This is a genomic window from Sphingobacterium sp. xlx-96 (genome assembly GCF_011007365.1).
Lineage (GTDB): Bacteria > Bacteroidota > Bacteroidia > Sphingobacteriales > Sphingobacteriaceae > Sphingobacterium > Sphingobacterium luzhongxinii.
In genome coordinates, this window is sequence record NZ_WFKM01000003.1 from 346,030 (window position 1) to 403,700 (window position 57,671).

General features: G+C 39.9%; 49 protein-coding genes and 2 tRNA genes (2 of these 51 only partly in view). 21 read left to right on the forward strand and 30 right to left on the reverse strand.

Features of this window, described 5'->3' with window-relative positions:
• From typA to G7B20_RS07225, 3 genes are all read right to left on the reverse strand, one after another.
• On the reverse strand, positions 1-1,427 hold the 5' portion of the coding sequence (gene typA / locus G7B20_RS07215; RefSeq protein ID WP_164109723.1) for a translational GTPase TypA. The gene continues 373 nt to the left of window position 1, outside the view; the window shows 1,427 of its 1,800 coding nt (coding positions 1-1,427); its start codon is at positions 1,425-1,427; its stop codon lies beyond the left edge, outside the window.
• A 208-nt stretch (positions 1,428-1,635) separates the two neighbouring features.
• On the reverse strand, positions 1,636-2,826 hold the full coding sequence (gene kbl / locus G7B20_RS07220; RefSeq protein ID WP_164109725.1) for a glycine C-acetyltransferase: 1,191 nt from the start codon (positions 2,824-2,826) through the stop codon (positions 1,636-1,638).
• 146 nt (positions 2,827-2,972) lie between these two features.
• Positions 2,973-3,386 carry a DUF2147 domain-containing protein gene (locus G7B20_RS07225; protein WP_164109727.1) on the reverse strand — a complete coding sequence of 138 codons (414 nt, stop codon included), beginning with the start codon at positions 3,384-3,386 and terminating at the stop codon, positions 2,973-2,975.
• Between the two features lie 161 nt (positions 3,387-3,547).
• Between G7B20_RS07225 and G7B20_RS07230 the strand changes: the two genes are divergently transcribed.
• Positions 3,548-3,895, forward strand: coding sequence for a phage holin family protein (locus G7B20_RS07230; protein WP_164109729.1), 348 nt, complete (start codon positions 3,548-3,550; stop codon positions 3,893-3,895).
• A gap of 210 nt (positions 3,896-4,105) precedes the next feature.
• On the opposite strand, the gene G7B20_RS07235 is transcribed toward G7B20_RS07230, so the two are convergent.
• The 3 genes from G7B20_RS07235 to G7B20_RS07245 all read right to left on the reverse strand — a co-directional run bounded on the left by G7B20_RS07235 (position 4,106) and on the right by G7B20_RS07245 (position 9,414).
• Complete coding sequence (locus G7B20_RS07235) at positions 4,106-5,461, reverse strand: PepSY-associated TM helix domain-containing protein (protein ID WP_164109732.1); 1,356 nt, start codon at positions 5,459-5,461, stop codon at positions 4,106-4,108.
• Positions 5,462-5,560: 99 nt separating this feature from the next.
• On the reverse strand, positions 5,561-6,940 hold the full coding sequence (locus G7B20_RS07240; protein WP_164109734.1) for a hypothetical protein: 1,380 nt from the start codon (positions 6,938-6,940) through the stop codon (positions 5,561-5,563).
• A 14-nt stretch (positions 6,941-6,954) separates the two neighbouring features.
• Positions 6,955-9,414, reverse strand: a complete 2,460-nt coding sequence (locus G7B20_RS07245; protein ID WP_164109736.1) for a TonB-dependent receptor domain-containing protein — start codon at positions 9,412-9,414, stop codon at positions 6,955-6,957.
• 89 nt (positions 9,415-9,503) lie between these two features.
• Between G7B20_RS07245 and G7B20_RS07250 the strand changes: the two genes are divergently transcribed.
• The gene (locus G7B20_RS07250; protein ID WP_164109738.1) at positions 9,504-10,457 is read left to right on the forward strand and encodes a helix-turn-helix transcriptional regulator; all 954 of its coding nucleotides are present in this window, start codon (positions 9,504-9,506) and stop codon (positions 10,455-10,457) included.
• Between the two features lie 57 nt (positions 10,458-10,514).
• On the opposite strand, the gene G7B20_RS07255 is transcribed toward G7B20_RS07250, so the two are convergent.
• Together G7B20_RS07255 and nagB are read right to left on the reverse strand one after the other, a co-directional pair.
• Positions 10,515-12,983, reverse strand: a complete 2,469-nt coding sequence (locus G7B20_RS07255; protein ID WP_164109740.1) for a TonB-dependent siderophore receptor — start codon at positions 12,981-12,983, stop codon at positions 10,515-10,517.
• Positions 12,984-13,200: 217 nt separating this feature from the next.
• Positions 13,201-15,123 (reverse strand): glucosamine-6-phosphate deaminase, encoded by a 1,923-nt coding sequence (nagB, locus tag G7B20_RS07260; RefSeq protein ID WP_164109742.1) that lies wholly within the window; start codon positions 15,121-15,123, stop codon positions 13,201-13,203.
• Positions 15,124-15,484: 361 nt separating this feature from the next.
• Between nagB and G7B20_RS07265 the strand changes: the two genes are divergently transcribed.
• Entirely contained in the window at positions 15,485-16,150 is a 666-nt protein-coding gene (locus tag G7B20_RS07265; RefSeq protein ID WP_164109744.1) for a TlpA family protein disulfide reductase, read from the forward strand.
• 12 nt (positions 16,151-16,162) lie between these two features.
• Here G7B20_RS07265 and G7B20_RS07270 read toward each other — a convergent pair whose 3' ends face one another.
• The 3 genes from G7B20_RS07270 to radA form a co-directional block, all read right to left on the reverse strand.
• Positions 16,163-17,578, reverse strand: a complete 1,416-nt coding sequence (locus tag G7B20_RS07270; RefSeq protein WP_164109746.1) for a Gfo/Idh/MocA family oxidoreductase — start codon at positions 17,576-17,578, stop codon at positions 16,163-16,165.
• Positions 17,579-17,598: 20 nt separating this feature from the next.
• Positions 17,599-19,014, reverse strand: a complete 1,416-nt coding sequence (locus tag G7B20_RS07275; RefSeq protein ID WP_240465989.1) for a DUF1080 domain-containing protein — start codon at positions 19,012-19,014, stop codon at positions 17,599-17,601.
• Between the two features lie 313 nt (positions 19,015-19,327).
• Positions 19,328-20,716, reverse strand: coding sequence for a DNA repair protein RadA (gene radA / locus G7B20_RS07280; protein WP_164109748.1), 1,389 nt, complete (start codon positions 20,714-20,716; stop codon positions 19,328-19,330).
• A gap of 71 nt (positions 20,717-20,787) precedes the next feature.
• On the opposite strand from radA, the gene G7B20_RS07285 reads away from it, so the two are divergent.
• Together G7B20_RS07285 and G7B20_RS07290 are read left to right on the forward strand one after the other, a co-directional pair.
• Positions 20,788-21,294, forward strand: coding sequence for an RNA polymerase sigma factor (locus tag G7B20_RS07285; protein WP_164109750.1), 507 nt, complete (start codon positions 20,788-20,790; stop codon positions 21,292-21,294).
• Entirely contained in the window at positions 21,294-21,911 is a 618-nt protein-coding gene (locus tag G7B20_RS07290; RefSeq protein ID WP_164109752.1) for a hypothetical protein, read from the forward strand. The genes G7B20_RS07285 and G7B20_RS07290 overlap by 1 nt, the downstream gene beginning before the upstream one ends.
• On the opposite strand, the gene G7B20_RS07295 is transcribed toward G7B20_RS07290, so the two are convergent.
• Positions 21,904-23,070, reverse strand: coding sequence for a dipeptidase (locus tag G7B20_RS07295; protein ID WP_164109754.1), 1,167 nt, complete (start codon positions 23,068-23,070; stop codon positions 21,904-21,906). The genes G7B20_RS07290 and G7B20_RS07295 overlap by 8 nt on opposite strands.
• Positions 23,067-24,803 carry a serine hydrolase domain-containing protein gene (locus G7B20_RS07300; protein ID WP_164109756.1) on the reverse strand — a complete coding sequence of 579 codons (1,737 nt, stop codon included), beginning with the start codon at positions 24,801-24,803 and terminating at the stop codon, positions 23,067-23,069. The genes G7B20_RS07295 and G7B20_RS07300 overlap by 4 nt, the downstream gene beginning before the upstream one ends.
• Positions 24,804-25,151: 348 nt before the next feature.
• Between G7B20_RS07300 and xseA the strand changes: the two genes are divergently transcribed.
• Genes xseA through G7B20_RS07315 form a run of 3 tightly spaced genes read left to right on the forward strand, consistent with a single transcriptional unit; the run spans position 25,152 to position 27,033 of the window.
• Positions 25,152-26,408, forward strand: coding sequence for an exodeoxyribonuclease VII large subunit (xseA, locus tag G7B20_RS07305; RefSeq protein WP_164109758.1), 1,257 nt, complete (start codon positions 25,152-25,154; stop codon positions 26,406-26,408).
• 7 nt (positions 26,409-26,415) lie between these two features.
• Positions 26,416-26,640 (forward strand): exodeoxyribonuclease VII small subunit, encoded by a 225-nt coding sequence (xseB, locus tag G7B20_RS07310; RefSeq protein ID WP_164109760.1) that lies wholly within the window; start codon positions 26,416-26,418, stop codon positions 26,638-26,640.
• Between the two features lie 45 nt (positions 26,641-26,685).
• The gene (locus G7B20_RS07315) at positions 26,686-27,033 is read left to right on the forward strand and encodes a hypothetical protein (RefSeq protein ID WP_164109762.1); all 348 of its coding nucleotides are present in this window, start codon (positions 26,686-26,688) and stop codon (positions 27,031-27,033) included.
• Between the two features lie 36 nt (positions 27,034-27,069).
• On the opposite strand, the gene G7B20_RS07320 is transcribed toward G7B20_RS07315, so the two are convergent.
• The gene (locus G7B20_RS07320) at positions 27,070-27,489 is read right to left on the reverse strand and encodes an SRPBCC family protein (protein ID WP_164109765.1); all 420 of its coding nucleotides are present in this window, start codon (positions 27,487-27,489) and stop codon (positions 27,070-27,072) included.
• 162 nt (positions 27,490-27,651) lie between these two features.
• Here G7B20_RS07320 and uvrA point away from each other — a divergent pair, with 162 nt between their 5' ends.
• The 3 genes from uvrA (at position 27,652) to G7B20_RS07335 (ending at position 32,669) form a co-directional block, all read left to right on the forward strand.
• Positions 27,652-30,456, forward strand: coding sequence for an excinuclease ABC subunit UvrA (gene uvrA / locus G7B20_RS07325; RefSeq protein WP_164109767.1), 2,805 nt, complete (start codon positions 27,652-27,654; stop codon positions 30,454-30,456).
• A 90-nt stretch (positions 30,457-30,546) separates the two neighbouring features.
• On the forward strand, positions 30,547-32,187 hold the full coding sequence (gene pafA, locus G7B20_RS07330) for an alkaline phosphatase PafA (protein WP_164109768.1): 1,641 nt from the start codon (positions 30,547-30,549) through the stop codon (positions 32,185-32,187).
• 47 nt (positions 32,188-32,234) lie between these two features.
• Positions 32,235-32,669, forward strand: a complete 435-nt coding sequence (locus G7B20_RS07335; protein ID WP_164109770.1) for an RrF2 family transcriptional regulator — start codon at positions 32,235-32,237, stop codon at positions 32,667-32,669.
• A gap of 82 nt (positions 32,670-32,751) precedes the next feature.
• Here G7B20_RS07335 and G7B20_RS07340 read toward each other — a convergent pair whose 3' ends face one another.
• The 8 genes from G7B20_RS07340 to G7B20_RS07375 form a co-directional block, all read right to left on the reverse strand.
• Positions 32,752-34,305 carry an Rne/Rng family ribonuclease gene (locus G7B20_RS07340; RefSeq protein WP_164109772.1) on the reverse strand — a complete coding sequence of 518 codons (1,554 nt, stop codon included), beginning with the start codon at positions 34,303-34,305 and terminating at the stop codon, positions 32,752-32,754.
• A 299-nt stretch (positions 34,306-34,604) separates the two neighbouring features.
• Complete coding sequence (locus G7B20_RS07345) at positions 34,605-35,441, reverse strand: tetratricopeptide repeat protein (protein WP_164109775.1); 837 nt, start codon at positions 35,439-35,441, stop codon at positions 34,605-34,607.
• A 13-nt stretch (positions 35,442-35,454) separates the two neighbouring features.
• On the reverse strand, positions 35,455-35,748 hold the full coding sequence (locus G7B20_RS07350; protein WP_079645487.1) for an HU family DNA-binding protein: 294 nt from the start codon (positions 35,746-35,748) through the stop codon (positions 35,455-35,457).
• A gap of 206 nt (positions 35,749-35,954) precedes the next feature.
• Positions 35,955-37,016 (reverse strand): aminotransferase class I/II-fold pyridoxal phosphate-dependent enzyme, encoded by a 1,062-nt coding sequence (locus tag G7B20_RS07355; RefSeq protein WP_240452829.1) that lies wholly within the window; start codon positions 37,014-37,016, stop codon positions 35,955-35,957.
• Between the two features lie 2 nt (positions 37,017-37,018).
• Positions 37,019-37,486 (reverse strand): hypothetical protein, encoded by a 468-nt coding sequence (locus G7B20_RS07360; protein ID WP_164109777.1) that lies wholly within the window; start codon positions 37,484-37,486, stop codon positions 37,019-37,021.
• Positions 37,487-37,491: 5 nt separating this feature from the next.
• Positions 37,492-37,842, reverse strand: coding sequence for a DUF488 domain-containing protein (locus G7B20_RS07365; protein WP_164109779.1), 351 nt, complete (start codon positions 37,840-37,842; stop codon positions 37,492-37,494).
• A 25-nt stretch (positions 37,843-37,867) separates the two neighbouring features.
• Positions 37,868-38,560 carry an SMUG2 DNA glycosylase family protein gene (locus G7B20_RS07370; protein WP_164109781.1) on the reverse strand — a complete coding sequence of 231 codons (693 nt, stop codon included), beginning with the start codon at positions 38,558-38,560 and terminating at the stop codon, positions 37,868-37,870.
• Between the two features lie 16 nt (positions 38,561-38,576).
• On the reverse strand, positions 38,577-41,732 hold the full coding sequence (locus G7B20_RS07375; RefSeq protein WP_164109783.1) for a S41 family peptidase: 3,156 nt from the start codon (positions 41,730-41,732) through the stop codon (positions 38,577-38,579).
• Between the two features lie 297 nt (positions 41,733-42,029).
• Here G7B20_RS07375 and G7B20_RS19285 point away from each other — a divergent pair, with 297 nt between their 5' ends.
• The gene (locus G7B20_RS19285; RefSeq protein ID WP_205600185.1) at positions 42,030-42,788 is read left to right on the forward strand and encodes an amidohydrolase family protein; all 759 of its coding nucleotides are present in this window, start codon (positions 42,030-42,032) and stop codon (positions 42,786-42,788) included.
• 84 nt (positions 42,789-42,872) lie between these two features.
• Positions 42,873-43,280 carry a hypothetical protein gene (locus G7B20_RS19290; RefSeq protein ID WP_205600186.1) on the forward strand — a complete coding sequence of 136 codons (408 nt, stop codon included), beginning with the start codon at positions 42,873-42,875 and terminating at the stop codon, positions 43,278-43,280.
• 46 nt (positions 43,281-43,326) lie between these two features.
• Here the strand turns inward: G7B20_RS19290 and G7B20_RS07385 are convergent.
• Positions 43,327-43,399: transfer RNA gene (locus G7B20_RS07385), tRNA-Lys, on the reverse strand.
• Between the two features lie 186 nt (positions 43,400-43,585).
• On the opposite strand from G7B20_RS07385, the gene G7B20_RS07390 reads away from it, so the two are divergent.
• On the forward strand, positions 43,586-44,764 hold the full coding sequence (locus G7B20_RS07390) for an MFS transporter (protein ID WP_164109786.1): 1,179 nt from the start codon (positions 43,586-43,588) through the stop codon (positions 44,762-44,764).
• A 39-nt stretch (positions 44,765-44,803) separates the two neighbouring features.
• Here G7B20_RS07390 and G7B20_RS07395 read toward each other — a convergent pair whose 3' ends face one another.
• From G7B20_RS07395 to uxaC, 4 genes are all read right to left on the reverse strand, one after another.
• The gene (locus G7B20_RS07395) at positions 44,804-46,177 is read right to left on the reverse strand and encodes an MFS transporter (RefSeq protein WP_164109789.1); all 1,374 of its coding nucleotides are present in this window, start codon (positions 46,175-46,177) and stop codon (positions 44,804-44,806) included.
• A 111-nt stretch (positions 46,178-46,288) separates the two neighbouring features.
• Positions 46,289-46,990: a bifunctional 4-hydroxy-2-oxoglutarate aldolase/2-dehydro-3-deoxy-phosphogluconate aldolase gene (locus tag G7B20_RS07400; RefSeq protein ID WP_164109792.1), complete on the reverse strand. Its 702-nt coding sequence runs from the start codon at positions 46,988-46,990 to the stop codon at positions 46,289-46,291.
• Positions 46,983-48,011, reverse strand: a complete 1,029-nt coding sequence (locus tag G7B20_RS07405; RefSeq protein WP_164109794.1) for a sugar kinase — start codon at positions 48,009-48,011, stop codon at positions 46,983-46,985. Before G7B20_RS07405 ends, G7B20_RS07400 begins: the two co-directional genes overlap by 8 nt.
• A 2-nt stretch (positions 48,012-48,013) precedes the next feature.
• The gene (gene uxaC / locus G7B20_RS07410; RefSeq protein WP_164109796.1) at positions 48,014-49,417 is read right to left on the reverse strand and encodes a glucuronate isomerase; all 1,404 of its coding nucleotides are present in this window, start codon (positions 49,415-49,417) and stop codon (positions 48,014-48,016) included.
• A 392-nt stretch (positions 49,418-49,809) separates the two neighbouring features.
• Between uxaC and G7B20_RS07415 the strand changes: the two genes are divergently transcribed.
• The 3 genes from G7B20_RS07415 to G7B20_RS07425 all read left to right on the forward strand — a co-directional run bounded on the left by G7B20_RS07415 (position 49,810) and on the right by G7B20_RS07425 (position 52,857).
• Positions 49,810-51,120 carry a site-specific integrase gene (locus G7B20_RS07415; RefSeq protein ID WP_164109799.1) on the forward strand — a complete coding sequence of 437 codons (1,311 nt, stop codon included), beginning with the start codon at positions 49,810-49,812 and terminating at the stop codon, positions 51,118-51,120.
• A gap of 255 nt (positions 51,121-51,375) precedes the next feature.
• Positions 51,376-51,540: a helix-turn-helix domain-containing protein gene (locus G7B20_RS07420; protein ID WP_164109800.1), complete on the forward strand. Its 165-nt coding sequence runs from the start codon at positions 51,376-51,378 to the stop codon at positions 51,538-51,540.
• Positions 51,541-51,912: 372 nt separating this feature from the next.
• Complete coding sequence (locus G7B20_RS07425; protein WP_164109802.1) at positions 51,913-52,857, forward strand: AAA family ATPase; 945 nt, start codon at positions 51,913-51,915, stop codon at positions 52,855-52,857.
• A gap of 125 nt (positions 52,858-52,982) precedes the next feature.
• On the opposite strand, the gene G7B20_RS07430 is transcribed toward G7B20_RS07425, so the two are convergent.
• The 3 genes from G7B20_RS07430 to G7B20_RS07440 form a co-directional block, all read right to left on the reverse strand.
• Positions 52,983-53,510, reverse strand: coding sequence for a hypothetical protein (locus G7B20_RS07430; protein WP_164109804.1), 528 nt, complete (start codon positions 53,508-53,510; stop codon positions 52,983-52,985).
• A gap of 19 nt (positions 53,511-53,529) precedes the next feature.
• Complete coding sequence (locus G7B20_RS07435; protein ID WP_164109806.1) at positions 53,530-54,120, reverse strand: hypothetical protein; 591 nt, start codon at positions 54,118-54,120, stop codon at positions 53,530-53,532.
• A gap of 613 nt (positions 54,121-54,733) precedes the next feature.
• Positions 54,734-54,805, reverse strand: a tRNA-Arg gene (locus G7B20_RS07440).
• Between the two features lie 198 nt (positions 54,806-55,003).
• Between G7B20_RS07440 and G7B20_RS07445 the strand changes: the two genes are divergently transcribed.
• From G7B20_RS07445 to G7B20_RS07460, 4 genes are all read left to right on the forward strand, one after another.
• On the forward strand, positions 55,004-55,636 hold the full coding sequence (locus tag G7B20_RS07445; protein WP_164109808.1) for a peroxiredoxin: 633 nt from the start codon (positions 55,004-55,006) through the stop codon (positions 55,634-55,636).
• A 63-nt stretch (positions 55,637-55,699) separates the two neighbouring features.
• Positions 55,700-56,014, forward strand: coding sequence for a thioredoxin family protein (locus tag G7B20_RS07450; RefSeq protein ID WP_164109810.1), 315 nt, complete (start codon positions 55,700-55,702; stop codon positions 56,012-56,014).
• Positions 55,995-56,252 (forward strand): DUF6952 family protein, encoded by a 258-nt coding sequence (locus tag G7B20_RS07455; RefSeq protein ID WP_021071025.1) that lies wholly within the window; start codon positions 55,995-55,997, stop codon positions 56,250-56,252. Before G7B20_RS07450 ends, G7B20_RS07455 begins: the two co-directional genes overlap by 20 nt.
• Before the next feature lie 424 nt (positions 56,253-56,676).
• Positions 56,677-57,671, forward strand: the beginning of a protein-coding gene (locus G7B20_RS07460) for a PIG-L family deacetylase (protein ID WP_240465990.1). It continues 1,444 nt past the right edge of the window; 995 of the gene's 2,439 nt are visible here — the first part of the coding sequence; the start codon lies at positions 56,677-56,679; its stop codon lies off the right edge, out of view.

The following is a 57,671-nucleotide window of genomic DNA, read 5'->3' on the forward strand; positions in this document are numbered from 1 at the left end:
ATTGTTCCTTTCCAAGGCTCATAACCCTTCAGACGATGTGCCATTACAGCTTCACCGGCCGTAGCAGTCAATATATTGTTACGCAAGCCGATGATACCACGCGAAGGAATTTCAAATTCCAAGTGTTGCATTTCACCTTTAGCTTCCATAATCAATAACTCTCCTTTACGCTGTGTTACCAATTCGATTACTTTTCCCGAAACTTCGGCCGGCACGTCAACAACCAATACTTCGATCGGCTCACACTTCTTACCATCAATTTCTTTTACTATAACCTGAGGCTGTCCTACCTGCAATTCATAACCTTCACGACGCATTGTCTCGATCAATACAGACAAATGGAGAATACCACGTCCGTACACTAACCAAGCATCAGGAGACTCGGTAGGAACTACACGCAAAGCCAAATTCTTCTCTAACTCTTTTTGTAAACGGTCATGGATGTGACGAGAAGTAACTAATTTACCTTCTTTACCAAAGAAAGGGGAGTTATTAATCGTAAACAACATGTTCATTGTAGGCTCATCGATTTGAATAACCTCCAATTGCTCTGGATTTTCGAAATCAGCGATGGTATCACCAATATCAAAGCCATCTATACCTACTACAGCACAGATATCGCCCGCTTTAACCTCTGAAACTTTAAGTCTACCTAGGCCTTCAAATATCTGAAGTTCTTTAACGCGGGATTTGACAATCTTACCATCACGTTTCACCAATGAAATGGGTTGATTTTCTTTGATTGTTCCACGTGCGATACGTCCGATAGCGATACGTCCTACGAAAGTTGAGTAATCTAAAGATGTGATTTGCATCTGTAGAGTACCTTCATTTTGAGGAGCAGCAGGAATATGCTCAATAATAGCATCTAACAATGGGCTAAAATCTTCAGATGGTTTTTGCCAGTCTGTAGACATCCATCCTTGTTTAGATGATCCGTATAATACAGGAAATGCCAATTGCTCTTCAGTAGCATCTAAGCTAAAGAATAGGTCAAAAACATTTTCATAAACCTCTTCAGGACGGCAGTTTTCCTTATCCACTTTATTAACAACGACAATAGGTTTTAAACCTAACGCCAAAGCTTTTTGTGTAACAAAACGTGTTTGAGGCATTGGTCCTTCAAAAGCATCCACCAATAATACAACACCATCTGCCATTTTCAAGACACGCTCTACTTCACCACCAAAGTCGGCGTGACCAGGCGTATCAATTACATTGATTTTAATATCTTTGTATTTTACAGATACGTTTTTTGAAACGATTGTGATACCGCGTTCACGCTCTAAATCATTGTTATCTAGAATTAAATCACCTGTACCATCATTATCTCTAAATAGATTTGTGAAGTGTAAGATTTTGTCAACTAACGTTGTTTTCCCGTGATCGACGTGAGCGATAATCGCTATATTTCTAATATTTTGCATCCAGCAAGTAAATTTGTTTTAAATTCAGGGTGCAAAGATAATTATTTTACACCTCAAATTTTAGTATTTTATATTATTATTTTGTTAACCTTCTGATTTCACATTCAAACACTTAAGACTTATTTTCGTCAATAAAGCAAAGAAGGGAGATATCAAGCTCGAGTAGGCACTTTGTCCTGACTTCAGCGCTAACAAATAATTTGATTTCTTACGAAATTACGCCCAATGCTTTCCCTACCTTAGTAAAGGCTGCGATAGCCTTATCCAAATGTGCTCTATCATGTCCAGCAGATATCTGCACCCGAATACGTGCTTTACCTTGCGGTACAACAGGGTAATAGAAACCAATCACATAAATACCTTCATCCAACATCTTAGATGCAAATTCTTGCGCCAACTTTGCATCATAAAGCATAACTGGTACAATTGGGTGAAATCCCGGTTTGATATCAAATCCTGCCGCGGTCATCTGCTCACGGAAATATAACGTATTCGCTTCCAACTTATCGCGCAACTCTGTCGTCTCACTCAACATATCCAACACGGCTACAGACGCTCCTGTAATTGCAGGTGCCAGTGTGTTCGAAAAAAGATACGGTCTAGAACGCTGACGCAACATATCGATAATTTCTTTTCTTCCTGATGTAAATCCTCCGGAAGCTCCACCTAAGGCTTTACCGAGGGTGCCTGTAATGATATCAACACGATCGATCACATTAAATAGCTCGTGCGTACCTCTTCCCGTTTTTCCGATAAAACCAGAACAGTGAGACTCATCGATCATTACAAGTGCTTCATACTTATCCGCTAGGTCACAGATCTTATCCAATGGTGCTACCGATCCATCCATCGAAAAGGCGCCGTCTGTAACGATTATTTTATGGCGAGCACCTGATGCAGCCTGCAATTGAGCTTCCAAATCCGCCATATCACAATTTTTATAACGGAAACGTTGCGCTTTACATAAACGTACGCCATCAATAATCGACGCATGGTTTAATTCATCTGAAATAATGGCGTCCTCAGCCCCAAATAAAGGTTCAAAAACACCTCCATTAGCGTCAAATGCAGCCGCATACAAGATTGTATCCTCTGTACCTAAAAACTTAGATAATTTCTCTTCCAATTCTTTATGTACATCCTGCGTCCCGCAAATAAAACGCACCGAAGACATTCCATAACCGTATTTATCTACAGCGTTCTTTGCCGCTTCGACAACCTTTGGGTGCGAAGACAGTCCCAAATAATTGTTTGCACAAAAGTTGACGACCTCTTGTCCGGTACTTACTTTAATATCTGCTCCTTGAGGGGTTATAATGATACGCTCCTCTTTATAAAGTCCTGCTTCTTTGATAGCAGCCAACTCTTTTTCCAATGCTGGCTTTAACGTTTTGTACATATGAAAAAATTAAAAAATCTGAAAGTTATAATTTTAAAATATCCAAAGCGTTAGGGCCTTAGAACATTTAATTTTAGTCCCAAAGATAGCAGAATTTTACCACACCACATTACGAAATCGTTTGTCTGAATATTATCAAATTTACATTATTTAGTCCGTGTCCAGGTTTCAGACCGTCCAAACATACTAATACCTATGAATCCACGAATATCTAAAGCATTATCACCCTTAAGCTTCATTTTACAACTATAGGTCTTACCACTTTTGGGATCATAAATTTCTCCGCCCTCATAAGAAGTACCTTTTTTTGTGAAGTTGTTAAGAATCACAACACCGTTTAAAGGGCGGGATCTCTTATTTTCATCGGGATTTTTGGTATCTTTTTTTGACTTATCTTTAACGAGATACAGCTTACCAGAAAACTTCCCATTCGATTCATAGATTTCTACCTTCCCCTCTCCACTTGGATTTAACCACATTCCAACAATAGGATCCTTACCCTGCGCATAAGATACGATTGTAAACAATAGCGCTGCAAAAGAAAATAATAAACGTCTCATATTAATTAAGTTTAAAAATATATCTTAAAGATAATACATTTTTTATATGCGTGCATAACAATATCTTGTTAACAGATTATCATAGGCTTACGAATTACACAAAAGTATTGTGTCATTTGGCACCAATTTTGAACATCATTCTACAAAAAACAGGTACTATTATGAGATTCATTATTTCCCTTTTATTGACAGGATTAGTTGTTGCCATTGCAGCGTACGTTATTCCTGGGGTACAGGTTGCTGGCTTTGGGTGGGCCATCGTCACAGGTTTAGTCATTGGCTTTGTAAACGCTATTGTAGGCGGAATATTACGTCTCTTTACTTTTCCACTCAACTGGCTTACGTTTGGTTTAGTTTCTTTCATCATTACAATCCTGATGATTATGTTAAGCGATTCCATCATGGGATCTAAATTTGACGTCGCTGGATTTTGGAACGCGGCACTCTTCGCCATCGTAGTTGCCATAATTGAAATGCTATTGGATAAAGTCATTAACAAAGAGAAGTAAATTTTGATCCATTAAAAAAGCCCTTGTTGGAATTGTCAAGGACTTTAAGGTTAACATAGGAATGGTAATCCTATCTTCTTATAAATGTATAGTCAAAACTACAATAATACCCTATCCTTCGTAAATTTTAAGGGGGGACAAAATAGGGACAAATAAAATAAAGCCCCATCAGATACTCTGATGGGGCTTTATCTACTAAAACACACTAACTTATTTCTTCTTTTTCTTCATTTTATTAATCCATACAATAGTACCGGTCACAGGAAGAGATGTTGCGATGAGGCATGAAATAAAGTATAACAACTTACTAAAAGGCCCATAAATATCTCCAATATGTAATGCCTTTATAGACGCAGCAGCTCTCTCATTAAAAGGCTTATCCCTAAAGACATCTTTCTCTAGCGCTTCACCGGTATATTGGTCTAAAGTCAGTTTATCCCCTGCCGAAGGAGCAAAAAAACCAATCCGATTTTTAGATATGGAGATTGTTCCTGTACTATCTTTCGCAAAATAAATGGTAATATCTCCATCATAAGGCAACAGTTTATTCACCACTAAGATTGTCTCTTCAATACTCAGGGGCTTACTTCCATCTGTAGGAATAGCTGATATTAACTTTGGTTTCTCTTCTTTAGGTGCATCTGGGGATTTATAAGTACCCCAGGTCTTTTGCCATCCAGCGCGGTACCATTCGAAAGACCAAAATGGACCTGTCACTGCCATCAAAAAAAGGATGATACAACTATAAAATCCAAGCGTATTATGCAAATCGTGATTTATACGTTTCCATCTAGCAGACCATTTAATTTTAAGTCCATTTTTCCATCCGCGCATTTTTACTGGAAACCAAATAATCATACCCGAAATAACGCCGATCAAAAACAAGATAGTAGCTGACCCTGTAATCCACGAACCGAGTTTTCTATTTTCGACACCTTCAACAATAGGATTCTCCACTTCGTTCAGTAGTAACCACCTGTGCAGTCCAAACATTGTTTGCATCACTGCAGCAGTCTTTGTCTTCTCATCAGAAGGATCGCCAATCACCTGCCCTGTATAAGGGTTCAAGGCCATCTGATTGGCACGGGGGCCACGTCCCCCTCCTGTTGGAGCTGGTTTCGCTTTTCCGCCATCGGCACCAAGTTCTTTTTTCCCTTCCTCAGACTTATTTCCTTGCCCTTCTTTGACCGCTAAAGCTTTAGCATCTTGTTTTTTAGCTTCAGTAGTTTCTTTTTCTCCCGAATTTTCTTTCCCTTCTTCCTCCTTTTTGGGCTTAGCGTACAAAGCAAAGGTAGTCTTATCCGAGGCGAATGGAACCTTCACCCCAACCAACTTCCCTTTAATATCTGATTTAGCGTGAGCAAGAAGCGTGTCTACATTCAGTTTTGTCCCTTCTGGCTTTATCCTGTAATAATGCGGAATAGCCGCTTCACGGAGTTCGGTATTATAGGTATAAACAGTTCCTGTCGCGCAGACGACAAGCACAATAATACCAGAAATCAAACCACCCCAAAGGTGAATGTCATTAAAGAATTTACGAATCTTAGGCCAAGTGGATGAAGACATAATGTTTTACTTTTTGCAAATGTATATTATTTATTCTTAGTCTAAATAATATAAGCAGAAAGATATACTTTCTGCTTATATTGATTTTCGGGTGGACGACTAGTATGCACCAATGAAACGATGTCCGGTTCCATTTGCCAATTGAGCTCCTTTGGTAGTTTGTCCTGTCTTCCAATTTACAACATACACATTTCCAGACTCACTAACGGGCGTAAGAGGTACGTAAACATAATCCCCAACGACAGCTATACTTTGGTGCTGATCAAAATTCAATTGATCTTCGTAGTCGGTTTTGATCTTTGTTGCAGTCATTGCTTTTAGATCTACAAGTGCTAAATAACCTCCTTTTTTATCCAGATCGTACATAACGAAAGCCTTTCCGTCTTTCAGATACCGCCATGCTTTAATCCCTGCATTACCGGTAACGCCCAAAACCTTCGACAAATCAAACAAATAAGTATTATCATATTCGTTGGTATTCTTGTCGATACGCAATATATGTGGATAACCAGTTGTGTTTACACCTGTCGCTTGATACACATGCCCATCATCACCGATATGCTGCATCATCGTTCTATAACCGTTATTTCCATACTTACTTTTAGCAGACCAAATCAATTTAGGGTTTTTCAACGAAGGATAATCGACCACAATCGTTACTGTTCCTACAATATTTGCTGCATCACTTGGCCAAGTAACAACGTCTACAGTAGATCCTCTCGGCTTTTCAAGCGTCGGTGTTCCTTCCGGATTCACCTTCGATATATTACAGCCAATATATATCTTGTTCTTTGCCTGATTAATGATAGGCATATCGATACGCGTGATTGAGTAGCCTGCGGCGAGTTGTTCAGCTGTAAATGGAACAACAAACTCCGCCGTATTCATAATGCTTGGATTATCTAAGTTTAGTATTGCCACTTTTGCGGTCGACTTTATAGATCCAAAAGTTGCAGTCGGAAACTTACCGGAATAAACAGCTGTATCAGCCGTTATGGTAACCCCAACCCCAACTCCTTCGGCAGATTTCACCCAACGGGGAGCTGTTCCCAATATGATAGCCGCATTAACTTCATTTCCTTCTTTGGTTAAACGGCCTTCACCATTAACTTTGAATTTTTGAAAAATACCGCCATCGGCGCCAGTATACTGAATATCGTAGAGGAATTTTCCATCTGCAGAAGCTTGTATACGCGAAGTGCGCGGAGAATCGAATTTCCACCCTTTATTCGTTGAGAAGATATCAAGATTAAAACTGGGGTCAATCGCCTGATCATGCGTGATGGCATAAGCCAAAGTTCCCCCATTTCCATCACCATCATTCACTCCCTTCATTGCAGCCGTTAGTGTAATCCATCGAGTATCTTGGTTTTCTGGAATAACCGGCTCCGATCCGTTATCATTATCACAGCTTCCTAAAGAAAGTGATGTTACCATAGCTCCCAAAAGAGCGACTCTTAATAAAAGACGTTTTCTCATGATATAGTTGTTTATTAAAATTTACCTATTGTGTAATTCAGTTTAAAATAAATCCCTCTTCCGGGTTTTTGAACACCAAAATTGTCGTACAAAGCCTCATTCGATATGTTTTTGGCGTCAAGGCTAGCGACCAGTTTACTCGAAGGAAAACGGTAGCTCACACCGATGTCGTGGGAAAATTGAGTTGGTGTATACCCCTGCTCGGATGGACGCCAGGCAATATCGTATGCGCCGACAAAGCCGGTGCTGTAATACAGATTCATGATCGATTTTCGTTGGATCAGATTATCAAGCCTATACTGTACATTGGCATTTATTGTGAAATAAGGTTCATTCGGAACCTGTAGATTGTATCGATCGTCCGGTTTACCGGCATCGTCGTATTTACGCTTATACAAAGCATTAAACTTCGAGAAATTAATTACTGCATTTAGCTTATTGGCCCAGACATATACAACCTCAGCCTCAATTCCTCTTGACTGTGTCTTCCCCAAGTTCACGTAGGCCACCGCGGGAAGATCCAAATCTGTTTCGGTAACTATACTATCAACGGTCTGTCGGGTAATTTTATCCTTACCATTCCGCCAAAACACACTGCTGTAAAAGGACACCTTATGTTTCTTAAAATCCAGGCTACCGAACCTGAATCCGACATTATAATTAATATTCTGTTCGGGAGTCAGGTTCAAATTGGGTAATATATTGTTTTCTGTTCGTCCATACATCTGCTCTTCGGTAGGCATGATATAGCCATTTTCCATCGAAGTAATAAGAAAGAGCTTTGGTATAATATTGTACGAGACGGTTGCACCATAACCGATGTTGTCATTAAAAAAATGCTTTGTCATAGGGTTGACGAAATAACTTCCGTCAGCATTGTATGTGGGTTGCGGATCTGTCTGTTTTGTACGGTTTGCAGTATATTTAATCAGTATATTGGTTTGGAGTCTGTCCGAAAAAGTCTGGGCTTCATAATTGGCCGATACAATGTTTTTCATCACCTGGGTAACCGTAACCATATCCTTATTCGTCGGCTTCAACAGATTCGTATCGTCGCGATCTGTCCTTTCCAGTTTATGATTTACCGATATGCGGTGCCCGGGGGCTAAGGTATAGGCCAAATTTGATCGCGTATTGACTATCTTTCTGTCAACTTGAACAATCGAAGGCAGGCCTTGCTGGGCTCCGTTCGGCGACTTCACGACTATCGGGTCTAGGCCGTTCTCAATCATATAATCTGTATGCAATATCACTGGTTTGCCATCCCAGTTATAAAGTGTGGTAACTGTATCTTGAACGTAGGTGCCGCGATTGCTTCGCACTGCATTGATATTTAATGCCAGCCCCTCCACAAAAAGATCACGCTTGATATAATTCAAACTTAACACATGCGCGTCGTATTCTGCAAATCGTCCGACAAAAGGCTGTCCGGTCGTTGTCCCGTGTGGTATTTCATTGTATGTATCAGAGATATTGTACCCTATAAAAAATTGATCCGCCCAAGGGACATCCGTAAACCCGGCTTCAAAGCGTCCACCGATAGATTTATAGGTATTATTAAAACGCTTCGCTCTAAAGTCCCGTGTCAAAATCCCGTTCCGATCCGTATACTTTGCAAATTTACCCCACATTTCATAATTATTGTCTGTGTAGGTATAGAAGCCCGACCCCCGGAAAGACAAACCTGTTTTCTTGTCGCGAAGGCTTATGCTTGCGTCAGCGTTATAGGTATTAAATGATCCGTAAGAAAGTGCAACTGTCGCGTTATTACGTGCAACATCCTTTTTAAGAACCACATTGATGGCGCCCCCAACATAATCTCCTGTCAAATGCGAGGGTAATACGCCTTTGTATACCTCAATACGCTCAATCATCGCTGGAGGAATATTATTCAGATTAAAAGATGATCCATACGTCGACACCTCTATTCCATCTAAAAATAACCCAATTGCACTTCCTGACATCCCATTCAGATTATATTCAACCTGAGACCCCACACCCCCATTCTGGCGAACCCGTACGCCTACCGCACGATCCAATAACTCATTCGTCGTCAGATTTCGTAATGAAGCTTCTTTTGTCTCTATGATAGCAACGGCAAATCCCGATGTTTCGATCTTACGTTTTACGGTATTACGGGTTACCTTTACCTCATCAAGAGAGACATCTCCCTTCGTGCTGACATGGATATGTAATTCGGGATAGTTTTTATTGACATTTAGACGTAATGCCTTTGGTTCTATTTCTACGGAAGATATTGACAATACATATTTTCCCTTGGGTACCTTTGGAAACGAATAATAGCCCGCTTCATTACTGATAGCCATAAGAGAGGTACCGTCAATCCTAATGGTAACATGCGATATTGGGGCTCCTTCTTCTTCGTGTACTTTACCCTTTATTGAAAATGAAGATTGACCAAATGCACAGATCGAAAGGGAAAGAAAAAGAACAGCAAGATAAATTTGTTTCATTATCTCAGATTATTACTTTAATTTTGTCTTTAGAACAAGTCTAAATAAAATATTGATGCCACAAATCTAGAACTATTCTAAACAAGAAAATGACGGAATCAGAAAAAAAAACTTCAAATTCAGAAATAGAAAAGCAGGATCTTACCGCATCCGCACCGTTTTCGCTGACGACCGTGTCACTCAATATGCATTATGCCGTGCTTTTTGATAGTCGTTCGCAACATTTGTGCAGTCCGATCGATGGCTTTCTGAATATCCTTTTTCCGGCGACCGACAACACATGCATCTGTCCATATTTCCTAAAACAGCAATCCTATGTAATCCGGGGAGGAGAGAATATAATTCATCCTATAAAAAAGGGCGAAATATTGGAGTGGAAAAACATCTATAAGGATAACCTCGCGATAGCACTCTTCGTGTCAGATGAAGTCCTGGACGATTTTAAGGTAAAATTTCAAGAAAATAATCTTCGGTTTAAAAATGGTCTATTAACAGGTAGTGACAATCGAATCCGCTTGCTTATTACCCAGGCCTTAGAATACATGACCCATGACAGTTATTTGAATCGCTTACGCGTACAAGCCCTATTAATCGAAATTTTAGTGCATCAGATCGAAGGGCTCTATGCAGAAAATGAACGGCATGAAGTCATCCCGAATAAGAATCATTACGATAAAATACTACTGGCCAAGAATATTATTCATCGGGATTTTTCAAAAAATTATACCATCCCCGAACTGGCCAAACATGTAGGTACGAACGAACAATATCTCAAAACACATTTTAAGCAATACTTTGGCAAAACTGTGATGAACTATATCACCGAAAAGAAGATGGAACACGCCAAAGAGCTTATCTTAACTGGAGATTACCGTGTGTCTGACGTCGCACGAATGACTGGATATAAACATTCAACCCACTTTACTTCTGCATTCAAAAAGTACTTTGGCTTTATCCCTAACTCTTTAAAATACACTTTTCTAATCGCCAATGAAGGCGCTCAGTTACTCGCTGATCTTGAAGGGATACTGCCCTTATTATAAAAGAAAATCCTGCATCAGGTGATGCAGGATTTTCTTTTATAGTTTTTTATGCCTTGATTAAAACTTATAATTCAAAGTCGTCATGAAATTCCGTGGCGGAATCGGATTCACCGAGTAATTCTCATGAATGAAATAACTTAATTCATTGGTAACGTTAGCTACCTTTGCCAATAAACTTAAACGACCGATTGTATAGCCTAGAGACAAGTCTAGCGTCGTAAAAGGATCTACAGGTACCAAACGATTCATCCCATCTCTAACGTTTATTTTACTGTTATTCCAGCCAGCGTTACGTTTTCCGGTGTAAAATGCAGAAAACCCTACCTTTAATCCTTTAATGCTACCATTTTGTACAGTATAGAATACAGTAGCATTACCCGTATTTGCTGTGCTACCTACCATTCTTACCCCTTCTTCGTTGCCAGAAGTTTCTACAACTTGGCCTTTATCATTCGTATACTTTATGATATCAAGCGTCTTTGTAAATCGTCTGAAATTGTAGGCATACCCTGCCATAATATCCAACCCTGGTAGTATACGTCCTGTAATATCCAACTCAACTCCATCCGACATGGATTCTCCTGTAAACTCCTTCATACTCGGATCCCCATTAGCATTACCATTAGCGTCAAAAAGAGCTTGTTGGGCAGTATTGTTATTGATGATTCTATACGCAGTTAGATTCGTCGTTAAACGCCCTTTTAAAAATTCGTTCTTAATACCCGCTTCATAGTGATCTTCCAAAGTTGGTCCCATAGGCTTGTAATTAATATCATAACCTGTATTTGCGATAAAACTATTAGCATAGCTTACATAAAAGCCTAATTGTTCTGTAGGTTGATAAATTAGTGCAAATTTAGGCGACCAGGCCTTATCTTCTTTTTCCCCTAACTCATTTCCCTTAATATCCAAATTTTTAACTTCTTCTTTTACACCTGTTTTATAGATATATTTATCTGCATATGGAGTTCGCTGATAGGTGTAGCGAATACCTGCCAATACTTTGAACTGAGACGTAAGTGATATTAAATCTTGAATAAATGTACCATAACGATAAACGTCTGTCTTAGTCCAAGCATTCTTTGCCGTATTTGGAATATCCATGCGCATGCCTGCAGCGTAAGGGTCAAATACATTAATACTATCATAAAATGTAGTTAGTTTAGATGGATTTTTTAAATCCGCATAAATATCATAGGCGTAGGCCTTGGTAGAAGCTTGATCGGCATCAGCTCCAAACAACAACTGGTGTTTAATACCGCCAGTATTAAACTTTCCAGTTAAATTAAGTTGCTGATTCATCGTAAACTCTTCTGTTTGCCTACGGCTTAGTGACCGGGGAGCAAGTCCTTGAGCATTTGCTTGCAATCGTTCGGATCCGTAATAGTTTCTATTGTAATTCTGCAGACTAGCGATTGCAGATATTTTCCAATTGTCATTAAAATTATGATCCAATGCGGCCTGACCATTTGTTGAGTTGGTATTATTGAAGGCTCCATTTACATTTAAAAAGGTATTTCGTCCTACTGCATTGTTCAATTTACCTTCTATAGATCCTATTCCAAAGTCTGGTGTATAATCTGATTTTAAATAATCAAAATTAATATTCAATTCAGTACGATCAGATATTTTGTAAAGCACTGATGGGTTGACATACACTCGATTTGACTTCACAACATCACGATAACTATTTGCAGAGCTTCCTGTTCCAATAAAACGAAATGCAACTTTATTAGATAATGGTCCATACACATCCAAGGTAGGTTTATAGGTATCCCAGCTACCATAGCGCATAGACACCTCTCCTCCCAACTCGAACTTTGGCTTCTTTGTTGTCATATTGACTACAGCCCCACCTGTAACTCCACCATACAACAGGGCTGCTGTACCTTTAAGAATCTCAACAGATTCTAACGTACTAGCCTCAATTTGCCCTTCGTTATTTGTACGAGCACCATTTTTAAACATGTTATTTGCGCCCATACTGTAGCCCCTTGCATAGAAGTTTTCATTAACTCCACCACGATTGGCTCCTAAAGCTATACCGTTGGCATTTTTTAATGCATCAGCAAGTGTATTAATCTGTTGGTCTTTGATGACCTGTGCATTGATAATCTGAACAGATTGAGGTAAATCCCTATCCAAGATACCAGACTTCGCAACGCCGACAGTTTTAGTATTAACAGAGTTATACCCCGTTATATCTACTTGATCAATAGCGTGATCCGCTTTGTGTAGTATAATTTCTTCTAACAATGTCTGATTACCCTTTGGAGCAACCTTTATCCGGTCTCTTTGAAAACCGACTCCTCCTAACAAGACTTCGAAAGGCCCTTTTTGATCTATATACAGCTGAAACGCTCCATTGACATCAGTCTTGGTAGATTTACTGCCCACCGATACACTGATATCCGAAATAGATTGCCCTTTGGAGTCAACGACCTTACCTTTTACGGTGGTCTGTGCATGAGCCAACGAAGAGATTCCTATGGTACCCATTAATGCGAAAAACAGTTTTGCCTTCATTCGTTATTTATTTATACTAATTCTAAATTAATCACAAAAATAACGTTAGCACACTGCCTGAAAAAGAAAGAATCGGACAAAAAAATTAATAATCCGAAATTTTCTTCCCTCTCTTATATGATCGATTCTATTCATCAGCTCCAATAACCGCTAAAAGTAAAAGGGCTGATACGCATATGCCTATCAACCCTTCTTATTTAAGATCCGTATTCTATAACTAATTGAATTTCCAACGCACAAAAGCCTCGATAGCTTCGTAGTCCGCCAATCCCAGTTGATGGTACAAATCTGCTGTCTCGCTGGTACGGTCCTCAGCACGCACCCAAAATTCGCGTGGATCATCTCCAGGGAATACCGGCACATCTTTTTGTGATTGATGTTTAAAGATAGCCAGACGCTTACGTTTTACCTCTTGCGGAGAAAGCGGTACTGCCATCTCAATTTCGTGGATAGGATATTCATGCCAAGCTCCACGGTACAACCACAGCCAGCAATCTTTAGTCCACTCGTCAGTCTTACGAAGGCGTAATAATGCTTCCAAAATAATATCAAAACAAACTCTGTGCGTTCCATGTGGATCAGCAAAATCACCTGCCGCGAAAACCTGATGTGGTTTCACTTGGCGAAGTAACTCCATCGTCTGCAAAATATCGTCCTCGAAAGACACTTCTTTAGCAAACTTAGTCCTATCGTAGAACGGTAAATTTTGAAAGTGAATATTTTCATCTGGTAGACCAACAAAACGAGCTCCCGCGATCGCTTCTCCTTTACGGATTAAACCTTTGACATTCCGGATGATTTCTGGATCAACTTGATTCGGTTTCTTCGTTTTGAAAAACTCCCGTGCTTCCGCATATATTTTACTTGTTATCCCCTTATCGTCGTCGATTGCTACAGCAAAATCCTGTACAAACTCCAAGTAGCGAAGCACATCGTCATCCCATACCGCAGTATTGCCTGATGTCTGGTAAGCTACGTGCACATTGTGCCCTTGATCAGCAAGACGAATAAAAGTCCCTCCCATAGAAATGACATCATCATCAGGATGCGGAGAAAACAAAATCACATTCTTACGTGCAGGTTCTGCGCGTTCTGGGCGGTTGCTATCGTCTACATTTGGCTTTCCTCCTGGCCATCCCGTAATCGTACGCTGCAACTCATTGAAGATTTTGATATTGATATTATAAGCCGGTCCCTGCTCTGTTACCAGTTCAGCCATACCATTATTATTATAATCGTCATCTGTAAGCTTTAAAATCGCCTTATTTAATTTTAAAGATAACCAAACGACAGCCTTCTTCGTTAATGATTCAGTCCAAGCCACATCGTGCGCTAACCATGGTGTATCAAAACGTGTCAACAAAGAAGCAGCATCCTCATCAAGAATAAACTCTACATTATCAGACAACTGTAAATAAGTAGCTGGAATCTCTGGAGAAATCTCTCCCTCGATTGCTTTCTTTACAATCTCCGCTTTCTTTTCATTCCAAGCCATCAGGATGATCTCCTTAGCCTTAAAAATGGTACCTACTCCCATAGTGATCGCTTTAGTAGGTACGTATTCTTTACCACCAAAGTCGCGCGAAGCATCGCGTCGTGTCAAATCATCTAAAGTCACTAAACGTGTACCCGAATTAGGTGCTGAACCGGGCTCATTAAAACCAATATGACCAGTACGACCGATACCTAAAATCTGAATATCTAAACCGCCTAATTCCGAGATCTTCTGTTCATAAGCCTCACAATAAGCTTGCACCTGACTAATATCTATCGTACCATCTGGAATGTTAATGTTTTCTTTTGGAATATCAACCAGATCGAAAAGGTTCTTCTTCATGAAGGTTACGTAACTCTGATCTGCTGTAGGTTGCATTGGAAAGTATTCATCCAAATTGAATGTAACCACATTCTGAAAGCTCAATCCTTCTTCTTTGTGTAGTCGAACAAGTTCTTTATAAACTTTAACAGGTGTTGCTCCTGTTGCCAGACCTAATACAGCTTTTTCGCCTTTTGCTTGCTTTTCTTTAATTAATGAAGCGATACGATTTGCAACATGAATAGAAGCAGCACTTTGACTTGCATGTACAGATACAGGCACCTTTTCAAAGCGTGTTTCCTCTAATAAATTTAATCTTGCCATTTATGAGGTAATAAATATGATAAATCGTGAATAGCAAATTTAATAATAATATGAGCTTTTCGTAAATAAAAGTGCAATTAAAAAATAATTTTAAAATCATTTTGACATGCAAACCATTGCATAAGCCTATAAAATCACTAGATATTAGTGAAGCGTGGAGTAAATCAATCAGATACACGTCATAAAAAAAATCATTTTGTACTTCAGCGCTTACGAATACTATTCATTTTAGTTAAATTTGGAGATAAGAATACGTTCTGGTTATTCGAACTACATAGACAGATGAAAAAATAGGACAACTTCATCATCAAAAAAACAAACCGATTTGTCCAGTGACAGATCACGAATTAATTAAACACATATGAAAAAAATCCTTTTTTTACTGCTAAGCATAGCACCGTATTTTCTCTTTGCACAATCAAAAGAAGATTTGATAAAGGAGATTAAGGCCAACCCTACTCAAATAGAAACGATTAAGCTTATTCAGCGCGTCGGCGGCTATGATCCAAACTACAAAGAAATGGAGGCCTTATTCAAGACACTTGACAAAACAGTCAGAAAATCCAATGAGGGAAAAATTTTCCAACGCTACCTAAAAAGTCTTTCCAATGTGACCATCGGTAAAAAAGCACCCGGAATCACACAATTTGACTTAGAGGGCAATCCCTATGGATTACAGGACCTAAAGGGTAAATATGTCCTTATCGATTTTTGGGCTTCATGGTGCCCACCATGTCGCGCAGAAAACCCTAATTTAGTAGCGGCATACAGCGAATTCAAAGATCAGAATTTCGAGATCTTAGGAGTATCCTTCGACAAAGACCTTGATTCCTGGAAAAAAGCTATTGAAGACGATAACTTAACATGGAAACACATTTCTGATCTTCAATATTGGAATAACGGTGCTGCAATTCCATACGGTATCAAAGCTATTCCTCAAAATGTCCTCGTAGATCCCAACGGTATAATTATCGGCCGTAACCTACATGGTGACAATCTGAAGAAAAAACTAAAAGAGGTGCTATAGCACCTCTTTTAGTTACATTTTATAATATTGTTCCCATCCTTTTGCCGGCGTAGGCCCCACCAAAAGTGCATTCGCAAACCGATCATCGACAACTTCCTTCTTTATAGGGTCAAAATCAAAAGATCTATTCAATCGTTGCGCTATCACTCCCAGACAGAAAACCTGACTTAACGGCCCAGCGAGTTCGAAAGGAGAACGCGTCTGTTCCTCGCCCTTACAAGCCTTCAAAAAATTAGCAAAATGATTTGAAGGCGAAATAGGTATATCTGGCAATTGCTTAGCGAGATCCTTTGCTTTATCCTCGGGAATAATTTGCAGCGTAGAAGCATGAGAGCCTCCTTTAAAGGTCAAATCTTTAGCATACATAATCTTTCCAGGATTAAGCTTCGCTGCTTCAATCTTTCCACTGGTTGGTGGAGGAATATTCGGATCTAACCCCGAAACACCATATCCTTCCGGGATAGGAGGTAGATTGTCCAAACCATCATACCAATTAATAGTCAGGGCTGGCATGTTCTTCCGCTTTGCGAAATTAAATTTGAGCGTCGATGACATCGGAAAGAAAAAAGAATTATGGCCATCCAACACGACTGCCTCTACCCGATTGGGAAGACCCAACTCTAGAAATTCATGAGCCGTATCCAATATATGAGCTCCCCAATCTCCCAGAGCCCCCATTCCAAAATCAAACCAACAACGCCACTGACCGTTCACGTAATCCTTGTTATAGTCATGCCCTCTGGTCTGCATCTGCCACAGATCCCAGTCCAATGTATCTGGTATACGTTCCGGATAAGGAAATCCCTTCATATTCACATCCCAACCATGCCAACGTCGAGCCATATTCATATGTGCATCTATACGCGTCACATCCTTTATAATCCCGGACTCTTTCCAAGCCTTGAACTGAAAATAGTTAGCCTCCGAGTGTCCCTGATTTCCCATCTGTGTCACCACCTTGGATGACCGCTTAGCCTTCTGAATGAGCAGTTCATTTTCCCAAAAAGTATGTGCCATAGGCTTTTCCACATATACGTGCTTACCCAAATCCATCGCCAACATGGCTATAGCAAAATGCGCAAAATCAGGCGTCCCGATACACACGGCATCTATCTGCCCCCCCATCTTATCAAACATCACCCTAAAGTCCTGAAATCTAGGAGTATCCGGAAACATCTTCAATACCTCCTGTGTATGTTTTCCTCCCATATCCACATCACACAACGCCACAATATTACATAGTCCTGTCTTATAAAGATCTTTGATAATATCTCCTGCCCTATTCCCTACCCCAACACAGGCAAGATTTACACGTTCATTGGCACTAGCCAACCTAACCTCCCCTAATACACTATTGGACAACAAGGCGGCTCCTCCAGCTAAGACTGTTCTTTGAAGGAAGCTTCTACGTGATAAATAATGATTCATCTATGCTTAGAATTACTTAATTACTTCAATTTTTTCACTTTAAGGTTACGAAAGGACACCTCATCCCCATGATCTTGCAATAAGATATGCCCTTGCAATGCTTCTCCGAAGCGCTCCCAATCTTTATATTTACTAATCGCAACCAAATCCCTAAATTCCTTTGAACCTCGTTGATAGGACAACATCTTGATACCATTTAGGTAATGAACAACTTCATTATCCGCAGTTACTACAATACGCCCTCGATTCCATTCGCCTATCGGCCTCCTAGCCCTGCTGTCTTTATTAGAAGTAATAAGGTCGTAAAGAGATGCTAAAGTACGATTTCCATCTCTACCTAACTTAGCATCTGGATGGGTGGCATCGTCCAAAATCTGAAACTCTGGCCCTATAGCCGATCCTGCAGACTTCTCTTTCAAAGTTACAAAATACTTAACCCCACTATTCGCCGCAGGAGTAAGCTTGAATTCAAAAGAAAAATCGAAAGCGGCATACTGCTCTTTGCTAATAATATCTCCACCATTGGTAGATTCACCACCATCAGATTTTAAGACCTTAATCGCTCCATCCTTGACTTCCCACCCGCTTTTCGGAAAAGCATCACCCTTTACACTTTTCCATCCAGCATGATCTTTGCCGTTAAACAATAAGCTATAACCAGCACTTTTTTCCGACGAGGAAAGATTATTCGGCTTTAAGTTAACGATAAAGACCTCCTTTGGAAAAGCCGTAGGCTTCAGGTTTTGAGTTTGAATCCTGATATTCTTAAAATAAACCTTCTTCCCATCTAATGCTTCCGGGATACTGTGCACCTGAAGCCCTATAAACCCCTTGCTATCGATCGTATCAATAACAAAAGCCGTCGGCACACCGTTGACCCATGTACGTAGCTCATCATCTATTGCTTCGATTCGTATATGATTAAATTCTTCTTTCTTGTAAGCCGATTTTGCTTTCTCATTCATATCCAAAGGATACAACCAGCCGCGCCGGGCTTCATCATAAATTCCACCTGTCCACGCCCTACTTGTTGGATCTATTTCGACCTGTCTCCCGTACACACGACCTCTCCCTCCATTTGCGGCCATATCGATATGACTACGCGTCTGTACACCCGAATTGGTTTGATCTCCCTCCAGCTTAATATCCAATTCAAGTATAAAATTTCCATATTCCGCCTCTGTAATCAAAAACGAGTTTGGAGTCCCCTTAGTCATACGCCCTACAATAGCACCGTCTTCTATCGTATAGGGCGCTTTGCCCCCTACGGATTTCCAGCCGGTCAAAGTCTTTCCATCAAATAGGTTTGTCCAGCCATCAGAACCGGAAGATTGTGCCTGAACGTTGCCGACACTCATAACACCCAATAAGCCGATAAGGACAGTGGATATTTTAAAATTAAACATTCCCTTCATATGTGTATTACTTGTTTTCATATACTCTAATAAATTTCATGAGCTTGCAAGCTCGATTATTTTCAACAACGCACCAATTTCACTATCTCTAGTCAACATACTACTACTTTCAGAATGGTTCTTAGGTTTACTAAACTATCCGAATATAAAGAAAAAGAGGTAAGATGATTTAAAATTAGATCTGTAAGAGCCAATTTTTTAACGAAATCGATTGCGGTAACGCATCCTTTTTTGAGAAAAGAAACACCAAGTAGGAAATTTTATAACGGCTACAGATGCCAACAAAAGTTAAATCCGACAAAAACTCAATATTCGACACAAGTTGCTGTCTACCTTAGCCAAAAAGCGCTCTAAATAAATCCTCTAGCGTAGCCATAGGTCGGATCGCGATATTATATTTCTTTGCATCCAACCCCTTGACATTATACTTAGAAATAAAGATACCATCAAAACCCAACTTTTCTGCTTCGGCTATACGCTGTTCGACACGGTTAACGGCTCTGATTTCGCCAGATAACCCAACTTCTCCTGCAAAAGTAACCTGGGCAGGTAATGGGATATCCTGTTGTGAAGATATGAGCGCTGCTATGACAGCCAAATCTATAGCAGGATCTTCCACCCGAAGACCTCCTGCAATATTTAAAAACACATCCTGTGCACTCAACCGGAAACCAAAACGCTTCTCTAATACAGCCAGCAACATACTCAGCCGCTTCGTATCAAAGCCCGTCGCTGTGCGTTGTGGAGTACCAAAAGCCGAGTTACTGACCAGTGCCTGTACTTCGATCATTAACGGACGAACGCCTTCAAGCATAGCGGCCACAGCGACACCAGAGACCGGACTCTCCCGCTGGGAGAGCATTATTTCTGAGGGATTTGACACTTCTCGGAGTCCGGCTCCTTGCATTTCATAAATGCCCAATTCTGAGGACGAGCCGAATCTGTTCTTGACCGACCTTAATATTCGATATACATGGTTTCTGTCTCCTTCAAATTGCAAAACCGTATCTACCATATGTTCCAACACTTTGGGACCAGCGATCGAACCATCCTTTGTAATATGCCCTACGATCAGCACAGGTGTATTCGTTTCCTTAGCAAAACGCAACAACTCTGCAGTACATTCACGTACCTGAGATACAGAACCAGGAGCGGATTCGATCTGCGAAGAGTGCAACGTTTGAATTGAATCTATGACGATAACATTCGGGTTGACTACTTCTATCTGTTTGAATATATTTTGTGTACTACTTTCGGTCAGGATATAGCAATTTGCCTTTGATGACTGAGAAAGTCGTTCAGCCCTCATTTTTATCTGCTGTTCACTTTCTTCTCCCGAAATATAAAGTGTCCTTACTTCCGGAAGGGAAAGGGCCAGTTGCAACATCAATGTTGATTTTCCGATACCAGGCTCTCCACCGATGAGTACTAATGATCCCGGCACAATACCTCCACCAAGTACACGATTGAATTCTTTATCCGGTGTCAAAATTCGCTGCTCTTCTGAATAGACGATCTCGTGTATGATAGCAGCTTTATTGGTACGCTTTGCTGCCCCCGACCCCACGGTCGTACTACGCCATTCCGGAACCCGGGAAGAACCCGTCACGACAACTTCTTCTACAAAAGTATTCCATTGTTTACAGGACGGACATTGTCCCAACCATTTCGGAGATTCGTACCCACAGGATTGACAAAAATATGCTGATTTCGACTTGGCCATTAGGCTAAATTAATAAAATCCTTCATTACATGTAACAATATCTTCTTAAATTCGACCTATAACCAAACTAAATGAACAAAAGCACGGAAATAGAATTTGTGGGTTTACTGGAACAGCACCAGAATATCCTTCATAAGATCTGTAAGCTATACGCTGCGGACTTGGATACACACAAAGATCTTTTTCAGGAAATGGTCATTCAACTTTGGAAATCTTATCCAACATTCAAAGGCGACGCCAAATTTACAACGTGGGCATATCGGGTAGCTTTGAATACAGCGATTTCTTTGTACCGTGGTAGCAAACGAAAAATAACAACTGTAGATTGGAACAGCTCCCTACAAAACATTCGTTATGAAGAATACGACACAGAACAAGAAGAACAATTAAAAGCGCTATACACGGCAGTAAGACAACTGAATGATATCGAAAAAGCGCTGGTGTACATGTATCTGGAAGATAAAGATTACGGAGAGATTTCTGAAACACTAGGTATTAGTGAAGTTAACGCTCGCGTAAAAATGAACCGAATAAAAACAAAGTTGAAAAGTATGATAAATCAGAATGGAGGTCATTAATGGATGGATTAGATTTATTAAAACAACACTGGAACGGAGATAATAATTTTCCGAAAATAGAAAGAAATGAGCTTCAAGCTATGTTACATCGAAGTTCTTCGTCTATTGTAAAATGGATTTTTATCATTTGTTGCCTGGAGTTTGCCTTATGGTTAGCCATCTCCTCTATTGTTCCCTCAGAAAAACAACACTTTTTAGTTTTTCAAATTATTGATGTAGTCTACAATGTTATCTTCTATGCGATTATCTTTTATTTCATCTTCCAGTTCTACAGCTTACTTGTTCGGATAAAAACAACAAACAGCACTAAAAAACTAATGGAAAGCATACTAGCCGTTCGCAAAAACGCCCATCGCTACATTCAGTTTAACCTCTTGGCTGCCTATGTAGCATTCGGACTGGCATTAATTCAACTTATTATAGAAGAATCCCTAAATCGAGAAAGCTGGGGTGAAATACTTTTTTATGCTCTTGCGTTAGCTATTATTTTTACGCTTTTTGCCTTATTATTTATCAAAATAATTAAACTTTATTTTAGGGTACTATACGGCTTTCTCTTAAAAAAGTTAAATAAAAACTATGATGAGCTCACCCGTCTAGAAGAAGATGCTAATTAACAACATCAGGCTCGTTTGCTCTTAAAATACGCAAAAAATTTAACCCCATTATCTTTGCTATGGCATGTTCGCTATAACCTCTTGCTAATAGGGCTTTAGTCAGATTCGGAAACTGAGACACATCTTCCAAATCTTGAGGAGGGGCTTCTATCCCATCAAAATCCGAGCCGATAGCGACGTGATCTATCCCAACATGCTGTACCAGATAATCGATATGGTCGATCAATAGTGACAACGGGGCATTTGCTTGATATTGTTGCTCCTTTGTAAGTGCTCCGTACTGCTTTGAAACAGACATTCCTCCACTAGCACCCCCCACATGTTTCGCATAAAGATCTTTCACTTTTGTCTCATAAAGCGAATCTAGAAATCCTGAATAAAAATTCACCCCTATAACGCCACCATTTTTCTTCAAGGCTACCAATTGCTGATCGTCTAGGTTTCGAAAATGAGGTGTCAATGCTGCGGCATTGCTATGTGACACTAAAATAGGCCTCGTGCTCACTTCCAACACATCATAAAACAACCTTTTACTACCATGCGACAGATCCACCATCATACCCAACTCGTTCATCTTTCGAATTATCGCACGCCCCTTCTTTGACAATCCACGTTGCCTGGATGGCTTTTTACGATCTTCAATCGCTGCTGCTGTAGCCCAAGGTAAATTATAGTTCCATGTAAGCGTCAAGTATCTCGCCCCTCGCTGGTATAGTGCCTCAAGGTTCGAAAGACTAGACTCGATCATATTTCCTCCTTCAATACCAATTAACGCAGCTATTTTTCCCTGTTGGTGTATCTGTTCGATATCCTGGCTACTCTGAGCCAATGCTATCCGATCAGGATTACGACGAATGACATCATTTAAAGCATCAATCTGGTCATTAGCATGTTGAAAAGCCCCTTTCTTCCATTGTTTATCGTCAGACCATACGGCAAACACCTGAACATCAACACCTCCTTCTATCAACCTAGGGATATCCGTATGTCCCTTTTGCAATCGCTGACCTATGTCTCTTCCAGGAAGAACACTCTCGATGATCACATCGTTATGTCCATCGACAACCAGCATCCTCTTATGCAGCACCTTATGATCCTGTGCCCACCCTATAGAGCTGCACAAACCAACTAGACATAAAAAGCTAATTAACTGCTTCATTTCGCTTCATTTATCGTCTCATAGATGGCGTCTTGTATCCGACTCCTAACATTTAAATCATACAACTTGGTCGACACCTGTGGATGCACCCGATTGGATAAAAAGATATAAATCAGCTGATGTTTCGGATCTACCCAAATACAAGTCCCTGTATACCCTGTATGTCCATACACGGATGCATTAGTCAATCGGGATGGGTATTCTTTCTTAGGGTCCGAATCTGCGCGATCAAATCCCAATCCTCTCCGACTCGTCTTAGATTGCTTAGAAGTAAAAAGATCAACCGTGCTTGATTTAAAATAACGTACCCCACCATACTCTCCCCTATTGAGCAACAATTGCCCATAGATCGCCAGATCATTGGCTGTTGAAAACAATCCCGCATGGCCCGCTACGCCTCCAGCCATTGCAGCTCCTTGATCATGCACATAGCCTTGTAATAGTACTTTCCGAAAAGAAGTATCATTTTCTGTAGGTATAATTCTACTTTTTTCAAAACGTTCGCGAGGGTTATAACCAGCTGTTTTCATTCCAATAGGTCGATACAAAATCTCTTGTATATATTCTTCCATAGGAATAGCTGTCTCGTGCTCTGCAACCTCCTTCATCACGTACATACTGATATCCGAATATACATAATTGCCAATAGGTTTCACGGCAGAATGCAACATCTCCGGCCACATGACGTCCCGATAATAGTTATTCCGTAAATAAGCATTGTCTGCCACCTTTACCTGATGAGAAGCGGAAGATACCGACTGCATATCACCGGATTTCAGATTACGATAGAAAGGGATATAAGGGATAAACCCCGCTTCATGCAATAACACCGTTCGTAACGTAATATTAGCTTTGTTACTTTGCTGAGCCTGCCACAAATAATGTCCCATCGTGCTGTCCAGATCTATAATGCCACTTTCCTGAAGATGCATGACTACAGGTGTGGTTCCAGCAATCTTACTCACCGAAGCCAGGTCAAATATATCCGTTATCTTAGTAGCTTGTGTTTTGTCGTACGTATGCGTGCCGTATGCCTTTTCAAAGATAACCTGTCCATTTTTGATTGCCATAACGACCATACCAGGTGCAGCCTTTTCACGGATAGCTTCTGCCGCGATCTGATCGATCTTTTGCCCCATTTTCATGGTATTTAAGCCCGAGCCCTCTGAACTATACTGCAAGCGAGTCTGTTCCCTTCTATTGCCTGTACTGCCCTCTGTAACTGCAAGTCCGCCAAAAATACTCATTGCCAGATTCCGTTGAGCTTCTTCAGAAAATAGCGGATAACTGAGTTCCGTAACACGGCCTCCCAATATCGGTGATAACTGCCGCAACTGACCTACACCATCTTCAAAGCGGCAAAGAATTATATCCTTACGATTTACCAAAGACTGTCGTAGCATGTACAGCATCTGCTGGTTTAGATCAGCCGCTGTGCCAGCCACGATGATCAGATTAAAATATTTCGTCTCTTCATCGTACTTCGAAAAATCAAAGTACGATACATCTGCGTAACGTCCCAACTGTTCCACAAAAGTGCTGTACCTTCGTAAATCCGGTACAACTACCGCAATTTTGACCTTATCCAAACGCTTTACCGGAACAAGATGTCCTTTGTCATAAATCAACTTTGTTTTATTAGCAATAGTTTGCTTGTATTGTGCTTGGATAGAAGATATATCCAATAGAAAGAATGTTATTAGTGTCCAAAATACTGTCAATAATCGAATCATGATAATAAGGTTTCTAAAGTAAATATAGTCAAAAGCTGCACAAAACCGCAATCAAACTATACAAACTTACCCGTTGATTAAAAAGTCGGAATAGCATCCTTGTATCAAATTTACTACATGTTAGGAATAGTTTATATATTAACAAGGATATTATACGTAGATTACACGGACTTCATTCGGACTTCATTCGGATAATTCCGCATGAAATCTGAGTGATATCCGTGTTTTATTCGATTATATATCCAGTTAAATAAGACAATGTCCATAAATTGATCCCAACTTATTCCCTAGCAATTCAGATTCGCAGAATAGACACCTAACTTCCAACTTTTTCAGTACCTTTGAATCATGCCTGAAGTGGTTGAAAACAAAACTATTTTTTCCCTTTTAGAGGTTACGAAAAGCATTCAAAAGACCATTGCTGATCGTTACAAAAGTCTCTATTGGATCAAAGCAGAGATGAATAAGCTTAACCACTATAAGCATTCAGGTCACTGTTATCCAGAACTTGTTGAGAAAAAAGACGGTAAAATTGTCGCTGAAATACGCTCCATATTGTGGAAGACGGACTTCGAGCGTATTAATCAACAGTTCATCCAATTACTGAAGGAGCCCCTTCGGGACGGGATTACCATTTTATTCCAGGCAGGTGTCTCCTATGACCCTCTATACGGCCTCAGCCTACGCATCGTAGATATAGACCCTACTTTTGTACTGGGTGAACTAGAAAAGGAAAAAAAAGAAAGTATAGCGCAGCTTCATAAAGAAGGACTATTTGATGCAAATAAAAAGCTTCCCTTCCCTACAGTCCCTAAAAGACTTGCTATCATCTCGGTAGAAACCAGTAAAGGTCTTTCCGATTTCTTTAAAATAATCGCCCATAATCCTTGGGGTTACAAAATTGAGACCACCTTATACCCTGCACTATTGCAGGGCGACAAATCCATTCCTTCTATCATTCGTCAACTTGCCGTGATCGCCGACCATTTGGAAAAATATGATGCTGTCGCTATTATCCGGGGAGGTGGTGGCGAAGTCGGTTTATCAAGCTACAACAACTACAACCTTGCCAAAGCAATTGCGATTTTCCCTATCCCTATATTGACAGGAATAGGTCACTCTACCAACGAGACCGTAAGCGAGATGGTGGCCTATAAGAATGCTATAACCCCCAGCGAACTCGCTGATTTTTTGATTCAGAAATTCCACAACTTCGCCATTCCTGTAGATCAAGCACAAGAACGCCTGATTCTTCGTGCACAGGAAGCTTTTTTGAACCAAAGAAAGCAACTAGCAGATTTTGCGCAGATTATTTCTTGGAATAGCAAGCAGAAATTCGCGTCACAACAACATCAGATTCAAATGATATCCCAACGAATCCAGCTGTTTAGTCGTCATATTTTAAAAGAGCAACAAGAGACACTGAAAGGTATCTCCCGAATCGTCAATATGGCCGACCCTAACCTACTTTTAAAGAAAGGCTTTAGTATAACCCGGATCAATGGAAAAGCAATAACCTCAAGGGAGCAAGTTAATGAAGGTGATACCATAGAAACAAGCTATGCCGACGGTATATTATCGAGTAAAATAATCTTAAAAACTTAGCAAAAAAATGGAATCAAACTACACTTATAATGACGCCTTTAACGAATTGCAACAGATTGTTTCCGAGATAGAAACAGGTGATGTCAATGTAGACGAACTGGCCGACAAGATAAAGCGGGCATCTCAATTGATCCAGATTTGCAAATCTAAACTAACAGCATCCGAAGAAGAAGTCAACACCTTACTGGCCAAACTCCAAGAGACGAACGACAACGACCCCGATCCCAAATGACAATCAAAATTTGACAATCTTGTTAGTTTTCCAGTCAGCGTCAATATGGAGACAGAAATAGCAGACGTTATATCGTCCTTTTCGCAAATGACAGTTGCAGAGCAGGCCCTAGAAAAACTATTGGATAAAGCCGATCCGACCACCGAACGAATTGCTCAAGTAACCTTGCTGCAAGACTGCAATTACCACCAGTATCTAACAGCCTACCTAACAGTCGTAGCGGGCAAAAACAAACCAACTGAACTCCGCGCAGCCCTAACTGGTATACTGGGAGATTTTACATATTCAAGCGCACGGAATAATATCGTCATGAATTGCCAAGCAATTCTAAAAACCAGGATCCCAAAAGAATTAAAAAACCAAATAGGAAAAACAATAAACAAGTTAAATTGATTCATCCAACAGATACAGTCTCAAAAAGAGAGACTGTCAAACAGCATATACGGATTCAACATACTTTTTAAAGTTATCCAATATAGCCTGCCACCCTCCTCGTTGCATTTCAATGGAATTTTCAGCTTCCGGCTCGAAGCGAATAAACAACTTGGTTTGCTGTTTGTCTGATTCGAAATCCATTTCGACTTTTCGTCCATCCGACATGGTATAAGCTATCTTTTTAAAGGGACTCAATTCCGTATACGTACCCTCAAAATCAAACCCGAAACTGCCGTCTTTAGCCGCCATTCGATTTTTAAACTTCCCACCTACACGTAGATCGTTGATCGAACTGGTACAATGCCAATCGTCCGAGGCATGGTTCCATTGCATAATATCTTCCGCGGAGTTGTAAGCATTCCAGACAGTCTCTACACGAGCGTTAATTTGAGTTTCTATTGCTATAAAATCCATAAGTTTAAATTATTTTACGAGATCGTTACACCCGGTCTTTTCTTTAGTAACAAGAATACGTCAATTTTGTTATTATCAAGGTATCAGATTTCCATTAAAAGCATCAGACTACTCCCAACGGCACACCGCTAGAAAGCAGAAAAATGCGTAACTTTGGAAGTTATGCAAAATAAGAAGGAGCACAATCCAAAATCTCATATTCAAATCAAGGGAGCACGGGTCAACAACCTGAAAAACATTGATGTTGACATTCCAAAAAACAAACTAGTTGTCATCACCGGCATGTCGGGTTCGGGCAAGTCGTCGTTAGCTTTTGACACTTTGTATGCCGAGGGACAGCGTCGTTATGTAGAGAGTCTATCCTCTTATGCTCGCCAATTTATGGGCCGAATGCACAAACCGGAAGTGGACTATATCAAAGGTATCGCCCCAGCTATTGCCATTGAGCAAAAAGTGATCACAAGCAATCCAAGATCCACCGTAGGGACATCCACAGAGATTTATGATTACCTCAAACTCCTCTTTGCCCGTATTGGCAAAACCTATTCGCCTGTTTCAGGTGAGGTGGTCTCTAAAGATTCCGTATCGTCTATCGTGGATAAGATTTTGACTCACCCTATTGATTCGACTGTTACATTATTTAGCCCTTTACATCCGACCAACGGCCGCAAACTGAAGGAGGAATTATCCTTGCTGCTCCAAAAGGGGTTTGTACGGATTTTCTTTAACGGCAAAGTAGAAAAGATAGAGAACATCCTTGAAGATAAATCAGTTTCAAACAAAGGTTTTAAAGAAGGGGAGATAGAAATTGTTATAGACCGGATCCGCCTAGATGGTGAAGAAGATACAACCACTCGTCTTGCCGATTCCATACAGACAGCATACTTTGAAGGAAAAGGTGAATGTGCTGTAGATATCGAAGGACAACGCTTTTCATATTCCGATAAATTTGAATTGGATGGCATCACCTTCGAAGAACCTACACCTAATTTTTTCAGTTTTAACAATCCTTTTGGGGCTTGTCGCCGCTGTGAAGGATATGGTAAGGTAATCGGTATCGACCCAGATCTCGTCGTCCCCGACAAAAGTAAGTCAGTATACGATGGAGCCTTAGCACCTTGGCGTGGTGAAAAGATGGGCACTTGGCTTGACGCCCTTGTCGCTACAGCTATAAAATTTGATTTTCCTATACATCGGGCGTATGCCGACCTGACAACCGCCCAACAGGAATTACTCTGGACGGGCAATAAATATTTCAGGGGTTTGAATGATTTCTTCCAAGAACTGGAGGAGCAGACTTACAAAATCCAATATCGGGTCATGCTATCCCGCTACCGGGGTAAAACGGACTGCCCCGAATGCAAAGGCAGTCGTCTACGTAAAGACGCTACCTATGTCAAAATCGCAGGCAAGTCTATCGTAGACCTGGTATTACTGCCTATAGATCAGGCCTTATTATTTTTTAATAGTTTGGATCTATCCGAAAATGATGCTAAAATTGCTAAACGCCTCTTGTGGGAGATTATAAACCGGATTCAGTTTCTGTGTGACGTAGGCTTAAGTTACCTGACATTAAATCGACTCAGTAATACCCTCTCGGGAGGAGAATCTCAACGGATAAATTTAGCGACTTCGCTAGGCAGTTCGTTGGTAGGGTCTATCTATGTATTGGACGAACCCAGTATCGGCCTACATCCCAAAGACACGCAAAAGCTTATCACGGTATTGAAGTCTCTACGCGATATTGGTAACACGGTAATCGTTGTGGAACACGAACAGGAAATGATGGAAGCCGCAGATTATCTGATCGACATTGGGCCCGAAGCAGGAGTCAATGGAGGCGAATTGGTTTTTGCAGGAAATTATGAACAGATTTTAAAAGACAAAAATTCGCTTACCGGTCATTACCTGAGTGGCAAAATGGAAATTGCAGTACCCCAGCAGCGACGAAAATGGGTTGATACAATCACTATAAAAGGCGCCAGGGAAAATAATTTGAAAGGAGTTACAGTAGACTTTCCGCTTCATATATTCACCGTGGTGACAGGCGTCTCCGGTTCTGGCAAGACATCCTTGGTAAAACGTATTCTCTACCCAGCTCTTCAAAAGGCCATGGGAAATTATTCTGGTGAACAAACCGGACAGTTTGATGGCATAGAAGGCGATATTCAACAGATCGAACAAGTGGAAATGGTTGATCAGAATCCGATAGGTCGGTCATCCCGCTCTAACCCGGTCACCTACGTGAAGGCTTGGGATGAAATCCGGGCGCTCTATGCCAACCTTCCTGCTGCCAAAGCTGGAGGTTTAAAACCAGCAGCCTTTTCATTCAATGTCGAGGGAGGCCGCTGTGACATCTGTCAGGGAGATGGTGAAGTAAAGATTGAAATGCAATTTATGGCCGACATTGTACTCCCATGTGAGGCCTGTGGTGGTAAGCGATTTAAACAACACGTCCTAGATGTACAGTATCAAGAAAAATCGGTCTCAGATATCCTTGAGCTGAGTGTAGACGAAGCGTTGATTTTCTTCAAAGACCAACCCAAAGTACTGGCAAAATTACAGCCTTTACAGGATGTTGGTTTGGGTTATATCAAATTGGGTCAGTCTTCGAGTACGCTATCCGGAGGAGAGGCACAACGGATAAAACTGGCTTCTTTCTTAATCAAAGGTAATAACAGCAAGAAGACCTTATTTATTTTTGATGAACCGACAACAGGATTACACTTTAATGATATCCAGAAATTACTCAAATCTTTTGATGCATTGATTGCATTAGGCAATAGTATCCTCGTGATAGAGCATAATATGGATATGATCAAGTCTGCAGACTGGGTAATCGACATCGGTCCCGGGGGAGGTGAAAAAGGTGGACAGGTCGTCTTTACAGGCACTCCAGAGAATCTAACTTCTTGTAAAGAAAGTTTTACCGGTCAATTTCTTACTAATCACCTTAAAAAGGCTTAATTTGTATTTCAACAAACCTTTAAAAAGATGGGACAGATCTTCTAGACTAAGCTTTAGAAATACCTAACTTTCTTTAAAACAGTTATTCCAATGAAAAAACATATTATCTTCTTTTTAGCACTTGCTTTGGCGGTTATCAAAGATGCAAACGGTCAAGTAGAAAGACCTAAATTAGTAGTGGGGTTAATGGTAGACCAAATGCGCTGGGATTACCTATACCGCTTTGCGGATCGCTATGGCAACGATGGTTTTAAACGGATTCTAAAAGAGGGATTCTCTTGCGAAAACACATTAATAAACTATATTCCGACCTATACCGCTATTGGACATAGCTCCGTTTATACGGGATCTGTGCCATCTATCCATGGTATCGCAGGCAATGATTGGATCATCCAATCGACCGGTCAACCTATGTATTGTACACAGGATGAAAATGTACAAGGTGTGGGTACGACAGAGAAAGAGGGAAAACAATCTCCTCGAAACCTATTAGCATCTACCATTACCGATCAACTAAAATTGGCAACTAATTTTCAATCTAAGGTTATTGGAGTTGCCATTAAAGACAGAGGTGGGATCCTTCCGGCAGGTCATTTTGCAGATGCAGCTTATTGGTTTGAAGCTAAATCCGGAGACTGGATATCAAGCACGTTCTATATGAAAGATCTTCCAAAATGGGTTAGTAAATTTAACAAGCTGAAGCTTCCGGAAAAATATCTAAAGCAAAACTGGAATACACTATATCCCATCAAAACTTATACGAATAGTATTGCCGACGACAATATCTATGAAGGCAAATGGGCAGGTGAGAAATCCCCTACTTTCCCAAGAAAAACGTCAGAATTAATGAAGGATGCCGGGTATGAGTTAATAAAAACAACACCACAGGGAAATACACTGACGCTCGACTTTGCAAAAGCAGCCATTGAGAATGAAAACCTAGGAAAAAATCCAACGAATAACACCGATTTTCTCTGTGTCAGCCTATCGTCTACCGATTATGTAGGACACCGTTATTCTTTATCTGCGGTAGAGATTGAAGACACTTATTTACGTCTGGATCGCGATATTGCAGATTTCCTAGCTTATCTCGACAAGACCGTTGGTGCGGGAAACTATACTTTTTTCTTGACCGCAGATCATGCTGCATCTTATAATCCGCTATATTATACTGATCAAAAAGGGAATGGAGGCTATCTTTTTACCAGGCAGATAGAACGGGAGTTGAATGCAGAATTACAGGATAAATTCGGTTCAAACAAACTAGTCCGAAGCTTATTGAACTATCAGGTTCACCTCGATTATAAACTCATAGATTCACTGAATCTAGAAGTAGATCAGGTGAAAAGAACAATCATTAAAAATCTAAAAAGCCAAGATGGCATCGCCTACGTAGTGGATATGGAGGACGGAGAAAACATGTTTTTACCAGCACCTATACGTGAGAAAATAATCAATGGGTACAACCGGAAGAACAGTGGAGCTATCCAGATTATCGCCGAACCGCAGTGGTATTCGGGTACTCCACGCAGTACCGGTACGACACATGGTGTATGGTCTGCTTACGACTCGCATATCCCCTTATTATTCATGGGATGGGGCATCAAACCTGGAGTGAGCAATCGACCTGTTCAAGTTGTAGACATTGCTCCTACACTTGCATCCTTGCTTCATGTTATGGAACCTAATGGCAATATCGGGCATACTATTGTTGAGGTATTGGGACAATAGTAAGTTGTTGTATTATTTTGTATTTTTGAGGCTACTGAATACAGATTATGATTTCGAAGAAAACTAAATATGCGATAAAGGCCCTCATGGTGCTGGGTCGGAATTATGGCAATGAGCCGATGCAAATTGTCAAGATAGCGGAGGAGGAACGTATCCCCAAAAAGTTTTTGGAACAAATCCTGTTGGAAATGCGCAACGCAGGAATTTTGTACTCTAAAAAAGGTGCCGGTGGAGGTTATAGTCTAAATAAGGCTCCTGAAGATATTTTTCTCTCTCAGGTCATGCGTCTCATTGATGGCCCTATCGCTCTATTACCTTGTGTAAGTCTCAATTTTTATAGATCCTGTGAGGAATGTACCGAAGAACATGCCTGTGGCATCCGAGATACTTTTGTAGATGTACGCAATGCAATGCTACAGATTCTAAACGACACCAGTATCGCCCATTTAATTAATAAAGAAAAGGAACTAAGCTTAGACTAAGTTTATATTATAATGACACTATTCTGTCGTTATGTAAAAAGAAAAGCTCCTCAAATTCGTTTGAGGAGCTTTTTTAATCTCTTTATAACTTTATTTCTTCGTCCTTCGAATTGAAGAAATGAAATTCTGTTAAATAATAGGATTGGACTGGTTTCACCTTTATCCATTTTCCATATTTGAAAAACCACTTGACTCGTTTAGAGATAAACCCAGACTTAATGTAGGCGTCTATATAGGGGTGCACACATAAAGACACTCCTTTTTCGTTTTGCTCTTCGAGAATAAAACTCAAGTTATTTTCAATGTCATCAAGCAATACAATACTTGACCTAATTTCTCCCGTACCATCACAAGCAGGACACTTCTCATTTGTCACAACACTCATTTCTGGACGCACGCGCTGTCGCGTGATTTGTACCAAGCCGAATTTACTCGGCGGAAGTATGGTATGACGAGCTCGATCTACGTTCATACATTCCTTTAGATAGGTATACAGCTCTTTTCTATTTTGAGGCTTATGCATGTCAATAAAGTCTATAACAACTATACCTCCCATGTCTCGCAATCGCAATTGTCTAGCAATTTCTCTTGCAGCTTCTTTGTTTACTAAGAGTGCATTATCTTCTTGGTTTTCTTTACTAGCAATCCGGTTTCCGCTATTTACGTCAATGACGTGCAATGCCTCCGTATGTTCTATCACTAAATAGGCACCACCTTGCAAATTAACCGTCTTGCCAAAAGCTGCCTTAATCTGCTTTTCGACACCAAAGTGATCAAAGATTGGCTCTTTATGTTTATAAAGCTTTACAATCTTCTCCAGCTCCGGCGAAATCTCCTGTACATATGACTTTGTTTCTTCATAGATAACAGGATCATTAACATATATATGAGTGAACTCGTCAGTCAGCAAATCCCTTAGAATGGTAGAAGCTCTATCCATTTCGCCTAAGACTTTCTGTGGCGGTTCAGCTTTTTTAAGGCGCTTGGTAAAAAGCTCCCACTTCGAAATCAAATCGAGAAGGTCTTTTTGAAGTTCTTCAACTCCTTTTCCTTCAGAAACCGTACGTATGATGACTCCAAAGTTTGCAGGTTTAATACTTTCTACAATCTTTTTGAGTCGTGAGCGTTCGGCACTTCCTTTGATCTTCTTGGAAATGGAAACAGAACTTGAAAAGGGCACAAGTACGACAAAACGTCCAGCGATGGATAAATCCGAGCTAAGTCGCGGACCTTTTGTTGATATTGGCTCTTTTGCTATCTGTACAGGTAATAATACATTTCGGCTTAATACTTCCGAAATCTTACCTGCCTTATCGATATCCTTTTCAAGCTTTAGACTATTAAGCAGATTCTCTTGATAACTGCCATTCTTTACTACTCGCGTAAGCTTAAGTAAGGATTGTACTTGCGGTCCTAAATCCAGATAATGCAAAAAGGCATCTTTGTCGTAGCCTACATCTACGAATGCTGCATTCAATCCAGGCATGATTTTCTTAATCCGGCCGAGATAAATATCCCCCACCGAAAAATGATTGTCTACCTGTTCCTTATTTAGTTCTACAAGTTGCTTGTCCTGTAGTAAAGCAATAGTCACCCCTTTTTCGGGGGTCGAATCGATAATTAATTCCTTTACCAACAGCTACTAAATTTGGGGACAATAGTACCTCGCGCACTATCTTATATCATCCCAATGAAACATAAACTTGTTTAATGAAAAAATACAATCTACGATAAAACATCTAAGTTTACCGTAGATTGTATAGCGCCTTTGGAAATAAATCTCCTTAGACTATCAACAAGAACTATTTTTTCTTGTGTCTATTTTTTCTTAAACGTTTTTTACGTTTGTGAGTAGCCATTTTGTGTCTTTTTCTTTTTTTTCCGCTTGGCATAGCTTTAATGTTTTTAAATAATGTTAATGAATCTTGTTAATTATTATTTACTCAATGCTTCGATCTGACGATCTATATACTGAGATAAGGTCGGATCTGCTGCTATTTCCTTGCTTTTTTGATAAGCAGCTATAGCTTCGTTCTTAAGACCGATTTTTTCGTAGCTTGTAGCTAAATAAAAGTAAGACTCCGCATCTGGCTTTACTTCAATTACTGTTTTGAAACGCTCAATTGCTTTATCAAACTGTTGCGAACGTATAGAGAATAAACCTAACGTTTTATTTGCTTCTACATTTTTTGGTTCTACCGCAACAACTTCCCGCAGCAAAGCAATTCCTGCCATAGGGTTATTGGACCCTGTAACCAGTGCTGCACCTAGTCCCGTCTTTGCAGAAAGACTATTGGCATCCAATTCGACGGCCTTTTCATAAGCTGCAATAGCGAACCTATTTAGCTCCGAAGCCATCATCGTATCCTGCTGATTTGTATATCCGGCACGAAAAGCATCCCCTGCTTTCAACCAATAGTCAAATTTTGGAGAAAGCTGTGCCAACTCCTGATAGATAAATGCCTGTGGAATAGGTTTTGCCACATCGTCCCATTTGGCCACTAGCTGTTGTAACAGCGCGACTTTTTGTTCTCCTTCTGCTTTCTCCACCTGAGCTTCGATTGCGGAAATATCTTGGGATAGAGAAGAATTAATACCTTGTTTTGCTAGCTCAGAAACACTCTTCAATGTATACATAGAAGATGGTTCTTCTGCGTTAGCTTCTGTTTTGCCCTGCTCCTTATCAACCAAGCCTTTAATAGGCTGAGCCAATAAGCCCCCCATTAGTACAACTACTAATACAATTACTATTATTTGTTTGGTGTTAAGCATAGGGCAAATTTAACTATTTTTTTACTTTATTACCATTTTTCACTTTTTCAACAAAAACTTTTGCTGGCTTGAAACTAGGCACGAAGTGCTCAGGGATAATAATTGCTGTGTTTTTGGAAATATTACGTGCTGTCTTTTCTGCTCTCTTTTTTACTACAAAACTTCCAAACCCTCTAACGTATACATTCTCTCCTTCAATCATCGCATTTTTAACAACTTTGAAAAACGCTTCAACCGTTTCTTGTACATCAACCTTCTCTAAGCCAGTCTTGTTAGAGATTTCTGCAATAATTTCTGCTTTAGTCATATCTATTATTCTGTAATTATATTATTCGTCCTAAACCCACATTTGGGGTTGCAAAATTATCTTTTTTAAATGAGCTTTAAAAATATTTCGGATCATTTATCCAACATATTTTTTTCATTTTCAAACGATTACCCTGAAAAAGCTTTCAGAACGCACTTCAAATCGGATGCAAATCTACCATTATTTTGCTGATTTTCAAATATTTATTAAGTTTTTCCAAAATACGCTTCGGCCAGATACTGTAGATCTTCTTTCTTATGTAAACAGGAGATGACAATACGATTTAACAGCGGACTATCGGGGAAAGGATACGGAAAACTAGAAATAAGAATATGCCTGTGGAGAAGATGTCTATATAAATGAGGATCAACAGATGTGAATACCGGAAAATCAGCTATATGACGCAACCTAGCATCGGTATTGATCAGGCAGCCAAAAAGATCAATATTCCGATGTAATACATCAAAAGCTTGGTGGTACAAATGACGTCCATTTATAAGCGCATAAACTGCTGCAGGAGTTGGTGGTGACGCTCCTCTAAAAATAGGATGCATCTTGATCTCTTTGACATAATCAGCAGGCCCGAATACAACTCCCGCATCCGTCCCCATCCCTTTGGCCAAAGAAGCAACAACAACAACGTCCACATTAGCAGAATCACTTGCAAAACCCAGGTCCACCGAAATAGCATCTTTTTTTACGACACCCAGCCCGTGTGAATCATCCAGAATAAAAAGCAGGTGTTTTGAAGGATCACACAAACTAGCAAAAGGGGAGAAATCATAGAAACCAGGTTTCAAATTATCCAATGTATTGGATATAATGACAAACTCCTTTTGTACGGACTGGTTAATATAATTAATAGTCTCGTCGCGCCATTCATCAAATGGGCGACATTCCTCACAATCTACTTCCATCCATAATGCAGGGTGCGAATCCGGCGCATATAAAACCTCCTTCCCCGACGATAATGCCCTTACCGCAACTTGAGCGGCAAGATATCCACTCGACAAGAGAGCTGCATGGGCAAAATCAAACCTTTCGGCCAACCGGCATTCCGCTTCATCATATATGCCCAGCTGTACGTTATTGGAGCGGGATGTACCATTATTCAAGCCATAAATATCAATCCCTTTTTTATACAAATGAATATAATCCGGATTATCCAAGAAACCTAAGTAAGCAGTACCTCCGAAAAAAAGATACTCTTCTCCATCCTTATAGATCATTCTTCCTGTAGGCTGATGCAACTGTTGAAATGTAGTCATATCTAATACAGATGGTAGTTAAGCGGCAGACTCACCCCTACAGAAATATTAAATCCCTTGATAGGCATCAACCCCTGCTTAGTACCCAAATCAACACCATAACCGGCTCCCACTTCAAAAAGATTAAAGATACCAACGCCTACTTTTGGCGTGATAGTATAGGGGGTGACTTCCATTTTAACAAACGGCCAAACGGCTTTGGCACTCAGGTAATAAGTGACTCCCAACTCTGGAATAGCATGAGTCTTACCCGCTTTCCATGTCATATTTGCCCCCCCATCAAAACGGAGATAATTCGCATACCCTAAATCTGTAAGTGCCCAAAAAGAAGCTTTGACAAAACTTGCTTTTTGGTACTGGTATCCTATGGATGGACCAAAAATCCAGTTATTATGACTTTGCTGCTCTTGGGCGTTCAGCCTCACATTACCCGCTATAAAAAGGAACAATAAACAGAATATACTCCTCATTTTCGTTATTTTTTCAGGTTATTAATTAGCTGCAACAAAACCGCAGCTTGATTCATTCGTTCATCTTTAGCTGCATAAAGTAACGTCAACGTCCCTTTTGCGCCCAGTTCTTTTATACGGAGCAAATTGTCTCCTTTTTTCTTTAACTCCTCGTTATAACGCGACACAAACTCTTCAAATAGTTCAGGTTTATGACCGAACCATTTTCTTAATGTCGTCGATGGCGCGATGTCTTTGTTCCACTCATCTAATTCGGCTTCATCCTTACCAACGCCCCTTGGCCAAAGCCGATCGACCAACATACGGTACCCGTCTTGGGGATCTGGCTTTTCATAAATGCGTTTTATCTTAATCATCTCTTTCCAATTTTTTAAGACGCTATCATTCGGACTCGAAAGCATCCAGGTACTTGGCTATATAGAGATCCTTCTCTTTCGATTTGTATTGCTGTATATACCGGGGATGTTCTAAAATTTCTATCGTACCGAACAACTTGGCTTCCTTATTTAATTTTTGAATAAATTTTGCATTTTTCTTCCCCAACACGTACACCTTGGACACGTCGAGCCCCATGCTGATATGCTTTCTCAGCGAATCTATCATAAAGTCTTTCACCGCGGCAAATAGCGACGGATCGTCGTAATAGTTGGCATTAACCCATTGCCCAGCTTTGATTTGCCGAATGATCGCCAATGGGAAAGGCGAGTTTATATAGAATCGTTGATAAAAAGCCTTGGCCCCTCCGTAGGCATCAATCATATCGTATAGGAATACAGAAGATATTTCATGGGTATGGGCAGATTTCATCTCAATACCGCAGGCACTAAGCAGCCGCTTTGTATCCGTAAATGGCACCCCTGTAACCCCTGCCCCCTTACGACTAGGATTGATACCTACAATAAATTGACGGTCGCTCGCATCCTCATAGTATTTGCGATAGAACTGACGCATCACCAGCATCGTCTCTGGATTGTCCAGATAAGGATTCATGACCTGAAAACCATCCGGAAGCTCTCCTGAGTAATGCAAGCCACTATTGAATTCGATGACTCTATCCGCAAAATTTTCTTTCATAAACACTCCTTATCAATTATTTTAATTCCTTCAGGATCTCTTGTATTGCTCGCTCCAGCTGAGGATCTCTTCCTTTTTCTCGGTCTTCCACCGTATTCTTCACATAAATATCAGGAGCTACCCCTGTCATCTCCAGATCCTTCCCGTCCAGTGTATAACATCCCCAAGCAGGGACCCGATACATCGAACCATCTACCAACCCCTTTGTAGAGGTAAAAATAATCCATCTATAGGTTTCTGTACCAATAATCTTGCCTAAATTTAAGGCTTTAAAGCCTGCCGCTGTCATTTCGGCATCACTGAGAGACTGCTCATTAATCAACAAAACAATAGGTTTTGCCGCCGGGGCAAAATTACTTTGTGGGGCCCGCTTACCTCCACGGTATTGCCATTGCAGGTAGGGTCTCTGCGATAAGAAGCGCAGCACTTCATCATGGACATTGCCTCCTGTATTGAACCGCAAGTCCAGTATGATAGCATCCTTGTTATTTTCTTGTTCGGCCATATCCAGCAAGAATTGCTGTAGCTGATCCCCTCCCATGTTCTTCATATGCGTGTAGGCTATTCGATTGCCGCTGGACTGATCTACCTGTCTTTTATTATCTTTTATCCATTCATTGTACAAACGGTCTCGCTGCTGTGCTGCTCCCTGTGGTCGTACTTGCACCAGGATTTCTTTTCCCCCTCGGCTTAACAGCAATGACAACTCTTCTTGCAAAGAAGGAAAAGCGAAATAAGCATCCCGATCCCGGCTCTGATCTATTGAAACACCATTCACCGCGAGCAATTCATCGCCCGACTGAATATCGATTCCCTTCAGATCTGCTGCTCCTTGTGCAATGATACGACTAACTTTGAACGGATTTTCTTTCGAAAACTCAACCCCAACCTCATTACTCACCACTGCAAAGCCTTTTCGCTCTTCGGCTCCAGTAGAGTTGAACCCAAGATGCGAAGCATTTAATTCGCCCAACATATCGTTCAGCAACACTCTTAGATCTGCCCGGTTATTCACATAGGGCAAATAAGCTTCGTACCTCTTTTTGACCGCCTTCCAATCGACACCATGAAATTGTTCGTCGTAAAAATTCTCCTCGATGCCAGCCCACGCCTCATAAAACATCTGCTTAAACTCCTGGGAAAGGTTACGTTGAAACTTATACGAAACCTCAACTTTTTCTAACTTGTTGGCTTCGAGATTATACTTTTGTATGGCACCCCGACTCAATACAAAGAACTTACCCCCCACCTCGATCAGCGAACCGACACCACCATCTACGACCTTTTCCGTTTTGTTCGGTGTAAAAGGCTCCAGTACTGTACGGTATATGGCTCCCTTTCCTTCAGCATGATTGGAGTAATAAAAGACATAGGTCTTTTCACCTTTTTTTACGAGTACCGGGTTCGACTGCGTCCCAAACCCCGGACTGATTTGGGTAACACGATCCAGCAGTCCATCTGTATTGATCTGTACCATTGCTAGCTTTTGTACCGAATCTTTCTTCGTCACTGCCACAACCCCTTTCTTCCCAACCGTGCTGCTGTCCGGTTTCGGCTTGCTATCGTCCTTAAAGAGTTCATCAAACTTATTCGCTCGGTATTCTTTATCAAATTTATCCAAAGCCATCCGATAGATTTTTGCATCCAGCATCCCTGTCGGATAGGACGGTTTCGTTCTGTTGCTGGCAAAATAAATGTACTTGCCATCCGGCGACCAAACTGGACCTACCTCGGAGATACCTGTATTCGTTAAATTAGTCGTTTTATTCGTTTTAACATGGTGCACGAAAATATCTTGTTCAAAATTACGATACGCCGTAAAAAGCACATACTCGCTATCCGGAGAGAATGAGGGAGTAGAATTCTGAAATGCCCATATCTCGTCCTTAACCAATAATCTGCTTTTCATATCGGCAAGATTTAAAAGACGTACTTCATCCCTACCACTCAGATATACCGCCTGGCTACGGTCTTTGTTTAATGCAACATCCCGATTATTTCTTAAATCATCGGTAATCTGTTTCGGTAGACCTTTACCATCAGCCGAAATAGTAAACCAATTCAGATAACCGTTGACCGTCTGATTATACAACAGCGTCTTATTATCCTTCATCCATTTGACCTCGACAATCCGCTCGCCCTGACTAGAAATTTTTCGAAGAAATTTGCCTTCGATGTCCCCCACAAAAAGCTCTCCTCTGGACACAAAGGCTAGCTTTCTACCATCGGCAGCAACATCCATGTCTGATATGTTATCTTTCACATCAAAGTCCTGCTTTTTGTCCAATACAGCATTTCTGCTCAGCGCGATCTTAGGCTGTATCGCTTTCTTAGAGGCTACATCGTATACAAAAATCTTATAGTCCTTTTCAAAGATCACCTTTTCACCATTGGCCGATACGAGCGGTCTCTTGATAGACGTTTCAAAATGGGTGAGCGCTGTTTTCTTGCCTTGAATAAAAGTGTGCAAATTGTACTCATTATTCGCTTCGTCTGAGGCAAAGTAAATATTGCCCATACGGTCTACACTACTCCAGAAGTCTTTACCTTCGTAATCTGTATATTGTTTATATTTTTTATCTTTTGGATTGTATGACAGAATGTCTGGATTGAAAGCCCCCTTATAACGCTTACGATTAGCAGCGGTCATACTCTCCCACGAATCATTAAATAGCCATTCTCCAGAGGGTGTCTCCACCACATTGTGAATGGTATTAAAATAATGATCAAACAGACGCTTAGCCGTCCCCCCATTTATCGACACACTATAGCTACTGAAACGATTGTAGCGTGATGATGTAAAATAAATAGTTTGACTATCCCAACTCCAACTATCCACTTCGTCCATACCATCATGATGTGTCATCTGCTTGATCTCCCCGCCTTCCAAAGGCATAATATAGACATCCATATTGCCATTCTGATCGGCCGAAAAGGCAAGCCATTTTCCATCGGGAGAGATCCGCGGCGAGACCTCGCTACCAGTCATACCTGTAAGACGTAAAGCTACACCTCCATCTGTTGGCACGCGCCACAAATCCCCTTCATAGCTAAACACCACGACCTTGCTATCCGGACTTAAGCAGGGATGTGACATGAATGCGACTTCGGTCTGAGCTTGAGAAAGCTGAAAAACTAAAGAAAGACCCAAGGCGTATAGGATGTGCTTCATATGTATAAATTAGGTTAAAAAAACTTAACAGTTGAATTAGATTTTTATATAGGAGCAAGTTACGGAAATAATCAATAACAGCAATCATGATACGCAAGAAGACTTACTTTATACAGAGCCGGTTATCCCAAACTTCTGATGTTTCAAAATTCATTTAACATAAACCGAAAACAGACTTTATCTTTGTATCTTAGTGAACAACAAACTACATCTGCCATGCGATTATTCTATTTCTGTTCTTTACTTTTCAGCACAGCGTCTATTTGTTCAACCCAAGCGCAACAAAACCATGTTTTATTGGAGAACGTCCGAATACTAGACCAAGCCACACAATCCCTGACCGCGCCTAGTCATGTTCTGATCAGCGGCAACACCATCCAGAAAATTAGCACAGCACCGATTGCGGTGACAGATATGGAGGTCGTGAAGATCAATGGGACAGGAAGAACATTGATGCCTGGCCTTATAGACGTGCATGTCCATATGGTATTTGGTTCATTGACCATGCCTCAAATGGTGACAAACGACCTATCTGAGGAATTTTTAATTAAAACTATCGGCCAATCGGCTAACAATATGTTGATGCGTGGCTTTACAAGCGTACGAGACGCAGGGGGCCCTATATTCCCGATCAAAGCAGCCATTGATGCAGGCAAGCTTCCCGGCCCCCGAATATGGCCTTCTGGTGCTACTATCAGTCAGACGGCTGGCCACGGAGATTTCAGGACCCCAGATGAAAAATCCCGTCGCTTTTTTGGGGTAGTCTCCCGAGCAGAGCGATATGGGGCAACATTCATCGCCGATGGGCGGGATGAAGTGCTGACTGCTGTACGAGAAAACCTACGCTTTGGCGCTAGTCAGATCAAGCTCATGGCGGGAGGGGGAACATCATCAGCCTACGATCCGGTGGACGTCACACAATACACGCTTGATGAAATGAAAGCAGCTGTCGAAGCAGCAGAAGACTGGGGGACCTACGTAACCGTACATGCCTACACCCCAAGAGCTATCCGCAGAGCTATCGAAGCGGGAGTAAAATGCGTTGAGCATGGATAGTTACTGGATGAAGAAACGCTAAAACTGCTTGCCGAAAACGACATTTGGCTGAGTTTACAAAATCTAGTCGATGATACGCCCAACATGGATCCACAACGGAGAGAAAAGCGTAAACCGGTTATTGAAGGACAAGAAAAAGTATGGCCTCTAGCAAAAAAACACAAGGTCAAACTGGCTTGGGGTACGGACTTTCTTTTCGAACCTGAACTTAACGACAAACAAAATGAATTTATTCTACGTCTGCAAAAATGGTTTACAAATGCAGAAATCATAAAAATGATAACACAGGATAATGCGGAGTTATTACAACTATCGGGACTAAGAAGCCCCTACCCCGGTAAACTGGGTGTGATTGAAGAGGGGGCTATGGCAGATATGCTTCTGGTCAATGGAGATCCGCTAAAGGATCTTAAATTGCTGACCAACCCGACAAAAAACTTCGTTGTTATCATAAAGGATGGCAAGATTTATAAAAACACATTGAAGAAATAAAATCACAAAAAAGTCCTTTTTCTTTATGAAAAAGGACTTTCTAACGTGACCCCGCTGAGGCTCGAACTCAGGACCCACAGATTAAGAGTCTGTTGCTCTACCAACTGAGCTACGAAGTCAGTAACACAAATGTAACTGCTGTGCTTTAAAATATCAATGTTTTTTTTGATTTCTTCCGCATTAATTCGTCCTCCCCTTAATATCTCTAGCTAATTGCCCTTGAGGAGGTGTCTACAAAATCTTAATATCTAAATGACAAAACCTTGACGTCTTTACTGTAATTTTGCAGGCCAACTCTTATTAAAATGTCTATAATTGTATCTGGATCAACCCATAATCTATCCTCCAGTAATAAAAGGATACGAATAGCAGTTTCCCTATTTTATTTCTGTCAAGGTATTGCCTTTGCTTCTTGGGCGAGCAGAATTCCAATCATTAAGGCACAGTTGCAGCTTACGGAAGCTCAGTTAGGCACTATTTTGCTGATGCTCCCTATCGGTCAATTGGTGACGATGGCGCTTTCAGGTAGATTGGTCTCAAAATATGGTAGTCACCGTATACTTCCCATCACAGCAATCGCCTATGGTATCATCTTATGCAGTATCGCTTTTGCCGCCAACGCCTGGCAACTAGGCCTATGCTTATTTTTATTTGGTGTGATCGGTAATATGTGTAATATATCGGTAAATACCCAGGGGGTTCTCGCAGAAGGACTATATAATAAGCCGATAATGGCGTCCTTTCATGGCGTATGGAGCTTGGCCGGATTTACAGGTGCTTTATTAGGCCTCTTGACAGTCAATCTCAATCTGTCGACTTTACCCCACTTCATCATTATATTCTTCCTTATCGTGATCAATGTCTTGACGAACAGACGGCACCTCGCTCCTCCAATCGAGCAAAACATACAGCGCACGACTTCATCCTTTAAACCCGATAAAATTCTTATCTCATTAGGAATCGTTGGCTTCTGCAGTATGGCTACCGAGGGCGCTATGTTTGACTGGAGTGGGGTTTATTTTCACGATATTGTATTGGCCCCTGAAAGCCTAATCATGCTTGGCTACGCTTCTTTTATGATTATGATGGCTTCAGGTAGATTTATCGGAGATAAAATCATTAGAAAGATTGGCAGACAACGAACGTTGCAGTTCGCTGGGGTGTTGATGTTTGTCGGAATGGCACTTTCTGTAGTCTTCCCCACAATTTACGCTAGTACTATCGGCTTTATGCTGGTAGGTCTAGGTGTATCCTGCAATGTACCGACCGTATACTCTATCGCAGGTAAGCATTCTAAAATACCCTCAGGAGTTGCTCTCGCTATGGTATCCAGCATCAGCTACCTCGGATTTTTAATGGGACCACCGTTGATTGGTTATATAGCTGAATTATTTAGCTTGCGGTATTCGTATGCCGTATTCTCTCTTTTCGGGATACTCCTGTTGGGAATGACAAGTTATTTAAAGGTGTTTAGGGAAAATTAAGTAAAAGGTCAGGATTTCTAGCCCTGACCTTTTTTAATTTTAATCGAATCGAATCACCTTCATTTTAGGCACCAACAATTTCATAATACTCCAAGCCAACAGATAGGCTATTGCACAAAAGCTGAACATAATGGTATAACCTGTCTCAATATGCCCCAGTGCTTTATAATGATCAAATAGATAACCGCCTATTTTGGTAATCAATGCACCACCGATACCACCGGCCATACCGCCGATACCGACCACCGAAGCCACCGCCTTACGTGGGAACATATCCGATACTGTCGTAAAGATATTGGCGCTCCAAGCTTGATGGGCAGAGGCCCCTATCCCTATTAAGATGACCGGGATCCAAAAACTATAGTGCCCCAAGGGTTGCGCCAATAGTACGACCAACGGAATTACTGCAATAGCAAGCATGGCTTTCATACGCCCATCATAAGCCGGATAACCCCGATCGATGTAATACTTGGGAAACCAACCTCCGCCTATACTCCCTATCATTGTCATACTATACAAAACAGCCAATGGCAGCATAATATCCTCATTGACAACACCGTATTGATCTTTTAGATAACCTGGCAGCCAAAAAAGAAAAAACCACCAAACCCCATCTGTCATAAACTTACCGGTAGCAAAAGCCCAGGTTTGCTTGTAGCCCAATAGTTTGACCCAAGATACAGGCTGATCCGTTACTTCTTCAGATTCATTTACCCGTTTGTCTTCTTCCTGATCCTTGCTGATATACGCCCGCTCTTCATCGGACATCCTCTTTTGACGACTAGGCTTCTCGTAAAAGATAAACCAAAAAATCAGCCATAGAAAACCAATTCCACCGACAATTTCAAATGCGGCAGCCCAGCCCCAATGCCCTGCGATCCAAGGTACCGTCAATGGTGCTAAAATAGCTCCGACATTCGCTCCTGAGTTGAATATACCTGTAGCAAATGACCGTTCGCTCTTTGGAAAATACTCTGCAGTCGCTTTGATCGCTGCGGGAAAATTGCCGGCTTCACCGACAGCAAGAACAGCGCGGGCAAACATAAAACCCACTATAGAAACAGGTACCGATGCAATACCTATCCACCCTAATGTACCAACTATACCTTCACCAATAGCTATCGCATAGGCATGGATAATAGCACCTATAGACCACAATATAATAGACCAGGCATACCCCCATTTCGTACCAAAACGGTCTACAAACCGGCCTGCAAAAAGCATGGATATGGCGTAAACAAATTGAAAAACGGCGGCTATATCCGCATAATCACTGTTAGACCACCCAAACTCTTCTTCCAGTGTGGGTTTTAACAAACTCAGCACTTGTCGGTCCATATAATTTACAGTTGTCGCAAAAAACAAAAGGGCACAGATCACCCATCTATAGTTGCCTATTTTGGTTGTTGTCATCGGCTTATAATTTTTAGTTTATATATCGGTTGCTTTATTTTTTTCTGAAAGTGTCCGTATTATTGATTCGACATTATATTTTAAGGAATCAATGAGCTCTCTTCGTTCGGTTTAATGGTCATCAAGAACTTTCATGTCTGTTGATGAGCCGGAGAGATCATGAAAGTTTTTTCTAGCTTGTTTGATCAGGTCAAGAGCAGAGATCGTCTTTTCTTTCAAATCCTTTGTATCTTTCGGATTTATTAATTTACTTCCCATGCCGACAGCACACACACCTGCATCAAACCAAGACTTTAAATTATTTATTTCTATATCAACTCCCCCAGTTGGAATAAATAACTGTCCTCTGAACAATTCTTTGATGGCAGACATAAATCCAGGGCCAAGGACATTTGCAGGGAAAAGCTTAATCAATGCAGCTCCGTGTTGTTGTGCCGTATAGATCTCCGTAGGTGTCATACAACCTGGTATCCACAGTAGTCCTGCAGCATGAACTACGTCACCAACAGTGGGATTGATCGTCGGCGACACCACAAAATCTGCCCCTAAGCTCACAAAAACATTTGCTTCGTCCACCGTTTTTACGGTGCCGATCCCCAAAAACAGTCCGGGCATATCTTGATCACGCACCGTCAACAATGCCGCAAATACTTCTGCAGCTTTATCGCCTCTATTGGTGAATTCGAATACCCGAATACCCGCTTGATACAGTGTCTTTACAATAGCTGTCGCCTCAAGGGCATCATCATGGTAGAATAAAGGCAACATGCCCTGACGCAAGATCGCTTCTAATACGCTATTTTTTTTATCCATTTTTAATCCGTTTTTGAATATCAGCGACGGTATTATGGGTCGCATCACTCGCTATAAACAATTTATCAAAAGCAGCTGCCGTAGCAAAATCGAGCGTGTTACGCATCCCTATCTGTTGGTATAGCCCATATATTAGTCCGGCCATAAAACAATCACCACTGCCCACTTTGTCAACGATTGTGGTCGCCACATAATCTTCCGACTGCAAAAGCTGCCCTTCACCAAAAAGCGTGGTAAAATACTGGATCCCATTCTCCAAATAGTCAAATCTAAATGTATTCGCTACATATGCGCATTTTTCAAATCTAGACATCAACTCAAGGCTTGTCGCCCTCGCTTGCTCCATAAGCAAGTCTCGCGGGTAAGAAGACTGCTGCTCGCGCAACTCGGGATACAAAGCTGCTCCTAACATCTGTTGTGCAGCCCATACATTGCCCATAATAAGGTCTGCATACGCAGCCAGCTCGGTCATCACCGCCAGGGGTTCTTTACCATATTTCCACAGCTTAGACCTATAATTTAGGTCTAAAGACACGAAAATATCACGACGGGTTGCTTCCTGAAGCGCTTCTAGACAGATATCCGCTACCTCCTGAGAGATCGCTGGACATATTGCTGAAAAATGAAACCAGGATACCCCATCGAAGATGACATCCCAGTCCATGTCGGACCGTCGTAAATTCGCAAACGATGAGTTTGCCCGGTCGTATATCACCCCGGTATGTTTTAGGTCTTTACCCTTAGGGAGATAATATATCCCGAGACGATCGCCCTGCAATAGCATGTTGTCTATCTCAACACCTTTTTTCTTTAAATACGTTAAAATATCTCCTGTAATATCATTCGCCGGCATCGCTGACAGATAAGCCGAAGGCAATCCCCACAAAGCCAGAGCAGAGGCAACATTCAGTTCGGCTCCTCCAACGTAAAAAGGCAATGCGCCGCCTCCTACCCAATCTGTGGAAAGATCTGGACAAATACGTAGCAGGATCTCTCCAAAGCTTAAAATTTTACCATCCATTGTTAGAAAAATCTAAAATATTCCCGAGCATTATAATAACTAATATCTCCAATAATTTTACCGACCCATTCTATATCATTTGGAATTTCTCCTCGCTCCATATCTTCCCCAAAAATATCACAGATCAATCTTCTAAAATATTCGTGTCTCGGAAAAGATAAAAAACTCCGCGAGTCAGTTAGCATACCTACAAAATTGCTAATCAACCCAATATTAGACAGTGCATTTATCTGCTTGGTCATACCATCCTTTTGATCCAAAAACCACCAGGCGGATCCAAATTGAATCTTACCCCGTACAGACCCGTCGTTAAAATTACCGACCATACTCGCAAAGAGCTCATTATCTGCCGGATTCAAATTATACAAAACGGTTTTTGCGAGTTTATCCCGACTATCTAATCGATCTAAAAATCGAGAGAGCGCCAGCGCCTGACTAAAATCTCCGATCGAGTCATGCCCTGTATCAGTACCCTTGCGTTGCAGCATTCGCGTATTATTGTTCCGAAGCGGGCCTAAATGATACTGTTGCACCCAATTTTTTTCATGATTCCACTCTGCAAAAGAGACTAAAAGTGCAGATTTAAACTTCGCTACTTCATCTGCCCCGAGCTCTTTTCTTCGTCGTATTTTCTCAAAAATAGCATTTAACTCCTGATCACTATATGCTGCCGCATAAAGGTGTTCGATACCGTGATCCGACACCGTACATCCGCAAGATGAAAAATGGTCGTGCCTGCTTCTTAACGCATCTAAATAGCTTTTAAAATTATCTATTGATAACCCAGTAACTCCCTCTAACTTATTAACATACTCGTTCAGCCCCTCCACATTGCCTGCATTCATTGCTTTGTCTGGCCTAAATGCGGGTAATAGTCTAAAACTTTCACCTTCCTTTGCTACTTGTTGGTGATACGCTAGACTATCCAAAGGATCATCTGTTGTACATACCACATCTACATTCATTCGCTTTAACAGCCCTCTTGCAGAAAAACCAGCCTCAGCGATCTGTCCGGCCGTCTCTTCATAAATCCATTCTGCAGTCTTGGGTGACAGAAGCGCTGTAATTCCAAAATAACGCTGTAGCTCCAAGTGCGTCCAATGATACAAGGGATTACGCAAGGTATAAGGTACTACCTCAGCCCATTTTAAGAACTTCTCTTTATCCGAGGCCTCCCCGGTAATGTATTCCTCACTTATTCCTTGAGCACGCATTGCCCGCCACTTGTAATGGTCATAAGCTAACCAAAGCTGTCCAAGATTATCAAACTTTGTATCTTGGGCTATTTGCTCCGGGGGTAAGTGATTGTGATAATCGATAATCGGTAAACTTTTCGAATAATTATGATATAATTCTTCGGCTGTACCTGTGTTTAACAAAAAATTTTCGTCTAAAAATGCTCGCATTGATAATAATTAGTTAATGGCAAAACCTGATTCCCCTAAAACGAAGGACATAACATACCTGGTATAAAATGAATAGAAATTTTGCTTTATCATATCTAGAGCTTAAAAGTAAGCACAAGATAACGAAGATTTGTAGTTAAGCTTCAATATTAGTTACGAAAACGTTAGCGTTGATTGCAAGTTTTCTTTAGCATAGAGTCGGGATAAGTTGTCTATCTTAAAAATCTCTCTCTCCTATAATTTAAGTTAGTAGCCCCGAGCAGGATAGAACCTTTGATATAAGAAGGTAAAGAATGATAAAGTTTACCAGCCCAATTTGCATTCAAACAACCATTTGTGTTAAATTTGATAAAATTAGATAAAGATAGATAAAGACAAAACCGAGTGCAAAAATGAGCGCAAATAATAAAATAAAAAATTTAAAAGACGTCAATGTTTCATACAACCTGAGAACACCAAACGACACAAAAAAGGACTCAGCTGTCAAATGTGTAATACGATGGAATAACAACACACTGACACTACATAGCGTGGCTAAAATTAACCCCAATCATTTTGACCGAAAAAAGCAGAGAGCAAAAAACAATGGCAAGTCCACCGCTTGGGACTCAGGCTCATTTAACCAAAGATTAGAAGAACTGGAAGGTAAAATTAAAAAGCTATTTCGTGAGCACCTCAACATTCACAATGAGTATCCTAGTTTTGACAACTTCAAAGCCATTATCAGCGACAAATTATCTAGCAAAAAGAAACAATCAGCAGAAAGCCTTATTGCCTATACTGAGTCTTATATCGAAAAGTCTAAAACCCGATTTAACGAAAAAACAAAAAGACTTTTAACTCCTGCAATTATCAAATCATACAACCGAACATTAGGGATTCTAGTTGAATATAAATCGCACATTAAAAAGCGAGACATAACATTCTCCGATGCAACCTTAAAGTTTTATGAAGGCTTGACGGAATATATGCAAAACAATCTAAACTTTGCCATCAACACCATAGGAACTCATTTTAGAAACCTTAAAACCATCCTTAGATCGGCAACAGAGGAAGGAGTAAACAAGAATCTAGATTACACCAAGAGAAGATTTAAAAGCCACAGAGTAGACGTGGATAACATCTTTCTAAACATCGAAGAATTAAACAAAATTCAGAATCTAGACTTAACAACCCAACCCAGTTTAGAAAATGCAAGAGACCTATTTTTAGTTGGATGTTGGACGGGATTAAGATTCTCAGATTTCACAAAACTAACCATGGATAATTTCAACCTCCAAGACAATACTATCCATATTCTTACGCAAAAAACACAAAAACCCGTAGTCATTCCTCTATTACCTCCATTGCAAATGATATTAAACAAATACCATGGATTCACCGAAAACAGCTTGCCGAAATCTATTTCCAATCAAAAACTAAATGATTACATTAAGACTGTCGGCAAAAAAGCTGGCTTATCAGAATTAATAAACATTAAAACTATTAAGGGCGGAAAAGAAATAACATTCCAATCTCCAAAACACGACCTTATTACCACCCATACCGCAAGAAGAAGTTTCGCATCAAATTTATACATTAAAGGAGTACCAACTATAAGTATAATGCAAATCACTGGACATAAAACAGAAAGCTCCTTTTTAAAATACATTAAATTAGAACCTAAAAACCATGCAAACATTGTAGCAGATTTTTTCAAATAAAATAACTTGACAGTCAGACTTTTGGCAAAAAACATCTAAAACCATCGGTCTATAGTAAAAAATAATTAGGAAAGCAAGAAAAAAATTGTTAAATTTGCCTCAGTTTAGAAAAAACTATAAGTATCCACATTACAAATGTATATAAAAAAAATTTATCTGCAAAATAAATTTACTGTTTTTTTTTTAAAATTGTTCAATACATTGCTATTGTGGCTTGAAGCTCTATTGTCTCTTATTAAATTTAAAATAAATAAAATGCAAAAACAATTACTAAGCAGAAAAGAGACTGCAACACTCTTAAGTATTTCCCTACCAACTTTGGCCAAATATACCAGAGAGGGAATTTTAAAAGCACGGGTGCTAGGGAACATCATCCGTTACGATTATGAAGAAATTTTAAAATCATTTAATGTAAACTAGAATGACAAAACAAAAACAGCAGGTAGAAAGATTGAAATGCTTTCTCAAGGCATCAAAACATTTGAAATATTTATCTATTTCTAATTGTTACAAAATCAGTCGAAGGTTGAATATTAATTTATCAACCTTTTTTTTATTGCTAACAAACAACACAAATATTAAAATCCATGCTTGACGACTTCAATACTCTATTTATAGAGAGATCCACAGAGCTCAAGAATTTTCTAAAAAATTGCTTACCCATACATATGTACAGCGATGAAGAAATAATGGCTCTAAGCTTAGACCTTTGTTTAAGCATAGGTGAATTAAGATACAGAATACAAGCTAGAAATTTAAACACCCAAGCAATTGGCACAGTAGAAGATAATTATGAAGAATTTTATCAGTAAAAAAGCAAATCAGTGGATAGAAGAAGCCACAGTTCAACCAATCCCCAAAATGCTATTTAGTGAGTTTTGGTTTGAAAACGAGTTATGTATACTATTCGCTGACTCTAATCTTGGTAAATCAATATTGGCAGTACAGATAGCTGACAGCATTAGCAGTAGAAGAGCAATTAACGGATTTAAATTAGAAAGCGAGAAACAAAAGGTTTTATACTTCGATTTTGAGTTATCAAAAAAGCAGTTCGAAACCCGATATTCCGACAATTATTTAAACCATTACGAGTTTGATGAAAATTTCATTAGGACTGAAATTAACAATGAGAGTATTATTAAAGAAAGTGAACTGCTTAGTGATTTTATTAATGAAATTAAAGAACAAGGTGCAAAAATCATCATTATGGACAACATGACTTTTTTATTAAATGATATTGAAAAAAGTAGTATTGCAGGAAATTTTATGAAAGAATTAAAGCAAATAAAAACCGAATTGGATTTATCTATATTGATATTGGCACACACGCCAAAAAGAGATTTTGCTCGCCCTATATCAAATAACGATTTACAAGGAAGTAAAATGCTTATAAACTTTGCTGATAGTGCATTTGCCATTGGAAAAAGCTACACTGATATTAACTTGAGGTATATCAAACAGATAAAGCAAAGAAATTGCGAACATATTTACAACGAAAACAACATTTGTCTATGCTCAATATCAAAAGGCCACGTTAATAACTTTTTACAGTTTCAATTTATAGAATACGGCAATGAAACGGAACATTTAAACTACAATAAAACCGACCACATAGTAAGTCTGGAAGAAACCTACAGATTAAAAGACGAAGAAGCGCTATCCAACTCTGAGATAGCTAGACGTCTGAAAATTTCCGAATCAGCTGTAAGAAAACGATTAAACAAACGACAAACATAATATAAGTCGTACCGCCTCGTACTAAAATATGGTGCGAGGTGGTGCGAACTAAATTAAAAAATATTAAAAGTTAGAGCAATAATTATATGTAGATGAAAATTTCATCTTAAAAAATTTTTAGTCATCTAAAATCCAACTAAAGGAAAGTGACCCCAAATGAACATTATAATCTTTGGTTCTATCATTATCGACAATACAACCAAACCAAGGACAATTGCTAAATAATTCAAAACTGACAGGTCTATATACTGTTGTTTCTCTAATTTTATTAGATTCACAAGCGCCTCCTTCTCTTCCATTGTTTCCACCTCTTTCATTCCTTTCATCACCTCTTGGTACTTTACTATTTTTGACCATATTGTAGAAGGTACAAAAACTAAAAAAACTATCGCAACTAAATAATAAATCACCCCAATACCCCAATTTGTAATGACAAAACTAAAGTACATACTTGACACCCCTATGTATGTATAAATAAATAAAATGACAAAAATGAATGCTAATAAATAAGAGACAAAACTTGCTTTTGCATATCCACCTTTAGATAATCTTATATTCGAATATATATTAAAAGGCATTAACAATATATTGTAGAATACGGGAAAAATAATCCTAGCTATTACTGGGACTAGCATTAGAATAAAGTAATTCATAATTTTTAAATAAATCTTATTAGGCAACAACTAGAAGTAAATTAACCCTAGAATTCGCAGAGTAAAAAAAATTTGCATTTGTAACATTAAAATCGCCGATTGGACGTGAAATTTCTTTTAACAACATATCAACTTTCATCCTTTCAATCTGAGCTGAGTTGTACTTCACAGAAATTAGACCATATCCTCCCCCCTCAAATGACTCAGGCCGAGAAAATAAAACTCGCTCAACCGTACGAAAGATTTGATTACTAGCATAAATATTATAATTCATTAACTTTTTAAGTTCACTGGCAGAAATAGCATCAATACTATCATTATGTATGATTTGATAAGTAAGAATATATTTATTCCTAAATAATGAAGAAATTTCAATTTCAAAAACGCCTTTACGCTTAATACCGTTTTCATTATTATAAACTTCAGATACAGATTTTACAAACCCGACACTTAAAAACTTATACATTAAAAGTAAAAATGCATAAGCAATTAAAAAAAGGACAATAACAATTGGCGATTCGGTTATCGGATAATAATAATCTAACATTTCTTTGGTTTCGTCTGAAAGCACATAAAAAATGATAAACGAAAATAATAAAACTCTTTTCATCCTTAATATTTTAATTTTGCGGTAATTGCGAATCTATACAACAAGTCAACAAACAGAATCTTAAGAGATTATGGTCAATAAAAAGTATATCGTAATTTGAGCAAAAAAATAGCGTAGCTAGTAATCTCTAGCTACTCGGGGTTACGACGCCCACACACACATAAAGATACAGCTACGCCATACGGCGCACTGATAATCTTCTTTAGTGTGTCTCTTAATTTGTCGTAATTTGAGTAACAAAAAGAATTCAGTACAATATTTTAAACATTCAAATTTATTAAATTTAATCCTATATAACCTAGACTAACATAAAAAACTTATCTAATCATATACTAGGAATAATACCCTATTGTTACAGCCCATCCATAAATTGGGGAAATGACTTGTAATTATATCCCCCCATAGACTGAAACTTTTTAAAATTTGTAAACTACCAAAATATCATTTATATACTCGAGACAATCCTTTTCGAACATTTGTCGATTTAACTTGTTATAAAAGTTTAAACTACATAAAGGTATTACATATATAAAAAAACGAGTGCAAAAACGATACATAGGACACAAAAAAAACGGCACAACACTGAATATCAGGATTATACCGTCTTTAGTTGTAGCCCCGAGCAGAATCGAACTGCTATCAAATGTTTAGGAAACATCTATTCTATCCGTTGAACTACGGGGCCAACTCTAGTTAAGGTACACAAAAGTATTATTATCCGAGCTTCTAAACAAGTGCTCTTTTTATTTTACATAAAACTATAGCTTTTAGCTATGAAATCAAGATAGAAAACATAGATTTTGATGATACCCAATAGGTATTTTCAATTTACTTTTGCCGTTATATTACGTACCTTTGTAGTACAAAAAAAGAAAGATACATTATGAGTTTTACAGGTAAGAATTTTCCGAGCATTACAGTAGATGCAATTGACTATTTAGGCGATTACATTTCAATCAACATTTTTGAAAAAGCACAAAAAGAAAACAAGAAAGTATTGTTATTCTGGTATCCAAAAGACTTTACATTTGTATGTCCTACAGAATTACACGCTTTCCAAGAAGCTCTTCCGGAATTCGAGAAACGTAATACAATCGTGATTGGCGCGTCATGCGACTCAAACGAAGTACACTTTGCGTGGTTAAACACAGCAAAAGATAATGGTGGTATTGAAGGTGTAGAATACCCTATCATCGCTGACACAAACCGCAACCTTTCTAGCGTATTAGGAATTTTAGAGATGAAAGAAGTGGAACACCCTGAATATGGTACACTTGTAGAAGGTTCTGCGGTGTCTTACCGTGCTACCTACTTGATCGATGAGACTGGGAAAGTATTCCACGAGTCGGTAAACGATATGCCTTTAGGACGTAACGTAAAAGAATATATCCGTCTGATCGACGCGTATACACACGTACAAAAGCATGGCGAAGTATGTCCTGCAAACTGGGAAGAAGGTAAAGAAGCAATGAATGCTACACGCGATGGTGTTGCTTCCTACTTATCGGCCAATTAAGAAATTTCAATCCTTCGAGAGGCGGATTTCTTCCGCCTCTCTTCTTTAAAATACAAAACGACTATGTTACAGGAATTAGAAAACGACACCTTACAGGAAGTTGTAAATAACAACAAAACTGTAATGGTACAATATGCAGCTTCTTGGTGTGGAAACTGCCGCATCATGAAGCCTAAATTTAAAAAATTGGCCATGGAGAATGAGGATGTGACTTTCATTGTTGTAGACGCAGAAAAAAATCCAGAATCAAGAAAATTGGCCAATGTAAACAATTTACCAACCTTTGCCGCGTTTAAAGATGGAAAATTGGTAAACCAGGTACAAACAAATAAAATAGAAGGACTAATTGATTTATTAAATGAAGTTACCAGTAATTAAGCACCTAACAGACTTTATAGAGCAAAACGATGCAGATTATGTCTTAGAAACTATCGAAACGCTAGAAGCCTTGACAGAAGTTTCTTCATTAAAAGACGAAGAGCTTGATGTTATTGGCGAGCTAATATCCAATATGTACGGAGCTATTGAAGTTGATAAGCTCATAAAAGAAGGAACGCCTAAAAAGGAAGCTTTAAATACCTTCATGCAACGTGTCCTAGGCTCCATAGACAAATAGCAGCCCTGTCTTGGGGAGATTAAAATCCTACTATTTCACAAAAGATATTATTCCATGTCGCTATTGTTTATAACTTTTGCGATGTGGAAAATTATTTTTCAACTTAGCGTTTACTATATTACGCTTTTATAGTACTTTTACTAGCGTTGAAAGGTTACACCCTAATTTGGGGGTCGTAAGACTATTTTAAGACTAAAGATTTTTAATTGTTGTAAAAAAAGAGCTAAATAAAATTTAGCTCTTTTTTTCTGAAGGTGTCTGTACTCAATGGACATCAAGAACTTTCATTTTTGATTGGTGAACCAAAGGAATCATGAAAGTTTTTTTTATAACAACCTTTGATCCCGCTAGTAGAGCACCGAATGTAACCAAAATGTCCCACAAATTCTATTGCACATAAAAATAGATTTATGTATGTTTAATCATGTATAAAAAAATACTCTTCTTATTTTTTTTCATCAGCACTCTCGTTATATCGGCGAAGTCTCAACATGGTAATATGCCAGCTAATGAAATCATGATCAGGCTTCAAAAACTTAACACATTAGGATCTATATTATACTTTGCGGCACATCCCGATGATGAAAACACACGATTGATAGCATGGCTAGCACAAGAGCGAAAATACCGAACAGGATATCTGTCGCTAACCCGAGGCGACGGTGGACAGAATCTTATTGGGACGGAACAAGGAATAGATCTGGGACTAATCCGTACACAAGAGCTACTCGCAGCTCGATCGATCGATAAGGGAGAACAATTTTTCAGTTCGGCCTATGATTTTGGCTTCTCTAAAACATACACAGAGACTTTTGATTTTTGGGACAAAGAGACCGCCCTCCGGGAAGCTGTATGGATAATCCGCAAATTTAGACCGGATGTCATTATAAACAGATTTCCGCCAGATAAACGTGGTGGCCACGGTCATCATCAAGCTTCAGCAATACTGGCCCATGAAGCATATCTTGCGGCAGCTGATCCAAAATATTTTCCAGAACAGCTCGGAACTGTGGCTCCTTGGAGAGCGAAACGTCTGCTATGGAATACCGCTAATTTTGGGGGGATGAATAATACCTCTGAAGATCAGCTTAAAATAAACATCGGTGCATATAGTCCTCTTTTAGGCGAATCATACGGCGAAATAGCTGCACGCAGCAGGTCGCAGCACAAAAGTCAAGGATTTGGAGCGGCAACTTCACGCGGCAACAGTACCGAGTATTTTGAGCATGTAGCAGGCGATGAAGCAAAAGGAGACATTATGGAAGGCATCACGACCAGCTGGGATAGAATCCAAGGTAGTGCAGACATAGAACCATTGATAAAGCGCATTATTGCTGATTTTATCCCTACAGAGCCTGAACGAAGTATATCTAGTCTTTTTGAGCTCCGTGATCGGATACAACACATCAATGATAATTA

Bases quoted from the DNA above. Each gene is read 5' to 3' on its own strand.
- kbl (WP_164109725.1), bottom strand. From the start codon at position 2,826: ATGTACAAAACGTTAAAGCCAGCATTGGAAAAAGAGTTGGCTGCTATC.
- G7B20_RS07225 (WP_164109727.1), bottom strand. From the start codon at position 3,386: ATGAGACGTTTATTATTTTCTTTTGCAGCGCTATTGTTTACAATCGTA.
- G7B20_RS07230 (WP_164109729.1), top strand. From the start codon at position 3,548: ATGAGATTCATTATTTCCCTTTTATTGACAGGATTAGTTGTTGCCATT.
- G7B20_RS07235 (WP_164109732.1), bottom strand. From the start codon at position 5,461: ATGTCTTCATCCACTTGGCCTAAGATTCGTAAATTCTTTAATGACATT.
- G7B20_RS07240 (WP_164109734.1), bottom strand. From the start codon at position 6,940: ATGAGAAAACGTCTTTTATTAAGAGTCGCTCTTTTGGGAGCTATGGTA.
- G7B20_RS07245 (WP_164109736.1), bottom strand. From the start codon at position 9,414: ATGAAACAAATTTATCTTGCTGTTCTTTTTCTTTCCCTTTCGATCTGT.
- G7B20_RS07250 (WP_164109738.1), top strand. From the start codon at position 9,504: ATGACGGAATCAGAAAAAAAAACTTCAAATTCAGAAATAGAAAAGCAG.
- G7B20_RS07255 (WP_164109740.1), bottom strand. From the start codon at position 12,983: ATGAAGGCAAAACTGTTTTTCGCATTAATGGGTACCATAGGAATCTCT.
- nagB (WP_164109742.1), bottom strand. From the start codon at position 15,123: ATGGCAAGATTAAATTTATTAGAGGAAACACGCTTTGAAAAGGTGCCT.
- G7B20_RS07265 (WP_164109744.1), top strand. From the start codon at position 15,485: ATGAAAAAAATCCTTTTTTTACTGCTAAGCATAGCACCGTATTTTCTC.
- G7B20_RS07270 (WP_164109746.1), bottom strand. From the start codon at position 17,578: ATGAATCATTATTTATCACGTAGAAGCTTCCTTCAAAGAACAGTCTTA.
- G7B20_RS07275 (WP_240465989.1), bottom strand. From the start codon at position 19,014: ATGAAAACAAGTAATACACATATGAAGGGAATGTTTAATTTTAAAATA.
- radA (WP_164109748.1), bottom strand. From the start codon at position 20,716: ATGGCCAAGTCGAAATCAGCATATTTTTGTCAATCCTGTGGGTACGAA.
- G7B20_RS07285 (WP_164109750.1), top strand. From the start codon at position 20,788: ATGAACAAAAGCACGGAAATAGAATTTGTGGGTTTACTGGAACAGCAC.
- G7B20_RS07290 (WP_164109752.1), top strand. From the start codon at position 21,294: ATGGATGGATTAGATTTATTAAAACAACACTGGAACGGAGATAATAAT.
- G7B20_RS07295 (WP_164109754.1), bottom strand. From the start codon at position 23,070: ATGAAGCAGTTAATTAGCTTTTTATGTCTAGTTGGTTTGTGCAGCTCT.
- G7B20_RS07300 (WP_164109756.1), bottom strand. From the start codon at position 24,803: ATGATTCGATTATTGACAGTATTTTGGACACTAATAACATTCTTTCTA.
- xseA (WP_164109758.1), top strand. From the start codon at position 25,152: ATGCCTGAAGTGGTTGAAAACAAAACTATTTTTTCCCTTTTAGAGGTT.
- xseB (WP_164109760.1), top strand. From the start codon at position 26,416: ATGGAATCAAACTACACTTATAATGACGCCTTTAACGAATTGCAACAG.
- G7B20_RS07315 (WP_164109762.1), top strand. From the start codon at position 26,686: ATGGAGACAGAAATAGCAGACGTTATATCGTCCTTTTCGCAAATGACA.
- G7B20_RS07320 (WP_164109765.1), bottom strand. From the start codon at position 27,489: ATGGATTTTATAGCAATAGAAACTCAAATTAACGCTCGTGTAGAGACT.
- uvrA (WP_164109767.1), top strand. From the start codon at position 27,652: ATGCAAAATAAGAAGGAGCACAATCCAAAATCTCATATTCAAATCAAG.
- pafA (WP_164109768.1), top strand. From the start codon at position 30,547: ATGAAAAAACATATTATCTTCTTTTTAGCACTTGCTTTGGCGGTTATC.
- G7B20_RS07335 (WP_164109770.1), top strand. From the start codon at position 32,235: ATGATTTCGAAGAAAACTAAATATGCGATAAAGGCCCTCATGGTGCTG.
- G7B20_RS07345 (WP_164109775.1), bottom strand. From the start codon at position 35,441: ATGCTTAACACCAAACAAATAATAGTAATTGTATTAGTAGTTGTACTA.
- G7B20_RS07350 (WP_079645487.1), bottom strand. From the start codon at position 35,748: ATGACTAAAGCAGAAATTATTGCAGAAATCTCTAACAAGACTGGCTTA.
- G7B20_RS07355 (WP_240452829.1), bottom strand. From the start codon at position 37,016: ATGACTACATTTCAACAGTTGCATCAGCCTACAGGAAGAATGATCTAT.
- G7B20_RS07360 (WP_164109777.1), bottom strand. From the start codon at position 37,486: ATGAGGAGTATATTCTGTTTATTGTTCCTTTTTATAGCGGGTAATGTG.
- G7B20_RS07365 (WP_164109779.1), bottom strand. From the start codon at position 37,842: ATGATTAAGATAAAACGCATTTATGAAAAGCCAGATCCCCAAGACGGG.
- G7B20_RS07370 (WP_164109781.1), bottom strand. From the start codon at position 38,560: ATGAAAGAAAATTTTGCGGATAGAGTCATCGAATTCAATAGTGGCTTG.
- G7B20_RS07375 (WP_164109783.1), bottom strand. From the start codon at position 41,732: ATGAAGCACATCCTATACGCCTTGGGTCTTTCTTTAGTTTTTCAGCTT.
- G7B20_RS19290 (WP_205600186.1), top strand. From the start codon at position 42,873: ATGGATCCACAACGGAGAGAAAAGCGTAAACCGGTTATTGAAGGACAA.
- G7B20_RS07390 (WP_164109786.1), top strand. From the start codon at position 43,586: ATGTCTATAATTGTATCTGGATCAACCCATAATCTATCCTCCAGTAAT.
- G7B20_RS07395 (WP_164109789.1), bottom strand. From the start codon at position 46,177: ATGACAACAACCAAAATAGGCAACTATAGATGGGTGATCTGTGCCCTT.
- G7B20_RS07400 (WP_164109792.1), bottom strand. From the start codon at position 46,990: ATGGATAAAAAAAATAGCGTATTAGAAGCGATCTTGCGTCAGGGCATG.
- G7B20_RS07405 (WP_164109794.1), bottom strand. From the start codon at position 48,011: ATGGATGGTAAAATTTTAAGCTTTGGAGAGATCCTGCTACGTATTTGT.
- uxaC (WP_164109796.1), bottom strand. From the start codon at position 49,417: ATGCGAGCATTTTTAGACGAAAATTTTTTGTTAAACACAGGTACAGCC.
- G7B20_RS07415 (WP_164109799.1), top strand. From the start codon at position 49,810: ATGAGCGCAAATAATAAAATAAAAAATTTAAAAGACGTCAATGTTTCA.
- G7B20_RS07420 (WP_164109800.1), top strand. From the start codon at position 51,376: ATGCAAAAACAATTACTAAGCAGAAAAGAGACTGCAACACTCTTAAGT.
- G7B20_RS07425 (WP_164109802.1), top strand. From the start codon at position 51,913: ATGAAGAATTTTATCAGTAAAAAAGCAAATCAGTGGATAGAAGAAGCC.
- G7B20_RS07430 (WP_164109804.1), bottom strand. From the start codon at position 53,510: ATGAATTACTTTATTCTAATGCTAGTCCCAGTAATAGCTAGGATTATT.
- G7B20_RS07435 (WP_164109806.1), bottom strand. From the start codon at position 54,120: ATGAAAAGAGTTTTATTATTTTCGTTTATCATTTTTTATGTGCTTTCA.
- G7B20_RS07445 (WP_164109808.1), top strand. From the start codon at position 55,004: ATGAGTTTTACAGGTAAGAATTTTCCGAGCATTACAGTAGATGCAATT.
- G7B20_RS07450 (WP_164109810.1), top strand. From the start codon at position 55,700: ATGTTACAGGAATTAGAAAACGACACCTTACAGGAAGTTGTAAATAAC.
- G7B20_RS07455 (WP_021071025.1), top strand. From the start codon at position 55,995: ATGAAGTTACCAGTAATTAAGCACCTAACAGACTTTATAGAGCAAAAC.